The sequence below is a fragment of the Ectobacillus sp. OTK genome (assembly GCF_059698935.1).
This window is the reverse complement of the sequence record NZ_AP048547.1, coordinates 42,501-100,171: the sequence shown is the minus strand read 5'-3', so window position 1 is coordinate 100,171 and position 57,671 is coordinate 42,501. Positions and strand designations below refer to the sequence as shown.

The 57,671-nt window shown below is 42.0% G+C and carries 50 protein-coding genes, 3 tRNA genes and 5 rRNA genes (2 of these 58 cut by a window edge); 1 reads left to right on the top strand and 57 read right to left on the bottom strand.

Annotated elements, in window-relative coordinates:
- From AC6HZ4_RS00495 to metG, 46 genes are all read right to left on the bottom strand, one after another.
- Nucleotides 1-30: transfer RNA gene (locus AC6HZ4_RS00495), tRNA-Val, on the bottom strand (it extends 46 nt beyond the left edge of the window).
- A 5-nt stretch (nt 31-35) separates the two neighbouring features.
- A 5S ribosomal RNA gene (gene rrf, locus AC6HZ4_RS00490) occupies nt 36-151 on the bottom strand.
- A gap of 114 nt (nt 152-265) precedes the next feature.
- Nucleotides 266-3,191 (bottom strand): 23S ribosomal RNA (locus AC6HZ4_RS00485).
- Nucleotides 3,192-3,344: 153 nt separating this feature from the next.
- A 16S ribosomal RNA gene (locus AC6HZ4_RS00480) occupies nt 3,345-4,883 on the bottom strand.
- Together the 16S, 23S and 5S rRNA genes with 1 tRNA gene alongside form the textbook arrangement of a ribosomal RNA operon.
- A gap of 286 nt (nt 4,884-5,169) precedes the next feature.
- Complete coding sequence (lysS, locus tag AC6HZ4_RS00475; protein WP_497493110.1) at nt 5,170-6,654, bottom strand: lysine--tRNA ligase; 1,485 nt, start codon at nt 6,652-6,654, stop codon at nt 5,170-5,172.
- 135 nt (nt 6,655-6,789) lie between these two features.
- On the bottom strand, nt 6,790-7,788 hold the full coding sequence (gene dusB, locus AC6HZ4_RS00470) for a tRNA dihydrouridine synthase DusB (RefSeq protein ID WP_497493109.1): 999 nt from the start codon (nt 7,786-7,788) through the stop codon (nt 6,790-6,792).
- Between the two features lie 175 nt (nt 7,789-7,963).
- Nucleotides 7,964-8,479 (bottom strand): 2-amino-4-hydroxy-6-hydroxymethyldihydropteridine diphosphokinase, encoded by a 516-nt coding sequence (gene folK / locus AC6HZ4_RS00465; protein WP_497493108.1) that lies wholly within the window; start codon nt 8,477-8,479, stop codon nt 7,964-7,966.
- On the bottom strand, nt 8,476-8,838 hold the full coding sequence (gene folB / locus AC6HZ4_RS00460) for a dihydroneopterin aldolase (RefSeq protein ID WP_497493107.1): 363 nt from the start codon (nt 8,836-8,838) through the stop codon (nt 8,476-8,478). Before folB ends, folK begins: the two co-directional genes overlap by 4 nt.
- A complete protein-coding gene (gene folP / locus AC6HZ4_RS00455; protein ID WP_497493106.1) occupies nt 8,831-9,673 on the bottom strand; it encodes a dihydropteroate synthase in 843 nt (280 codons plus the stop codon). Before folP ends, folB begins: the two co-directional genes overlap by 8 nt.
- 3 nt (nt 9,674-9,676) lie before the next feature.
- Nucleotides 9,677-10,549, bottom strand: a complete 873-nt coding sequence (gene pabC / locus AC6HZ4_RS00450; RefSeq protein WP_497493105.1) for an aminodeoxychorismate lyase — start codon at nt 10,547-10,549, stop codon at nt 9,677-9,679.
- Nucleotides 10,543-11,130, bottom strand: a complete 588-nt coding sequence (gene pabA, locus AC6HZ4_RS00445) for an aminodeoxychorismate/anthranilate synthase component II (protein WP_497493104.1) — start codon at nt 11,128-11,130, stop codon at nt 10,543-10,545. The genes pabC and pabA overlap by 7 nt, the downstream gene beginning before the upstream one ends.
- Before the next feature lie 6 nt (nt 11,131-11,136).
- The gene (pabB, locus tag AC6HZ4_RS00440; RefSeq protein ID WP_497493103.1) at nt 11,137-12,531 is read right to left on the bottom strand and encodes an aminodeoxychorismate synthase, component I; all 1,395 of its coding nucleotides are present in this window, start codon (nt 12,529-12,531) and stop codon (nt 11,137-11,139) included.
- Nucleotides 12,532-12,842: 311 nt separating this feature from the next.
- Nucleotides 12,843-13,766, bottom strand: coding sequence for a cysteine synthase A (gene cysK / locus AC6HZ4_RS00435; protein WP_497493102.1), 924 nt, complete (start codon nt 13,764-13,766; stop codon nt 12,843-12,845).
- 104 nt (nt 13,767-13,870) lie between these two features.
- Entirely contained in the window at nt 13,871-14,746 is an 876-nt protein-coding gene (hslO, locus tag AC6HZ4_RS00430) for an Hsp33 family molecular chaperone HslO (protein WP_497493101.1), read from the bottom strand.
- On the bottom strand, nt 14,743-15,537 hold the full coding sequence (locus AC6HZ4_RS00425; RefSeq protein ID WP_497493100.1) for a type III pantothenate kinase: 795 nt from the start codon (nt 15,535-15,537) through the stop codon (nt 14,743-14,745). Before AC6HZ4_RS00425 ends, hslO begins: the two co-directional genes overlap by 4 nt.
- Before the next feature lie 227 nt (nt 15,538-15,764).
- On the bottom strand, nt 15,765-17,684 hold the full coding sequence (gene ftsH / locus AC6HZ4_RS00420) for an ATP-dependent zinc metalloprotease FtsH (protein ID WP_497493098.1): 1,920 nt from the start codon (nt 17,682-17,684) through the stop codon (nt 15,765-15,767).
- 85 nt (nt 17,685-17,769) lie between these two features.
- The gene (gene hpt / locus AC6HZ4_RS00415) at nt 17,770-18,312 is read right to left on the bottom strand and encodes a hypoxanthine phosphoribosyltransferase (protein ID WP_497493097.1); all 543 of its coding nucleotides are present in this window, start codon (nt 18,310-18,312) and stop codon (nt 17,770-17,772) included.
- Complete coding sequence (tilS, locus tag AC6HZ4_RS00410; RefSeq protein WP_497493096.1) at nt 18,309-19,736, bottom strand: tRNA lysidine(34) synthetase TilS; 1,428 nt, start codon at nt 19,734-19,736, stop codon at nt 18,309-18,311. The genes hpt and tilS overlap by 4 nt, the downstream gene beginning before the upstream one ends.
- A 253-nt stretch (nt 19,737-19,989) precedes the next feature.
- Nucleotides 19,990-22,464 (bottom strand): stage II sporulation protein E, encoded by a 2,475-nt coding sequence (spoIIE, locus tag AC6HZ4_RS00405; RefSeq protein WP_497493095.1) that lies wholly within the window; start codon nt 22,462-22,464, stop codon nt 19,990-19,992.
- Between the two features lie 356 nt (nt 22,465-22,820).
- Nucleotides 22,821-22,892 (bottom strand) — tRNA-Glu (locus tag AC6HZ4_RS00400).
- A 4-nt stretch (nt 22,893-22,896) separates the two neighbouring features.
- Nucleotides 22,897-22,973: transfer RNA gene (locus tag AC6HZ4_RS00395), tRNA-Met, on the bottom strand.
- A 149-nt stretch (nt 22,974-23,122) separates the two neighbouring features.
- Nucleotides 23,123-23,575 (bottom strand): S1 domain-containing RNA-binding protein, encoded by a 453-nt coding sequence (locus AC6HZ4_RS00390; protein WP_497493094.1) that lies wholly within the window; start codon nt 23,573-23,575, stop codon nt 23,123-23,125.
- Between the two features lie 118 nt (nt 23,576-23,693).
- Nucleotides 23,694-24,050 carry an FtsB family cell division protein gene (locus AC6HZ4_RS00385; protein ID WP_497493093.1) on the bottom strand — a complete coding sequence of 119 codons (357 nt, stop codon included), beginning with the start codon at nt 24,048-24,050 and terminating at the stop codon, nt 23,694-23,696.
- Nucleotides 24,047-24,700 carry a spore cortex biosynthesis protein YabQ gene (yabQ, locus tag AC6HZ4_RS00380; RefSeq protein WP_497493092.1) on the bottom strand — a complete coding sequence of 218 codons (654 nt, stop codon included), beginning with the start codon at nt 24,698-24,700 and terminating at the stop codon, nt 24,047-24,049. Before yabQ ends, AC6HZ4_RS00385 begins: the two co-directional genes overlap by 4 nt.
- On the bottom strand, nt 24,697-25,005 hold the full coding sequence (gene yabP, locus AC6HZ4_RS00375; protein ID WP_497493091.1) for a sporulation protein YabP: 309 nt from the start codon (nt 25,003-25,005) through the stop codon (nt 24,697-24,699). The genes yabQ and yabP overlap by 4 nt, the downstream gene beginning before the upstream one ends.
- Before the next feature lie 53 nt (nt 25,006-25,058).
- Nucleotides 25,059-25,340 (bottom strand): RNA-binding S4 domain-containing protein, encoded by a 282-nt coding sequence (locus AC6HZ4_RS00370; protein ID WP_497493090.1) that lies wholly within the window; start codon nt 25,338-25,340, stop codon nt 25,059-25,061.
- Between the two features lie 14 nt (nt 25,341-25,354).
- Complete coding sequence (gene yabN / locus AC6HZ4_RS00365; RefSeq protein WP_497493089.1) at nt 25,355-26,806, bottom strand: bifunctional methyltransferase/pyrophosphohydrolase YabN; 1,452 nt, start codon at nt 26,804-26,806, stop codon at nt 25,355-25,357.
- A complete protein-coding gene (locus AC6HZ4_RS00360) occupies nt 26,803-28,407 on the bottom strand; it encodes a putative polysaccharide biosynthesis protein (RefSeq protein WP_497493087.1) in 1,605 nt (534 codons plus the stop codon). The genes yabN and AC6HZ4_RS00360 overlap by 4 nt, the downstream gene beginning before the upstream one ends.
- Before the next feature lie 204 nt (nt 28,408-28,611).
- On the bottom strand, nt 28,612-29,148 hold the full coding sequence (gene spoVT / locus AC6HZ4_RS00355; protein WP_497493086.1) for a stage V sporulation protein T: 537 nt from the start codon (nt 29,146-29,148) through the stop codon (nt 28,612-28,614).
- Nucleotides 29,149-29,296: 148 nt separating this feature from the next.
- Nucleotides 29,297-32,827, bottom strand: a complete 3,531-nt coding sequence (mfd, locus tag AC6HZ4_RS00350) for a transcription-repair coupling factor (protein WP_497493085.1) — start codon at nt 32,825-32,827, stop codon at nt 29,297-29,299.
- A 96-nt stretch (nt 32,828-32,923) separates the two neighbouring features.
- A complete protein-coding gene (locus AC6HZ4_RS00345; protein WP_497493084.1) occupies nt 32,924-33,148 on the bottom strand; it encodes an anti-sigma-F factor Fin in 225 nt (74 codons plus the stop codon).
- Between the two features lie 70 nt (nt 33,149-33,218).
- A complete protein-coding gene (gene pth, locus AC6HZ4_RS00340; protein WP_497493083.1) occupies nt 33,219-33,782 on the bottom strand; it encodes an aminoacyl-tRNA hydrolase in 564 nt (187 codons plus the stop codon).
- A 79-nt stretch (nt 33,783-33,861) separates the two neighbouring features.
- Nucleotides 33,862-34,815, bottom strand: coding sequence for a ribose-phosphate diphosphokinase (locus AC6HZ4_RS00335; protein WP_497493081.1), 954 nt, complete (start codon nt 34,813-34,815; stop codon nt 33,862-33,864).
- Nucleotides 34,815-36,209, bottom strand: coding sequence for a bifunctional UDP-N-acetylglucosamine diphosphorylase/glucosamine-1-phosphate N-acetyltransferase GlmU (glmU, locus tag AC6HZ4_RS00330; RefSeq protein ID WP_497493079.1), 1,395 nt, complete (start codon nt 36,207-36,209; stop codon nt 34,815-34,817). Before glmU ends, AC6HZ4_RS00335 begins: the two co-directional genes overlap by 1 nt.
- Before the next feature lie 397 nt (nt 36,210-36,606).
- Nucleotides 36,607-36,900 carry a septation regulator SpoVG gene (spoVG, locus tag AC6HZ4_RS00325; RefSeq protein ID WP_129730942.1) on the bottom strand — a complete coding sequence of 98 codons (294 nt, stop codon included), beginning with the start codon at nt 36,898-36,900 and terminating at the stop codon, nt 36,607-36,609.
- A gap of 129 nt (nt 36,901-37,029) precedes the next feature.
- The gene (locus tag AC6HZ4_RS00320) at nt 37,030-37,407 is read right to left on the bottom strand and encodes a RidA family protein (protein ID WP_497493078.1); all 378 of its coding nucleotides are present in this window, start codon (nt 37,405-37,407) and stop codon (nt 37,030-37,032) included.
- A 107-nt stretch (nt 37,408-37,514) separates the two neighbouring features.
- Nucleotides 37,515-38,375 carry a pur operon repressor gene (gene purR, locus AC6HZ4_RS00315; protein ID WP_497493077.1) on the bottom strand — a complete coding sequence of 287 codons (861 nt, stop codon included), beginning with the start codon at nt 38,373-38,375 and terminating at the stop codon, nt 37,515-37,517.
- Between the two features lie 54 nt (nt 38,376-38,429).
- On the bottom strand, nt 38,430-39,299 hold the full coding sequence (gene ispE / locus AC6HZ4_RS00310; RefSeq protein ID WP_497493075.1) for a 4-(cytidine 5'-diphospho)-2-C-methyl-D-erythritol kinase: 870 nt from the start codon (nt 39,297-39,299) through the stop codon (nt 38,430-38,432).
- Between the two features lie 168 nt (nt 39,300-39,467).
- Nucleotides 39,468-39,650, bottom strand: coding sequence for a small, acid-soluble spore protein, alpha/beta type (locus AC6HZ4_RS00305; RefSeq protein WP_129730950.1), 183 nt, complete (start codon nt 39,648-39,650; stop codon nt 39,468-39,470).
- Between the two features lie 93 nt (nt 39,651-39,743).
- A complete protein-coding gene (gene veg / locus AC6HZ4_RS00300; protein ID WP_497493073.1) occupies nt 39,744-40,013 on the bottom strand; it encodes a biofilm formation stimulator Veg in 270 nt (89 codons plus the stop codon).
- 335 nt (nt 40,014-40,348) lie between these two features.
- Complete coding sequence (gene yabG / locus AC6HZ4_RS00295; protein ID WP_497493071.1) at nt 40,349-41,224, bottom strand: sporulation peptidase YabG; 876 nt, start codon at nt 41,222-41,224, stop codon at nt 40,349-40,351.
- A 422-nt stretch (nt 41,225-41,646) separates the two neighbouring features.
- Entirely contained in the window at nt 41,647-42,537 is an 891-nt protein-coding gene (gene rsmA, locus AC6HZ4_RS00290; protein ID WP_497493070.1) for a 16S rRNA (adenine(1518)-N(6)/adenine(1519)-N(6))-dimethyltransferase RsmA, read from the bottom strand.
- A complete protein-coding gene (rnmV, locus tag AC6HZ4_RS00285) occupies nt 42,534-43,091 on the bottom strand; it encodes a ribonuclease M5 (protein WP_497493069.1) in 558 nt (185 codons plus the stop codon). The genes rsmA and rnmV overlap by 4 nt, the downstream gene beginning before the upstream one ends.
- A 132-nt stretch (nt 43,092-43,223) precedes the next feature.
- Nucleotides 43,224-44,420: a ubiquitin-like domain-containing protein gene (locus AC6HZ4_RS00280; protein WP_497495551.1), complete on the bottom strand. Its 1,197-nt coding sequence runs from the start codon at nt 44,418-44,420 to the stop codon at nt 43,224-43,226.
- A 139-nt stretch (nt 44,421-44,559) separates the two neighbouring features.
- On the bottom strand, nt 44,560-45,327 hold the full coding sequence (locus tag AC6HZ4_RS00275; protein WP_497493068.1) for a TatD family hydrolase: 768 nt from the start codon (nt 45,325-45,327) through the stop codon (nt 44,560-44,562).
- 175 nt (nt 45,328-45,502) lie between these two features.
- Nucleotides 45,503-47,494 carry a methionine--tRNA ligase gene (gene metG / locus AC6HZ4_RS00270; protein WP_497493067.1) on the bottom strand — a complete coding sequence of 664 codons (1,992 nt, stop codon included), beginning with the start codon at nt 47,492-47,494 and terminating at the stop codon, nt 45,503-45,505.
- A 500-nt stretch (nt 47,495-47,994) separates the two neighbouring features.
- Here metG and abrB point away from each other — a divergent pair, with 500 nt between their 5' ends.
- Entirely contained in the window at nt 47,995-48,279 is a 285-nt protein-coding gene (gene abrB / locus AC6HZ4_RS00265; protein ID WP_497493065.1) for a transition state genes transcriptional regulator AbrB, read from the top strand.
- 41 nt (nt 48,280-48,320) lie between these two features.
- Here the strand turns inward: abrB and rsmI are convergent, their stop codons facing one another.
- The 11 genes from rsmI to AC6HZ4_RS00210 form a co-directional block, all read right to left on the bottom strand.
- Nucleotides 48,321-49,190 (bottom strand): 16S rRNA (cytidine(1402)-2'-O)-methyltransferase, encoded by an 870-nt coding sequence (gene rsmI, locus AC6HZ4_RS00260; protein ID WP_497493064.1) that lies wholly within the window; start codon nt 49,188-49,190, stop codon nt 48,321-48,323.
- Complete coding sequence (locus AC6HZ4_RS00255; protein ID WP_497493063.1) at nt 49,162-49,449, bottom strand: GIY-YIG nuclease family protein; 288 nt, start codon at nt 49,447-49,449, stop codon at nt 49,162-49,164. The genes rsmI and AC6HZ4_RS00255 overlap by 29 nt, the downstream gene beginning before the upstream one ends.
- On the bottom strand, nt 49,436-50,176 hold the full coding sequence (locus AC6HZ4_RS00250) for a tRNA1(Val) (adenine(37)-N6)-methyltransferase (RefSeq protein WP_497493062.1): 741 nt from the start codon (nt 50,174-50,176) through the stop codon (nt 49,436-49,438). Before AC6HZ4_RS00250 ends, AC6HZ4_RS00255 begins: the two co-directional genes overlap by 14 nt.
- A gap of 91 nt (nt 50,177-50,267) precedes the next feature.
- On the bottom strand, nt 50,268-50,621 hold the full coding sequence (gene yabA / locus AC6HZ4_RS00245; RefSeq protein ID WP_497493061.1) for a DNA replication initiation control protein YabA: 354 nt from the start codon (nt 50,619-50,621) through the stop codon (nt 50,268-50,270).
- 14 nt (nt 50,622-50,635) lie between these two features.
- Nucleotides 50,636-51,463 carry a PSP1 domain-containing protein gene (locus tag AC6HZ4_RS00240; protein ID WP_379949030.1) on the bottom strand — a complete coding sequence of 276 codons (828 nt, stop codon included), beginning with the start codon at nt 51,461-51,463 and terminating at the stop codon, nt 50,636-50,638.
- 4 nt (nt 51,464-51,467) lie between these two features.
- Nucleotides 51,468-52,451 carry a DNA polymerase III subunit delta' gene (gene holB / locus AC6HZ4_RS00235; RefSeq protein ID WP_497493060.1) on the bottom strand — a complete coding sequence of 328 codons (984 nt, stop codon included), beginning with the start codon at nt 52,449-52,451 and terminating at the stop codon, nt 51,468-51,470.
- Nucleotides 52,452-52,542: 91 nt separating this feature from the next.
- On the bottom strand, nt 52,543-53,166 hold the full coding sequence (tmk, locus tag AC6HZ4_RS00230; protein WP_497495550.1) for a dTMP kinase: 624 nt from the start codon (nt 53,164-53,166) through the stop codon (nt 52,543-52,545).
- 2 nt (nt 53,167-53,168) lie between these two features.
- Nucleotides 53,169-54,605 (bottom strand): aminotransferase class I/II-fold pyridoxal phosphate-dependent enzyme, encoded by a 1,437-nt coding sequence (locus AC6HZ4_RS00225; RefSeq protein ID WP_497493059.1) that lies wholly within the window; start codon nt 54,603-54,605, stop codon nt 53,169-53,171.
- A gap of 361 nt (nt 54,606-54,966) precedes the next feature.
- On the bottom strand, nt 54,967-55,161 hold the full coding sequence (locus tag AC6HZ4_RS00220; RefSeq protein ID WP_497493058.1) for a sigma factor G inhibitor Gin: 195 nt from the start codon (nt 55,159-55,161) through the stop codon (nt 54,967-54,969).
- Nucleotides 55,162-55,328: 167 nt separating this feature from the next.
- Nucleotides 55,329-55,444 (bottom strand): 5S ribosomal RNA (gene rrf / locus AC6HZ4_RS00215).
- A gap of 58 nt (nt 55,445-55,502) precedes the next feature.
- Nucleotides 55,503-57,671 (bottom strand): 23S ribosomal RNA (locus tag AC6HZ4_RS00210) (it continues 757 nt past the right edge of the window).

Genomic DNA, 57,671 nt, shown 5'->3' with positions numbered 1-57,671 from the left:
CAGATGCTCTCCCAGCTGAGCTAATCCTCCACATTGCCTAGCGACGTCCTACTCTCACAGGGGGAAACCCCCAACTACCATCGGCGCTGAAGAGCTTAACTTCCGTGTTCGGTATGGGAACGGGTGTGACCTCTTCGCCATCATCACTAGACCTATTTGCTTGACTCATATTAGAGACAATGATCATTATATCACGCTCTTTTATAAAGTCAACAGGAATTTTGATATTCCTTCAAAACTAGATAACATACTGCGTTGTGTAATTATGATTAAGCCCTCGATCGATTAGTATCTGTCAGCTGCACGTGTCGCCACGCTTACACCTCAGACCTATCAACCTGATCATCTTTCAGGGATCTTACTAGCTTGACGCTATGGGAAATCTCATCTTGAGGGGGGCTTCATGCTTAGATGCTTTCAGCACTTATCCCGTCCGCACATAGCTACCCAGCGATGCCCTTGGCAGAACAACTGGTACACCAGCGGTGCGTCCATCCCGGTCCTCTCGTACTAAGGACAGCTCCTCTCAAATTTCCTGCGCCCGCGACGGATAGGGACCGAACTGTCTCACGACGTTCTGAACCCAGCTCGCGTACCGCTTTAATGGGCGAACAGCCCAACCCTTGGGACCGACTACAGCCCCAGGATGCGATGAGCCGACATCGAGGTGCCAAACCTCCCCGTCGATGTGGACTCTTGGGGGAGATAAGCCTGTTATCCCCGGGGTAGCTTTTATCCGTTGAGCGATGGCCCTTCCATGCGGAACCACCGGATCACTAAGCCCGACTTTCGTCCCTGCTCGACTTGTAGGTCTCGCAGTCAAGCTCCCTTATGCCTTTACACTCTTCGAATGATTTCCAACCATTCTGAGGGAACCTTTGGGCGCCTCCGTTACACTTTAGGAGGCGACCGCCCCAGTCAAACTGCCCACCTGACACTGTCTCCCGCCCCGATGAGGGGCGCGGGTTAGAACTTCAATACAGCCAGAGCGGTATCCCACAGGCGCCTCCACCGAAGCTGGCGCTCCGGCTTCCCAGGCTCCCGCCTATTCTGTACAAGCTGTACCAAAATTCAATATCAGGCTACAGTAAAGCTCCACGGGGTCTTTCCGTCCTGTCGCGGGTAACCTGCATCTTCACAGGTACTATAATTTCACCGAGTCTCTGGTTGAGACAGTGCCCAAGTCGTTACACCTTTCGTGCGGGTCGGAACTTACCCGACAAGGAATTTCGCTACCTTAGGACCGTTATAGTTACGGCCGCCGTTTACTGGGGCTTCGATTCAAAGCTTCGCCTAGAGCTAACCTCTCCTCTTAACCTTCCAGCACCGGGCAGGTGTCAGCCCCTATACTTCGCCTTGCGGCTTCGCAGAGACCTGTGTTTTTGCTAAACAGTCGCTTGGGCCTATTCACTGCGGCTCTCCTTACGAAGAGCACCCCTTCTCCCGAAGTTACGGGGTCATTTTGCCGAGTTCCTTAACCAGAGTTCTCTCGCTCACCTTAGGATTCTCTCCTCGCCTACCTGTGTCGGTTTGCGGTACGGGCACCAAATACCATCGCTAGAAGCTTTTCTTGGCAGCGTAGAATCAGGGAGTTCGCCCATAAAGGGCTTCCCCATCACAGCTCAGCCTTTACGGTAAGCGGATTTGCCTGCTTACCAGCCTAACTGCTTAGACATGCACAACCAGCGGCATGCATCCCCTATCTTTCTGCGTCCCTCCATCGCTCAAACGGTAAAGAGGTGGTACAGGAATATCAACCTGTTGTCCATCGCCTACGCCTTTCGGCCTCGGCTTAGGTCCCGACTAACCCTGAGCGGACGAGCCTTCCTCAGGAAACCTTAGGCATTCGGTGGATAGGATTCTCACCTATCTTTCGCTACTCATACCGGCATTCTCACTTCTAAGCGCTCCACCAGTCCTTCCGATCTGGCTTCACCGCCCTTAGAACGCTCCCCTACCACTGATACCAAAAGGTATCAATCCGCAGCTTCGGTAGTATGTTTAGCCCCGGTACATTTTCGGCGCAGAGTCACTCGACTAGTGAGCTATTACGCACTCTTTAAATGGTGGCTGCTTCTAAGCCAACATCCTAGTTGTCTAAGCAACTCCACATCCTTTTCCACTTAACATACATTTTGGGACCTTAGCTGGCGGTCTGGGCTGTTTCCCTTTTGACTACGGATCTTATCACTCGCAGTCTGACTCCCAAGGATAAGTCATTGGCATTCGGAGTTTGACTGAATTCGGTAACCCGATGGGGGCCCCTAGTCCAATCAGTGCTCTACCTCCAAGACTCTCACACTTGAGGCTAGCCCTAAAGCTATTTCGGGGAGAACCAGCTATCTCCGGGTTCGATTGGAATTTCTCCGCTACCCACACCTCATCCCCGCACTTTTCAACGTGCGTGGGTTCGGGCCTCCAGTAGGTGTTACCCTACCTTCACCCTGGACATGGGTAGATCACCCGGTTTCGGGTCTACGACCACGTACTATGACGCCCTATTCAGACTCGCTTTCGCTGCGGCTCCGCTTTTTCAGCTTAACCTTGCACGGGATCGTAACTCGCCGGTTCATTCTACAAAAGGCACGCCATCACCCATGAACGGGCTCTGACTACTTGTAGGCACACGGTTTCAGGATCTCTTTCACTCCCCTTCCGGGGTGCTTTTCACCTTTCCCTCACGGTACTGGTTCACTATCGGTCACTAGGGAGTATTTAGCCTTGGGAGATGGTCCTCCCGGATTCCGACGGAATTTCACGTGTTCCGCCGTACTCAGGATCCGCTCAAGAGGGAACGAAGTTTCGACTACAGGGTTGTTACCTTCTATGACAGGCCTTTCCAGACCGTTTCATCTACCCCGTTCCTTTGTAACTCCATATAGAGCGTCCTACAACCCCAAGAGGCAAGCCTCTTGGTTTGGGCTATCTTCCGTTTCGCTCGCCGCTACTTAGGAAATCGCGTTTGCTTTCTCTTCCTCCGGGTACTTAGATGTTTCAGTTCCCCGGGTATGCCATCAACACCCTATGGATTCAGGTGAAGATACCATCCCATTACGGATGGTGGGTTTCCCCATTCGGAAATCTCCGGATCAAAGCTCACTTACAGCTCCCCGAAGCATATCGGTGTTAGTCCCGTCCTTCATCGGCTCCTAGTGCCAAGGCATCCACCGTGCGCCCTTTCTAACTTAATCATTAAAAAGTTTACACTTTGTTTTTACTATAGCACAGTATTTGTTATCTAGTTTTCAAGGAACATCATTTGAAGGATAGTTCCTTCAAAACTGAACAAAACATCTAAAACGTCTTTTACTTATCACGAACTGCATTCGTGAAAGTCTCCATAGAAAGGAGGTGATCCAGCCGCACCTTCCGATACGGCTACCTTGTTACGACTTCACCCCAATCATCTGTCCCACCTTAGGCGGCTGGCTCCCGTAAGGGTTACCCCACCGACTTCGGGTGTTACAAACTCTCGTGGTGTGACGGGCGGTGTGTACAAGGCCCGGGAACGTATTCACCGCGGCATGCTGATCCGCGATTACTAGCGATTCCAGCTTCATGCAGGCGAGTTGCAGCCTGCAATCCGAACTGAGAACGGTTTTATGAGATTAGCTCCACCTCGCGGTCTTGCGACTCTTTGTACCGTCCATTGTAGCACGTGTGTAGCCCAGGTCATAAGGGGCATGATGATTTGACGTCATCCCCACCTTCCTCCGGTTTGTCACCGGCAGTCACCTTAGAGTGCCCAACTAAATGCTGGCAACTAAGATCAAGGGTTGCGCTCGTTGCGGGACTTAACCCAACATCTCACGACACGAGCTGACGACAACCATGCACCACCTGTCACTCTGCCCCCGAAGGGGAAGCCCTATCTCTAGGGTTGTCAGAGGATGTCAAGACCTGGTAAGGTTCTTCGCGTTGCTTCGAATTAAACCACATGCTCCACCGCTTGTGCGGGCCCCCGTCAATTCCTTTGAGTTTCAGTCTTGCGACCGTACTCCCCAGGCGGAGTGCTTAATGCGTTAACTTCAGCACTAAAGGGCGGAAACCCTCTAACACTTAGCACTCATCGTTTACGGCGTGGACTACCAGGGTATCTAATCCTGTTTGCTCCCCACGCTTTCGCGCCTCAGCGTCAGTTACAGACCAGAAAGCCGCCTTCGCCACTGGTGTTCCTCCACATCTCTACGCATTTCACCGCTACACGTGGAATTCCGCTTTCCTCTTCTGCACTCAAGTTTCCCAGTTTCCAATGACCCTCCACGGTTGAGCCGTGGGCTTTCACATCAGACTTAAGAAACCGCCTGCGCGCGCTTTACGCCCAATAATTCCGGATAACGCTCGCCACCTACGTATTACCGCGGCTGCTGGCACGTAGTTAGCCGTGGCTTTCTCGTTAAGTACCGTCAAGGTACGAGCAGTTACTCTCGTACTTGTTCTTCCTTAACAACAGAGCTTTACGACCCGAAGGCCTTCATCGCTCACGCGGCGTTGCTCGGTCAGGCTTTCGCCCATTGCCGAAGATTCCCTACTGCTGCCTCCCGTAGGAGTCTGGGCCGTGTCTCAGTCCCAGTGTGGCCGATCACCCTCTCAGGTCGGCTACGCATCGTCGCCTTGGTGAGCCGTTACCTCACCAACTAGCTAATGCGCCGCGGGTCCATCTGTAAGTGACAGCCAAAGGCCGCCTTTCCATTTCACATCATGCGATGCGAAAAAGTATCCGGTATTAGCTTCGGTTTCCCGAAGTTATCCCAGTCTTACAGGCAGGTTACCCACGTGTTACTCACCCGTCCGCCGCTAGGTTCCGAAGAACCTCGCTCGACTTGCATGTATTAGGCACGCCGCCAGCGTTCATCCTGAGCCAGGATCAAACTCTCCATAAAAGTGTTTGTCTAGCTTCATAAATAAAAATTGACGTTTTGTGTTTTGTTCAGTTTTCAAAGAACTATTTGCCGCTCAAAGCGACTTTAACAATATAACATCTTGTCTTATTGCTGTCAACAATCTTTTTTATTCATTTCAGATCGTTTTGTTCTCAGCGACGAATATTAATATAACAATTAAATCATTAGAAAGCAATAGTTTTTTTATTATTTTTTTGTATTTTAAAGAACTACGCAATCCTGCTCATAAAAAGAAAAGCTTTGGAGATCTCTCCAAAGCTCAGTCTTACTTATGTCTCATAAGCGGGAACAACAATACATCGCGAATAGACGGAGAATTCGTTAACAGCATAACAAGACGGTCAATTCCAATACCAAGTCCGCCCGTAGGAGGCATACCATACTCTAACGCCTCAATATAATCATCATCCATCATATGGGCTTCATCATTTCCTTGCTCACGCTCTTTTAATTGAGCTTCAAAGCGCTCCTTCTGATCAATCGGGTCGTTCAATTCAGTGAAGGCATTTGCATGCTCACGGGCTACGATAAATAGCTCAAAACGATCAGTGAAGCGTGGGTCTTCATCGTTCTTCTTCGCAAGCGGAGAAATTTCCACTGGATGGCCATAGATGAATGTAGGTTGGATTAAGTGCTCTTCTACCTTTTGCTCGAAGAATTCATTAATAATGTGACCTACTTCCATAGTATCTTTGATTTCAACATTATGCTCCTTCGCTAAAGCACGAGCGTCCTCCACACTCATTGGATTCCAGAAATCAGCTCCACAGTATTGCTTAATGGCATCTACCATGTGGAGTCGTTTCCATTGAGGCTTTAAGTCTACTTCATGTTCGCCGTATTGCACAGTTGTTGTACCTAATACTTCCTTTGCAATATGAGCAATCAAATTCTCTGTAAGCTGCATAATATCTTGATAGTCTGCATACGCTTCGTACAACTCAATCATCGTAAATTCCGGATTATGACGCGTTGAAATTCCTTCGTTACGGAATACACGTCCAATTTCGTATACCTTTTCCAAACCGCCAACGATTAAACGCTTCAAATGAAGCTCAATCGCAATACGCATATATAGCTCCATATCTAAAGCATTGTGATGCGTAATAAATGGGCGTGCAGATGCTCCACCCGCAATCGCATGCATCATCGGAGTTTCTACCTCAAGATAACCGTGATCATCTAAATATCTTCTCATCGCTTGAATAATTTTACTTCTTGCAATAAATGTTTGGCGGCTCTCCATGCTTGTAATCAAGTCCACATAACGTTGACGGTAACGCTGCTCAACATCCTTTAGACCATGGTACTTATCCGGAAGCGGGCGAAGTGACTTTGTAAGTAACGTAAAGTTTGTTACTTTTACAGAAAGCTCGCCTACCTTCGTTTTGAAAATAGCACCTTCTACACCAACAAGATCTCCTAAATCAGCCGTGTCAAACAGTTCATATTGCTCCTCACCTACAGCATCCTGACGAACATATATCTGAATTTGCCCTTCTAAGTCTTGAACATGTGCAAATCCAGCCTTCCCTTTACCGCGCTTCGTCATAATGCGACCAGCAAGCGAAACAGTCGGACCCTTCTCTTCTAACTCTTCTTTTGACATTCCTTCAAACAATTCAAATAGCTGTTTTGTGGAATGAGTACGTTCAAAACGCTTTCCGAACGGGTCAATTCCTTTCTCACGTAGATTATGTAACTTCTCCCGGCGCACTAACAGCTGGTCATTTAACTCTTCGTGGCTCATTTTATCAACTCCAGGCTTTCTTAAATTTTACAATATATACAGTATAGCATTTTCTCTGCAACTAGAAAAACTGCCAGTATTTCACCGGCAGTCTTCGACGTAATTATAGGCAGTATATCTTGTAATGTCAAACACTTATCCCGCTTGGGCAGCGTTCTCCTTTTGCTCAACTTCCTCTACAAAAGAAGTAAGCAGAGATACCATTTGCTCACGTGTATTACATTCATTGACAGAGTTACGCACTCTTGCATTTCCACGAACGCCCTTGAGGTACCAAGCAGCGTGCTTTCTCATCTCTTTTACCGCAATGCTTTCATTTTTCAAATCAATCAAGCGGTCTAAATGAAGAATACACACATCAATTTTTTCACGAACACTTGGTTCTGCTATGAGTTCTCCCGTTTCTAAATACTTTACTGTACGGTAAATCATCCATGGGTTTCCAAGTGCAGCGCGTCCAATCATAACGCCGTCCACCCCAATTTCATCAAGCATGCGCTTCGCATCCTGAGGTGTTTCTACATCCCCGTTTCCGATAACTGGAATATGGACCGCTTCCTTCACCTGTTTAATAATGTTCCAATCTGCCTTTCCTTCATACATCTGTGAACGAGTACGACCATGAACAGCGACAGCTTGCCCGCCTGCACGTTGTACAGCAAGCGCATTTTCTACCGCGAATATATGATCTTCATCCCATCCGATGCGCATTTTCACTGTTACCGGCTTGTTCACTGCATCCACAACAGCCGCTACCATTTCATATACCTTATTCGGATCTAGGAGCCATTTTGCACCCGCATCACATTTTGTAATTTTTGGAACCGGACAACCCATATTAATATCAATAATATCTGCTGTTGTATTTTTGTCTACGAATTTTGCGGCTTCTACAAGAGTTTCCTTTTCACCGCCAAAAATTTGCAGACTGAGCGGTTTTTCGCGCTCATCAATATACAGCATATCTAGCGTTTTTTGATTATTAAATAGAATCGCTTTATCACTTACCATTTCCGCACATACTAAACCCGCACCAAATTCCTTCACAGTTAAACGAAATGCAGCGTTACATACACCTGCCATCGGTGCTAATACAACCGGATTTTTCATTTCGATATTTCCGATCTTTAACATTTTGTTTCCTCCCTTCCTATCCCTTGCTTAATAAATCATCTATAGAAACGTTCAAAGCCTCTGCAATTTCTGTAAGTAAATCTTGCAATGATGCACGATTTACTCCTTCCACTTCCTCTAAAATAGATACCGGGTACGCTTAAAAGCTTCGCGAAGCCTTTCTGCGCCTAACCCTTCAGCCTTCGAAAAGCACAAATGCGTCTTCCTCACTTCTCCTCTTCCATATGACAACTCCCTCTCGCCTTCTCATCTCTTCTAGCTGCGAAGGTGAGATCCTATTACTAAGCTCACTATAAACTTCTAATAAAGGAATTAAGACGAAAGCTCGTTCAAACATACGAGGATGAGGAACAACAAGGCTCTCTGTTTCAATATTTTCTTGATTATACAGTAAAATGTCAAGGTCTATTGTTCTTGGTCCCCAATGAATTTCCCTTGTTCTTCCTAAAAGCTTCTCTATACGCTGCATGATTTGCAACAACTCTTCCGGTTTCATACTGGTAGAAATTTTTATAACGAGATTTAAAAATTTATCTTGTTCTGTGTATCCGACAGGGTCTGTTTCATAAATCGAGGAAATATCTTCAATCTCAATATCACGATGTTCCTGCAATAAAAGAACCGCCTCGCGCAAATGCTGGCAGCGGTCTCCTAAGTTAGAGCCTAAACCTAAATATACTATATTCTTCATAATCTTTCCCTCGTAATTTCAACCGCCACAGAACGGTAATGCCCTGGGATAGGAGGATCTGGTTTAATAACCTTTACAATGCAGCGCTGTACGAGGGGATACTGATTGAAAATATTCGCCGCAATGTTCTCAGCAACAGCTTCTATAAGCTTATAGGGTTTCCCCTCTACTATCTGCTTACATGTATTATAAAGCTCTCCATAGTTAACTGAATGGTTTAAATTATCTGTTGTCCCCGCTTCCTTTAAATCAAGCTCTACCGTTAAATCTACTTTAAAGCGTTGTCCTAACTTGTTCTCCTCAGGAAAAACGCCGTGGTATCCATAAAACTCCATTTCAGTAACAAAAATTTTATCCAATGCGTTGCTCCCCTTTCCCAAGCATCGCATCCATCATTTTAGCCATTCTTGCCATTTCTAACACATCATGCACACGCACAATATCGCATCCCTTTTGAATACCAAGACAAACTGTTGCACCTGTTCCTTCCATCCGTTCACTTACAGGTAAATCAAGAACATTGCCAATAAAAGATTTTCTCGAGGTTCCAAGAAGAAGCGGATAACCAAGTATAGTAAACTTTTCAAGATTGCGCATTACTTCCAAGTTTTGTTCCGATGTTTTCGCAAAACCAATACCTGGGTCTAAAATAATGTTTTCATCTCGTACACCAGCTGCTTTGGCGATTTTGACACTTTCATACAAATCAGCAATCATATCAGCAATTAAGCTGTGATAATTCATATTGTCACGGTTATGCATCAAAACAATAGGGACCTCATAGTGCGCTGCCACCTCCGCAATTCGCGGCTCTGCCTTTGCTCCCCAAATATCGTTAATCATGCGTGCGCCCGCCTCAACCGCCTGTTTTGCAACTTCCGCCTTATAGGTATCGATGGAAATAGGTTCTTTTACCTCTTGTGCAACAGCCCTAATCATCGGCACTACGCGACTCAGTTCTTCCTCAACAGATATTTTCACAAAACCAGGACGTGTCGATTCACCGCCAATATCAATAATATCTGCTCCTTGCATAACCATTTCCTTTGCACGAGCAGCCGCTGCTTCTGCCGCATTATAACGTCCGCCATCGGAAAAAGAATCAGGCGTAACATTCAAAATACCCATAATAATTGTTTTTTCTGCAATATTTAACTCATGCAAGCCACACTGAATATTCGTTACCAGCTCCAAGCTTTAGCCTCTCCTTTCACTCAATTCAAATCTACTCCAAAGTGTATGCCTATATTGATGATAAGCAGCTATGAGCTGCCGCGTCACTTCTCCATTCTTTCCTGGAAACACACGAGAGAGAAGAGAACGAATCGGTACAATTTCTTGAATCGAATTTGTAACGAAGATTTCATCACTGTTTAACAATTCCAACTCCGTAAATAGCCCCTCTTTATAAAAAATCCCCTGCTCCTGCGCAAGAGCAAGAATAAACTCACGTGTAATCCCATTTAAAATTCCTGTTTCTAAAGACGGTGTATATAGCAATCCATTTTTGACAAAAAATACGTTCGAGACAATCCCTTCTGCCAGATATCCAGATTCAGTTAAAAAAATCCCCTCTTTCCCAAGGTCTTGTCCGATTTCGCGTTTTCCTAAGATATTATTTAAATAATGGTGTGACTTAAGGCGGAATGCCCCCTCCGGTGTATTGCGCCTCTGCTCCAGAATGACCCCTTCTTTTTCTATAACCCCTCCAGCAGGAGGCAATGGTTTTATAAACACAATAATAGATGGCTGCTCATATACTTCCGTTTGCAAACCAATCTCTCCCGCTCCTGCTGAAACATTAAAGCGAATATATGCATTTTGGAAATTATTTCGCACGAGGAGTTCCTTTATGATCTGCCAAGCCTCTTCCATTGTCATATGCCATTTAATATGTAAACAGGAAAGAGCGGTTGTAAGCCGCTCATAATGATCTTGGAATAAAAACGGATGACCCTCGTAAATACGAAACGTTTCAAACACCCCAAGACCATATAAATAGCCATGGTCATATGGGGAAATCACGGCTTCACTGCTTTCGACGAACTTTCCGTTTACGTAAATCAGCATATTGCCTTGCTCCGGCTATAATACGCAATAAAATTTTGCAAAAGCTCCTTGCCGTGCGATGTCATAATGGACTCTGGGTGAAACTGTACCCCTTCAATCGGCAGCGTTTTATGACGAATCCCCATAATTTCACCCTCTTCGGTCCACGAAGAAACCTCCAGGCAATCCGGCAGTGTTTCCTTCTTCACAATAAGAGAATGGTAACGAGTCGCATGAAATGGGTTTGGGATATCCTGAAAAATGGTTTTGCTGTCATGATACATAGGTGATGTTTTACCATGCATAAGCCGTTCTGCTCGTACTACATCACCACCGAACACCTGCGCAATAGATTGATGACCTAAACACACGCCAAGAATAGGGATTTTACCCGCAAAATGTTCAATTACGCGCAAGCTAATCCCAGCTTCATTTGGACTGCACGGCCCTGGTGAAACCATTAAGAAGGAAGGGGCTAATTCCTCGATTTCTTCAATAGTCACCTCATCATTTCGTTTCACTATAAGCTCTTGTCCAAGCTCTCCAAGAAATTGTACAAGATTGAATGTAAAGGAATCATAATTATCAATCATTAAAATCATCTACGCTCACCTTACCGTTTCTTCACTTCGTTCTTTCGCACGCCATAAGGCAATTGCTTTCTTTAGTGATTCTTTATACTCATTTTTTGGATTTGAGTCAATGACAATACCAGCCCCAGCCTGCACATACGCTTGACCATCCTTAGCAAGGAGAGTGCGGATGACAATATTAAGTTCCATATCTCCTGAATAACCAATCCAGCCAATAGATCCCGTATAAATCCCTCTTCGTACAGGCTCAAGCTCTTCAATAATTTCCATCGTACGAATTTTAGGAGCCCCTGTAATGGTACCACCCGGAAAGACAGCTTTTACGATATGAAAAGCATCCTTGTCTCTTTGTAATTCCCCTCTTACGTTTGATACAATATGCATTACATGCGAGTACTTTTCAATTACCATAAACTCATTAACATTTACAGTCCCATACTCACATACACGTCCAAGGTCATTTCGCTCTAAATCCACGAGCATTACATGCTCTGCGCGTTCCTTTTCATTTTCAATTAATTCTCTTGCCAAAGCCTCATCCTCAGCCTCATCTTTACCGCGTGAACGTGTTCCTGCAATAGGTCTTGTACTAACCTCCGTCCCCATCTTCTTAATAAGAAGCTCTGGCGAGCCGCTGACGATTTGGAAGTCAGACAGTTCTAAATACCCCATATAAGGAGATGGATTGATTTCTCGAAGGCTTGTGTAAATTTCCATTGGATGAGCGCGAAGAGGCTGAGATTGGCGAACAGATAAATTCACTTGAAATACATCACCAGCTGCAATATAGTCTTGTACACGCTTAGCAGCATCTATAAATCCCTCTTCAGTAAAAGAAACCGTTGCCTCCCCACCTGAGATGCTCTCTATCTCAGTAAACACAGCGGGAACTTCCTGTGTCCACATAGCTGTCAGCTCTTCTAAGTGCTTCTGTGCAGCCTCTTGATCTGTCTCATAATGGGTAATCAGCCATAACAGCTGCTCTTGCTTATCATAAACAAAAACATCATCAAAAACTAAAAAGAATACATCTGGAATATTTAAATCATCCTCTGCTATAGAGGGAAGCTTTTCAATATAACGGATACAATCATAACTAAAGTACCCGACCGCTCCTCCATGAAACGGCGGATAGCTAGCGTTTGGCACCGTTCTCTTTTGCTCCATATAGCCCTTCATCAAATCAAGAGGATTCCCGCTTAGAACAATCTCATTCTCCCCTTCTACGATGCGAAGCTCCTCACCCTTGCCGCGCAAAACCGCAACGGCATCTAAACCAGCAATGCTATATCGGCCGCCTCGTCCACTTTCAAGGATGACATGGTACTCTTTGTTCTGTGATAAAAATTTATATTGGTGAAAAAAGGAGCGGCTATAAGGGATAGAGACCGCTAAGGCTGTTTTTTGCATACCTACACCTCATTCGTTTTATTGCTACTGTTTATTCTACACGAAGTTGTCTAACTGTTTCACTTTTTTCACTGCCTAAGTAGAGAAAAAAGTGGAACTATCTGAAGGAGGTAATGATGTAAGCCTTCTCATTAAGCTAATGATTCCTCTATAATGGGTTCCCTTATACCATAAACTCAATTTTATATAAGAAAAGTCACATCTTCCTAATTAAAATAAAAACAGGACACTCCAAATTATGGAATGCCCTGCCAAAAATGATTCAGATGGACATCAACTGGCTTTGAAGTCCATTTAAATCATTAACAGAATTAAGATTCAAATTGATAAAGCGGTGTGCTTAGGTAGCGTTCTCCGTTGCTTGGGATAATCGCAAGTACTTTCTTGCCTTTACCAAGCTTTTTCGCTGTTTGCAATGCAGCGTAAACAGCTGCCCCTGAGGAGATTCCAACAAGAATTCCCTCTTCACGGCCCATTCTTCTTGCATACTCAAATGCTTGATCATTTGTTACTTGAATAACTTCGTCGTAGATGTCTGTGTTTAACGTATCAGGAACAAATCCTGCACCAATCCCTTGGATTTTGTGAGGACCTGGCTTACCTCCAGATAATACAGGAGAGTCAGCTGGTTCTACCGCACAAATTTTGATGTTTGGATATTTTTCCTTTAATACACTTCCCGCACCAGAGATTGTTCCACCTGTGCCGATACCAGAAATAAATGCATCTAACTGATCGCCCATTTGCTCAACGATTTCTGGTCCTGTTGTTAAACGGTGTACCTCAGGATTTGCAACGTTTTTAAACTGCTGCGGCATGAAGTAGCCATTTTCTTTTGCCAATTCCTCAGCTCTGCGAATTGCTCCGCCCATGCCCTCTGGGCCTGGGGTTAATACAAGATCAGCTCCGTAAGCACGCAATAGATTGCGGCGCTCCATGCTCATTGTTTCTGGCATAACAAGAATTGCTTTGTAACCTTTTGCTGCAGCTACCATTGCTAAACCAATTCCAGTGTTTCCGCTTGTAGGCTCTACAATTGTATCTCCAGGCTTTAATATACCATCTTTTTCTGCCGCCTCAATCATTGCAAGACCAATCCGGTCCTTTACGCTGCTTCCAGGGTTCATGAATTCCAGCTTTACATATACTTCAGCACTATCCTCGTCAACAAGACGGTTTAACTTTACGATTGGTGTTTGTCCGATTAATTCTGAAACAGAATTTGCTACTTTCATCTCCGCCACCCCTAATACCGAGTATTTTTATTGGTTTTATTCTATTTTCACAAATAAATCATTATTTGTCAATTGATGTTTCTTATTATTCAAAATCTTTTTATCTATAGGTTTTCAATTAGCGAAGTTAAATCCTCTTTAGTAAACAGATACTTTTCATTACAGAAATGACAGTGTACCTCTGTTTGCTCTTCTTCCTCACGAATTTGTTCGAGTTCCGCTCTTCCTAAACTTACAAGAACATTCTCAATACGCTCGCGTGAGCATGTACAACGGAAAGCTACATCCATCTTCTCCAAAATCTTTACATTTTCCTCTCCTAATACCTCAGATAGAATTTCTTCTGGTATCAGCCCTTGTTCTACAAGCTTAGAGATAGGTGGAATAGTTTGAAGACGCTGTTCAATGAATGAAATGGTTTGCTCCTCTGCTCCTGGCATAATTTGCAGAATAAATCCGCCTGCCGCTTTAATGCTATCATCACCATTCACAAGAATCCCTACACCTACAGATGCAGGAGTTTGCTCTGATACCGCAAAGTAATAAGTGAAATCCTCTCCAAGCTCTCCTGATACAATTGGAACTTGTCCCATAAAGGGCTCACGCATTCCAATATCCTTAATAACAGTGAGAGATCCCTCTGTACCAACAGCTTGGTATACACGCAGCTTCCCTTGCTCGTTAGCCTCAAAATCAACATGTGGATTAGCTACATAGCCGCGCACTTCTCCCTTTGAATTCGCATCCACTAAAATATGCCCTAAAGGACCGTTTCCTTCAACTTTGATAGTTAATTTCTGGTCGCCCTTAAGCATAGCTCCCATCATCGCGCCTGCTGTTAGAGCACGCCCTAAGGCTGCTGACGCTGTTCTCCACGTATCGTGGCGCCGTTGCGCTTCACTCACTGTTTCTGTCGTCAGAGTACTATAAGCGCGCACCTGTCCGTCAAATGCCAACGCCTTAACTAAGTAATCCTTCATAGATGTTCACCTTTCTCGAGCTGTAAATTTGCATTGCGCTCATATAAAATATGAAGACCTTTTAACGTTAGGAATGGATCGACAATATCAATGATATTCGATTCCTCCGCAATTAGTTTAGCCAATCCTCCCGTCGCAATTACAAGCGGTTCTTTTTTTGCCTCTGCCTTCATACGTCTCACAATTCCCTCTACCTGTCCAACATACCCGTACAAAATACCAGACTGCATGGCGCTTACTGTATTTTTACCAATCACATCCTGAGGCCTAGTAATTTCAATACGCGGCAGCTTTGCTGCTCTTGTATATAAAGCCTCAGCTGATATCATAATTCCAGGAGTAATAGCTCCTCCCATATAATGCTTATTTTCATTAATATAACAATATGTAGTTGCCGTTCCAAAGTCTACAATAATTAGCGGATTTCCGTATAGTTGAATACCAGCCACTGCATTTACAATTCGATCTGCACCAACTTCCCTCGGATTTTCATATTTAATATTTAAGCCTGTTTTAATTCCTGGTCCTACAACGAGCGGTTTTAGCTTAAAGTATTTTTCACACATTCTTTCAAGCGCAAACATAATAGGCGGTACAACCGAGGAGATGATAATTCCTGTAATATCATGAAATGTAATGCCTTCGTAAGCAAGGAGCTCCTTTACAAGAATTCCATATTCATCCTCTGTTTTATGGCGATTTGTCTCAATTCGCCAATGTTGACGCAATTGTCCGCCTTCAAACACTCCTAATACAGCATTTGTATTCCCTACATCTAATACAAAAATCATGCTCTCACCACTTATCCTAAATTTTTATATATGTATTATAATTATTCTCTGTTCCTATTGTACCTAATTTATTCCGCTTTCACCGCATAAAAAGGTAATGGCTGCGTTAAGAACTGAGAAAAAATAAGCCATGGCATACTTTTTTACATGAAAAGCACAGACGTTAGTTGGACAATTCTCTAAAAGGAATACTTCCTTATCTCAGAACAAAAAGGAGTGACACGACGTCACTCCTTTTCTTTAGGTTCTTCAGCACTTGCTTCTTCTTTTTTTGCGGAGATATTGACTTTCACATCATCAGCATAGGAGCTTTTTTTACGCTCCGGTAATACACCGTTTTCGTATAAGCCTTTAATTTGTTCCGCATCAAGAGTTTCCACTTCAAGCAATGTTTTTGCAATGATTTCAAGCTTATCGCGCTTATCTGTTAAGATTTCCTTGGCACGTGCATAGCTTTCTTTCATAATACGCTGAATTTCCATATCAATTTCGTGCGCAATTGCATCACTATAGTTTTGTTCAGAATGGAAATCTCTCCCAAGGAAGACCTGCCCCTGTGGATTACCAAATTGCATCGGTCCAAGCTTATCGCTCATACCAAATTCTGTTACCATTCGTCTTGCAATACCTGTCGCACGTTGGAAATCATTGTGGGCCCCTGTACTAACCTCACCGAATACGATATCCTCCGCAACACGGCCGCCAAGCAAGCCGACAATTTTATCAAGCAATTCTGGTTTTGTCATAAAGTAACGATCTTCCTTCGGAAGCATAACGGCATAGCCGCCAGCTTGACCACGTGGAACAATTGTTACCTTATGCACCATATCAGCTTCATCTAGCACCATGCCGATTACTGTATGGCCCGCTTCATGATACGCAACAATATTGCGCTCTTTTTCAGAAATTACACGACTTTTCTTGGCCGGACCGGCAATTACACGATCTGTCGCTTCATCAATATCTGTCATATCAATTCGCTTCTTATTTTGACGAGCTGCTACAAGAGCTGCTTCGTTTAATAAGTTTTCAAGATCTGCACCAGAAAATCCTGGTGTACGAGCTGCAATTGCTCTTAAATCTACAGTATCATCAAGAGGTTTATTACGTGCATGTACCTTAAGCACTGCTTCACGACCGTTTACGTCTGGACGGTCTACCGTAATTTGACGGTCAAAGCGACCCGGACGCAGTAAAGCTGGATCCAAAATATCCGGTCTGTTTGTCGCAGCGATAATAATGATACCTTCATTAGCACCGAACCCGTCCATTTCTACAAGCAACTGGTTCAATGTTTGTTCACGCTCATCATGACCGCCGCCAAGACCTGCACCACGTTGACGGCCTACCGCATCGATTTCATCGATAAAAATAATACAAGGGGCATTTTTCTTTGCATTTTCAAATAAATCGCGAACACGGGAAGCACCGACACCGACAAACATCTCTACAAAGTCGGAACCACTAATAGAAAAGAATGGTACACCAGCTTCACCTGCAACCGCTCTTGCAAGAAGTGTTTTACCAGTTCCTGGAGGACCTACTAATAACACACCTTTCGGGATACGGGCCCCAAGCTCTGCAAATTTGCGTGGATCCTTCAAAAACTCTACAACCTCAACAAGCTCTTGTTTCTCCTCATCTGCACCTGCTACATCTCTAAATCGTACCTTTTTCTTATCATCGTTATATAACTTTGCCTTACTTTTTCCAAAATTCATCACACGGCTGCCCCCGCCCTGTGCCTGGTTTAAAAGGAAGAAGAAAAGGATGAAGATAATAACAAACGGAATGATAGAAGTAAAGAACGTCACCCATGCACTTGTTTCTTCTGCAGGCTGATAATCAATTTTTGTATTCTTTACCTTCTCATTAATTTTTCTTTGCAATTCTTCAGTATTCGGCGCATATGTAACGAAGTAATCTTCTTGGCCAGAATCACTAAATTGTCCCTTTACCTCAAATACACCGCCGTTTTTAGGCTGGAGTTCAACACTGCGTACTTCTCCACTCTCCAATCTAGAAACGAATGTGTCATAGCTAATCGATTTTGTTTGCTGAGTAGAACCATTAAAATAGCTCACAACACCGATTACAACAAGGAATATAAGTAAATAAAAGATGGTATTACGGAAGATGCGATTCATCCCTGACCTCCTCTCACAGCATACACACTTATAGTAAATAGTAACATAAACAAACCTTCCTATCCAAATGTAAGGCCTTCATATATTAATTTGAATAAACGCTTGGTTTTAATACCCCGATATAGGGAAGGTTGCGATATTGTTCTCTGTAATCTAAGCCGTAGCCGACAACAAATTCATTTGGTACATGAAAGCCTACATAGTTTGCTTCGATGTCAATTTTTCGTCCTGACGGCTTATCCAATAATGTGACAATTTTCACGGACTTAGCTTTACGGTATTTAAACAGATCTACGAGGTAGCTCAATGTAAGTCCACTGTCAATAATATCTTCTACAATTAAGATATCCCGTCCTTCTACAGAAGTATCAAGATCCTTTAAAATTTTCACTTCCCCGCTAGACGTTGTAGAATGCCCATAGCTAGAAACCGCCATAAAATCCATTTCAAGGTATGTATCTACACGCTTTAAAAGATCTGCCATAAAAGGCATAGCACCTTTGAGTACTCCAACAGCTAAAGGAATAGTGCTCTTGTAATCCTCTGTAATGACAGCACCGAGCTCCTTGAGCTTTTGTTGTATTTCTTCCTCTGAAATGAGTACCTTCTCAATATCTTGATTCATCATCTGTTTATCCTCCTAGAAGACTCCTTGCTTTTGTAGCGAATAATTATGTAGCTTCCTCCCTCAGCAGCCTTTTCTGAGCTTACTGATGCTTGCTTTAGTAAGGGCAGCCAAAGAATTGTTCCTTGTGCATCACAAACGACAGGCCATTCCCCTCTCTTTTGCTTAGGTACCTTTTCTTCAATAAAGATAGCTTTTATCTTTTTTGTACCATTCATACCTTTAATACGCATACGATCTCCATCCATTCTGGAACGGACAATGAGAGGAATAGAAACAGCGCTTTGCGGTACAACAAATACAGCACCATCTTTTATGGAAGGAATTTCCTTCCCGATTTCTGCTGTCAATTCATCACCATTTGGCAAAATAACTGTCCCAGGGACAGACATTGTATAAGAGAAAGGGGCGGCTTTCTCTTCTAAAAATCCAAAACTACATTCTTCATATGTACGAGTTACTTTCAGTCCTTCTGGAAAATCTAGCGATCCTGAAGGATGGGAACGCTTTAGAAAAGACAGTACTTGCTCAATATGTATAGAAGATAGTGATGAAGGAAGCTTGGAATTATAAAGATAGTTTAATATTAGTTGAATCCCTCTCCTTTGTAAAGGCATAGGCAATGATTCAAAGTCAGGAATTGACAATACAACTTGTATTTTGTTTTCTTTTCTAATTACTTTATTCATTTTTTTGATGGCTAATTCCTGCAAATAGTCTTCATCCTCTTGAATAAACTTACTAAAAGCTTGGAATTTTTCATGCACAGCTGGGTTTTCCTCTTTTAAGCGGGGAAGAACATATTTACGAAAACGATTTCTTGTGTATGTATCTTTATTGTTGCTCGGGTCAACGCGAGGAACAATTCCTTTGTTATGACAATATTGTTCAATTTCCTGCTTTGTCACAGCTAAAAAAGGGCGTATGATTGTACCAGTACTGAACTCTCTCTTTGCCGGTATACCGGCATAACCTTTCATGCTGCTGCCTCTCACAAGGCGCATGAGGATCGTCTCTACCTGATCATCACCATGATGACCGAGAACAAGAGCATGTGCCTTATACTTATTCATCACTTCTTCTAAGAAACGATAACGACACTCTCTTGCAGCGGCTTGAGCCCCAAGCTGATGCTCCTGCTGATAAGAAGCTACAGGAATTCGGGCGGCTTCAAATGGAATCTGAAACTTTTCGCATATGCTGCGTACATAAAGAAGGTCCTGCCATGACTCTTCACCCCGAAACATATGATCCACATGTGCCACAACAATAAAGAGATCTTCCCTCTCTTTTCGTTCCATCAAATAATACAGCAAAGCAAGGGAGTCTGCCCCTCCCGAAACAGCGACAACAATTTTTGCTCCTGAACGAAGCATTTCGTATTTTTCTACAAAGGCATCTACCTTCTGAACAAATTCACCCTTCAATATTACAATCACCCTTTATCGATTGAAACCTATCAAGCTTGTAAGTATAATCGTACCACTTTTTATGATTTATCTGCAAAAGAAACATCCGAAACAAAAGAAAGTTCACAAAATCGATAAAAACAAAGAAGATCCGAGGTTTACACCTTGGACCTTCGTTAATAATTTTTATGTCCATCCATGAAAGTGCCCAGCAAATTTTCGTACCTCGTCCTATTACTATCTTCGACAAGGAAAACACTTTTTATACATATTACGCCTGTTTACTAAACACTGGAATAGTTGCCCATTTTGGCATTGTTTTATCGACCTTTGCTACCACCACCGTCATATCGTCTTCAATAAATCCATTGCGGGAACGGATGACCTCCTCCATCAAAACATCTGCAATCTCCTGCGGATTCTCCGTTTGCAGCTCTTTAATCTTCCGCTTCATCCACATTTCATGATTTTCTACATGCTTTGGCCCTTCGAAGATGCCATCACTCATCATAATAAGAATATCGCCCATTTTAAGCTGCTCACTCACTACATCAACTTCAAAATCTTGAATCATTCCCATCGGTAAATTACTTGCTTCTATTTTAATCACACGGTCACCGCGTTTTACAAAGCTTGGCGTAGAGCCAATTTTCAAAAACTTAGCGCTGGCATCCCGCAGATCAATCATCGCCAAATCTAATGTGGTAAAAATCTCTTCAGTCGTTCTTAATGACAAAATAGAGTTAATCGACTTGATCGCGATGGTTTCATCAATGCCAGATTGGAGAATCTTTTGCAGAAGTTTTAACGTTTCCTTGCTTTCGCGATGTGCCCGCTCTCCATTTCCCATTCCATCGCTAATAGCTATCGCGTATTTTCCAATGCTCAGCTCCATTGTGGAGTAGGAATCACCAGATACAAGTCCGCCCCCTTTCGCAGCAGTAGCAAGCCCTGTATCAATAGAAAAGGTTTTTGCGGAACCAAAGCACACATTACTATAACCGTTCGGATACTGAGAAGGCTCCTCTAGCTTTACAACAATCGTTTCCTTTAAAATGTCAGAGAGCATAGGTGCAAGCAGCTTTTCACATTCACCACGCTGATTCGATGCAGTTGGAATCGTCATTTCTATATCAACATTGCCTTGGTCAAGACAATAAATATCTACATGTCCAATCTCTATCCCGAATTCCCGGAATGCCTCTAAAATTTGTTCTTCCTGTACTTGATGGTTCTCTTTCTCTCTCTGAATCTCCTTGGCAAAATCCTCCATTACCTTCGAGACACCAAGAAGCTGCTCCGCAACAAGACGACGGCCTTCTATCATTTGTTTCTTCAGCTTCTGTTGATTATAAAAGTGAAACAGCTCTTGATTAATCAACTCTGTTACGCGTGTTCCTCTTACACAATATTTATCCCATTCTCTCGTTAGCTTCGTATTTCTCTGAAGAGTCCCTTCCTGTGTTTCCTGCATAATCTCCCTTAAGTAATCATATGTCTTATCAAAGTTCACCGCCCAACACTGTTCGCGCTTAAAGCATGTTTGGCATGTTTTTGCCGTAATGCCGCTTAAGAAGAGGTCTGCTTCTTTCTCTTGGTCTTCTTCCTCTACATATCCATAAACAGCAAAGCTGCCAGAGAGCGCTTGAAATACGTTAGCGAATTGCGTAATCTTATTTGATGTAACATCACGCATACGTCTTAAATATTGCTGCTGATCTGTTGAATGTTCATTTGTCCCAGGTACAAACCTCGCAAGCTTCTCCATTATAAATTTTGGAGTGAGAAGGAACATCATAATAGCAGCCACCGACTCTAATAGTGTCACTGCTATATCGGCCTGCTTGTCCACATAAAGGGCAATCAAACTTGTACCAATTAAAAGCCCTAATCCAACTCCAATGCGTCTTCCTTCCTTCAATAAACCTCCCAAAAGCCCGGAGAAGGCAAGCAAACTAAGCTGATACAAGCTTGCGACGTTTGCAAGACTCAAAATTAAACCTGTCACCACTCCTACCGTTGAACCAATCGTTGCCCCAGCCACATAAGCTGCCAACAGGACAAGATATCTAGTAAATACATGCTGGATAGATAAGTGGTATAAGAACCAATCTGTCGTTCCTGTCAAAACGGAAGCAAGCAAAATGATTAAACAAACAATTTCTTCCGTTTCTAAAGCCTGCTGCTTCCCTTTCCGTTCTGTAAGCAAGGGAACACTTTGCAGAAAAATCATTGTTAACACAAAGCTTAGTCCAGCTTCGATTGTACTCATAAACACATCATATAAAATTAAAGATCCCTGCTGAAAATATACAACAGATAGATGAGCTGTTAATGCCGAAAGGAATACTTGAAACGGTACAAGACCTACTGTTTTTGTTGTAAACCTGCCAAAAACAATATTATACACGAAGAACATAAAGATTGAGGCAAAGGTGAAGGTTGTATTTTCAATAGATACAGTAAAGGCTCCTCCCATAACAGCGAGAAAAGCTAATGCCATCTTATCACGCTTCATAATATATACAGCTGCGAAAAATGGAAGAGCAAATGGTAAAATATTTGTTAGAATATATGCACGCCCCAATAGAAAGCCTACTAACGCCACAACAAATCCCCAGCGGAAAAAAATATGCTCCACCCATATTTTCATCTTGCTTGTCCAACGTGAGAGGGCTAGCGGTCCACGATTCATAGCCACTAAGTCAGAGTTCGGATTGACAGTGTTTTTTCCTGTCCTTGGCATACTCTTAACACCACCCGCATAGTTTATTAATTGTAATTATAAATGGTGTAAAGAGTAAATTTTGTCAAAAAAATGGAAAATAAAATCAGAATTGTTCGACTTTTTATTAGAAATCCTTCCATTTCTATACACAAACAGTTATACTATCACGCATTATTTGTAATATCCTTAGAGGAATCGTCTTTTTACTAATAGTATCAGGTGAAAGATATATGTACTTCAATTTAAGAAAAAGGAATTTATAAGATAGGACAGAAAGCGAATCCACGTCTTAAAAAAATAATTCTATTCATCACAGAGGAAACAAAAGGAGAAAAAAACAAAAAGCTAAACCAAAAAGGTTTAGCTTTTTTTAATGACCCGTACGGGATTCGAACCCGTGTTACCGCCGTGAAAGGGCGGTGTCTTAACCACTTGACCAACGGGCCGTTATGGTAGCGGCGGAGGGGATCGAACCCCCGACCTTACGGGTATGAACCGTACGCTCTAGCCAGCTGAGCTACACCGCCATATCTGGTCACCTAATGGACAAGATTTATAATATCAATAATTACGAAAAATGTCAACGAAGAATTTAAAGTTTTTCAGAATAGTAAAATAAAAAGGCACTCGAACTACGTTCCCGAGTGCCCTATATTTTGAAAGGATAAACAGCAAGTTACCCGCGTCTCGCGCCGCGACCGCCTCGTTTTGACTCTGTATTACGCTTTAAGGAAGATAAACGATCTTCACTATCCTTTAAAAAGCGTGCCATCTTCTGTTCAAAGTTCTCTTTCACTACACCACGGGGTTCGCCGCCGCGATCACGGTTATATGGACGTGGGCGCTGAGGACGTCCAGAACGCTGTTGTTGTTCGCCCTCTGGTACCGGCGGACGATCCTTAGCCTTCTTAATAGATAGTCCAATTTTCCCGTCCTTTTCAACATTGATCACTTTCACTTCTACTTGATCGCCGATTTTCAAGTGATCATTAATATCTTTAACATAATTATCCGCTACTTCGCTAATATGAACGAGACCAGTTAGTCCTTCTGGCAGCTCCACAAAAGCCCCAAAATTAGTGATACCTGTTACTTTCCCTTGTAACTTGCTGCCTACCTCAATTGACATAAAAAAAATGCTCCTCCTTAATTTTTCAAAAGTCAAATTTCCTTTATTATATATGATTGTAAAATATAGTGTCAATGAACGACATATGCCTTACAAGCATTTGGAAAACATAGGTTCTTTATTTAGCAATCGGAAAAATAGTTTCTCCCTCTTTGGAAAAGAAATAGTCTCTTCTAGCAATTTTAGCGATATACTCATCGTCGTTCAGCTTTTTAATCTCATCCTTTAAACCTTTTTCCTCCACCATCAGCGCTTCCATTTCCTTCGAGAGCTTCTCTATTTCCTTTTGTTTCTCCTTAATACTTATCTCTTGCTGATGGAAGGTGATATTTGTCCCTACCACAACGGTAAAGGAAAATAGAAAAAACACAAGAAGCCTGCGCAAAAGGTGTTTTTTCTTCGAATTGTCTGATTGTATAGTATGCTGAAGATTCTCTGCTGGATTCTCCGCTACATACTTTCTTAGTTCCCTCATTGTCGAGGTCCCCCTAACCATCGTTTAATATATTCCCACCATTTTAAGACTGTCACTTTCACTTTCTGGATTTTCTTCAAAATTCCTGCATATTTCTTCACAAAAATTTTAGCACGGTGAGGAAGGAGTTTCCACACTATAACTCCAATTAAACGGAAAGGAACCAAAATGATTTTCCAAATAAGAGATAAGAGCCGTACAATCAGTTTGTAAAGAAGGAACGATGCTGTCTTTAACATCTGCAGCAAAAACAAGATGCATGCAAGTAAAAATTGAAACAGATATACAATTGGCTTGATAATAAGTGTTTTGACAAGCATCTCCAATAAGCGGTACGTACGAACAACAGTCCGGATAGCTGCCTCAAGTACCGCCATATATAATGTTTTGAGCAGGCCTTGATAAGCTGCAAAACCACAAAGTAAAGCAACAAATACATAAAAACGGAGCTCCGCTTCATTTACAAGCAGCAACACATAAAAAACAAATAAAGCTTGGACAGTCCAAAATACAATATCATGGACAAATACAATCCAGCGCTTTCGTCTTGGACGTTTTAGAAAGCGTTGGTACGTGTCGAGGGCCGCACCGACCCACGCCCCCATACCAACCATAGAAAGCATTGTGTAAAATTGAATGGTTAGACTCATTTAAATAGTTTGCTAAAGAAGCCTTTAGCCTTCTCCGATTGATGTTCGTCTATATAGGCCATTTCGTAAACCTTCCCCTTGATCGACACAATGCCCTTTTCTACATCCAAGTTCTTCATCTGCAAATTTTGCCCGCGAATTGTAAGAAATCCCATGACTGTTTCCAACAAGAATTCTTCGCTGTCAAAACTCTCCACCTGCTTCACACCCGTAATATCAAGGAGCCTTCTCCCCCGCATAATAATGTCATGCTCGACAGAGACATTTTGATTATTTAAAGAAGTTGCCTGGTAGCCCTTATTCATGCTCTCCCCCCCATGGCTCATACTGTTATCAATGTATGAAGGGGGCATTTTTTTTAGAACAAGCCTTCAGGTTGTTCTGTTTGTACTTTTTCTTCCTTCAAAACAGTATACATGGAAGGTGCATCTTCTTTTTTTGTCGTTTCCTTCAGCTCATTCACCTTTACCGTTACAATTTTCTGCCCGAACCGAACTGTTAGCTCATCATTTACCTTTACGACCGAGCTTGCTTTCGCAGGCAGACCGTTAATAGAAATACGTCCTTGGTCAGCCACTTCCTTAGCTAATGTTCTTCTTTTAATCAAACGAGACACCTTTAGAAACTTATCTAATCTCATATTTTCCCTCCTGCTTATATCCCTTTTCTTTTTGCTTCTTCCCAAAGCGCATCCAGCTCTTCAAGCGTACATGACTTCATATCCTTGTTCATTTCTGCTGTTTTCATTTCTATGTAGGAGAAGCGCTTCAAAAACTTACGATTTGTTACATGCACAGCCTCTTCCGGATTAATCTTGTAGTAACGGGCAATGTTCACGAACGCAAACAATAAATCTCCGAATTCAGAGATCATTCTTTCTTCATTCATTTCCCCTAGCTCCTGCTGAAACTCATTCCACTCCTCACTTACCTTCCCTATCATTGGCTTCACATCATCCCAATCAAATCCAACCTTTGCAGCTTTCTTTTGCAATTCATATGCTTGCAGCAGCTGCGGTAAACCTTTCGGGATTCCCGATAAAACGGACTCTTTCACACCATCTTTTTCCTTACTTTTAATTTCCTCCCAATTCGCCACAACCTCATCAGCAGTCGTTGCTTCTACACTGCCAAACACGTGCGGATGACGACGAACCATCTTTTCTGATAACGTACGAATAACGTCATCAATAGAAAACCAGCCTTCATCCTCTCCAATTTGCGCATGCAGCATTACCTGAAGCAACACATCTCCAAGTTCCTCGACAATATGATCATCATCCTCTTCATCAATTGCATCGAGAAGCTCATACGCCTCTTCAATTAAGTATTTTTTTAAAGAGACATTCGTCTGCTCCTTATCCCACGGGCAGCCGTTTGGACCACGGAGCTCTGCGATAATACTGCGTAGTACGTCAAACTGCTGATACAGCATGGACTTCTCCTTGACAGGCGGAACGTACACACTCGTTAAATTATTTAATTCCGTCTCATGATCCAGCTCATGCAGCGGCACTTTTTTTAAGCTTTCAAAAGATGTCCCTGCAGCGGTTACAATATATACCTCATATTCATCCGGAAGCATCTCCATCAAGGTTAGCTTCACCTCTGAAGCAATAAATGCGTCATATACCTGACAGAATACAAGATGATGGCGCAATTCAAGCTGCCCTCGTTCAAAGGACGTAGCATCTACTAGCTGAAACCCTTCAATCGGATCAATTTGTAAGCTTGCAAATAAAGGATCCAGAAAGCTTTGCCCTCCCTCCACTCTTACAGGAATACCAGCAGCCTTCCCCTTTTCCAGTAAAAGCTGTACCGTCCGTTCTGCTACGAGGGGATGCCCAGGAACAGCATAGGTAACCTCCTGCTCCTTTGCCTTTGCAAGTAATGTTTCCGTAATTGTCTCGTATACCTGTTCAAAGGAATCATATGACTCATATATAGCATCGAAGGATGTATATACAATTCCTTCCTCTTCTAATTCCTTAACAACAGGATGTTCCTTTGTACGCAAGTAAAGATGTGACGCTTGCTGAATGCTTCGATATACACCAAGCGTAAGTTGCTCCAGCTCTCCAGCACCAAGCCCTAAAATCGTAATCATGCACCCTTCTCCTTTCTCGTTTTCCTTTGAAACGAAATCTCTCTATTATGTAACAATGAACCAAGTTCTTCCTCTGTAAAAGCATGAAGCTTCACAAGAGAAGCAAGGTACACCACTCCACCGATTACTGCTCCTGCAATAGCTTCAATTGATATCCAGCCGCGACTTGCTCCTGGGAATAAGGACTCTACTATAAACAAATAGAGCATTAAAAAAAGAGCCATAACACCACAAGAAAGAACTGTTCTAACCAAAGCAAACCAGTCTATAAGAGAAGCACGAACCACACGAGCAAGAAGAAAGAGATTCAGCATAGCAATGATCATTAATGCAATAACAGTAGCAGCTGCAGCCCCTTTTGCCCCTAGCTCGGGAATGAGAATAGCGTTTGCCGTATATTTCGCAACAGCACCAACCAGTGTGAAAACGGCAGGAGCCGCTGTATATCCTAGTCCTTGTAAAACAGCCGCAGACATAATAGCCAAGGCGCTAAATAAGATAGAAAAGCCTAAAATAGCCAGCATATCAGATCCTGCCTGATTTTCAAACAGCATTATATTTGTCGGCTTTATAATACAAGCAAGACCGATTGACGCCCCTAATCCAATAACAAGTGTAACCTTTACAGCAAAACGAATCTTACTCTCAATGAGCGCCGTATCTTTTCTCTGCCTCGCTTCCGTCATCACAGGAATGAGAGCCAATGAAAAGGAGGTGGCAACAACAGTTCCTAGCTGTACGAGGGGAATTCCCCTGTCATATATTCCTTTTATTACTTTTGCTCCATTCGCGGATTCTCCTGCCCCTATTAGCATATTGTAAAATGTCAAGGAGTCGACAAATTGCATGACAATAAGAACAAGATTGCCAACACAAATTGTGATCCCTTGCCAAAATAACACTCTCATGATCATTCTTTTTTTAGAAATCCTGCTCCACCTGCGAAAGAAGATATGCCGCAAATTATGGCGTAAAAATAGCCACAGCACCAAAACACTCGCCGTTCCTCCAATTACCGAACCAAACATTGCCCCTGCGCCTATCGTATACACATCAAAATCATTTGTAACAAAATATAAAGATAATAAAACTATTACAGATACGCGGAGCAGCTGTTCAGTTACTTGTGAGACAGCAGTTGGAAGCATATTATGCGAACCTTGAAAATAGCCCCGTACCACAGATATAAACGGCATAAACAGAAAGCAAAAGGATGCGGTCCGTACAATCCTGTGGAGCTGCTCGTCCCCCATCATCCGTGCAACAAAATGAGACGCAAAAAACAAGAACAAAAACACACTGGTACAAAGCAGCATCAAAAACCAAAAGGAAATAGAGAGGAGATCTTCCACTCGCCCTCCCTCCCTATTCTCCTTCTGTTCAGCAATCATTTTAGAAATTACAGCAGGAAAGCCATATACTGCAAACGTAAGACAAAGGCCATATATTGGATATACTTGCTGATATGTATAAAATGCCATATCTCCCGCAATATTTTGATACGGGATTCGATAAAATGCACTTAAAATTTTTGTAATTAGACTCGCTGCTGTCAAAATAACTGCACCGCGCCAAAAGGCATGATATTTTTTGGCTTCCATGAAAATCTCCTTCTTTACCGGGCTCTTACGTATTATATACCACAACTTGGCAAACAGGAAAGCAAGAGCGGAGACAATAATCAATGTCTTCTTTTGAACTAAGAAAAGCGCAGGCAGGTCATAGGAACTAGACAGCATCCCCGCAAAAAGTTATACTTTCTTGTCTTATAACAAAAAAAGGCAGCAATACGCTGCCTCTTTCTGTTATTGCTCCATCTGCTTTGCTAAAAAGCTCGCTGCCGTCTCAACAGCCTTATGCTCAACATCACCAATAATTTTATCTTTAGAAAAGATGATGACTGCACCGATTGGATCACCGTTTGCAATGATAGGTCCAACCGTGTAGGACATGACTGTTTCCTTCATTCCGTCTACGATGGAGATTTCACTTTCATCTGTCATTACAACAGAATTTCGATCATCCATAATCTTTTCGACTAGGTCACCAATGTTTTTATTTAAATATTCCTTCTTTGAAACGCCTGCAACCGAAATAATACTATCACGATCGCAAATTAATACATTATGCCCTAAGCTATCATATAACGCGTCTGCGTACTCTTTTGCAAAATCACTCAATTCACTGATTGGAGAATATTTTTTTAAAATGACTTCCCCATCGCGATCGACAAAAATCTCTAGTGGATCTCCTTCGCGAATACGAAGAGTTCTACGAATTTCTTTCGGAATAACTACTCTACCCAAATCATCAATTCGACGTACTATGCCAGTTGCTTTCATTCTAATGCTGCCTCGCTTTCTACTTGATGATGAAAGTGGTGATTTGTTCTATCTTCTCCTTTTCATGTAAAAACCACCAACTGTTAAGCATAGTATTGTTCACTGCGAGGGTTCTATACACGTCGAATTACATTTTTTATTTATTTAGTCAAGCATTTACAGCTTCTTTTTTTGTATCGGGCAAGCCTCTTAGCAAGTTCTCGGCGATGGTCAGCCACTTAGACGGCTCGATACCTTTTACATCGATCACTACCTTTAGTTTTGATCCCTCCATACCAAGACGAATCATAGGCCCAAGGCTGCTGCTCAGCATAAAGAGCTTCCCGCCATCTATATTTTGACTTGCTTGCTCAGAGAATAAAACGGTTACCTCCTGCTTTAGCTGCTTGATGGATTCAATGCGTTCCTGTGCAGCCAGTACCTTAATCAAGGAAATTTGCAGCAAATAACCAACCTGCTGCGGATAGTCGCCAAAGCGGTCCACCATTTCCTCCTGAAGCCCTTCGATGTCTTCTATAGAAGATATCCCCTTAAATTGCTTATACATCATGATTTTTTGCTTGCTATCAGAAATGTACGCATCCGGAAGATAAGCGTCTACCTCCAGATCTATCTCTACATCAAAATATGGCTGTTCTCCCGTTTCGCCCTTTCGCTGTTCAATCGCTTCCTTCAACATTTGGGAATATAAATCAAAGCCGACAGAATCTATAAAGCCGTGCTGTTCTGCACCCAGCAAATTACCAGCACCACGGATAGACAGATCACGCATTGCAATTTTGAAGCCAGATCCAAGCTCTGTAAACTCTTTAATTGCCTGCAATCGTTTTTCTGCTACTTCCGCCAGTACCTTATCCTTCTTATACGTAAAGTACGCATACGCAACGCGATTGGAACGACCCACACGACCACGAAGCTGATACAATTGTGATAACCCCATACGATCAGCATCCTGTACGATTAGCGTATTCACATTCGGAATATCGACTCCTGTTTCGATAATCGTTGTACTAACAAGAACATCATATTGCCCATCTAAAAACGCAAGCATAACAGATTCCAATTCACCTTCATTCATTCTCCCATGCGCAAAGGTCACACGTGCATCAGGGACAAGCATGGAAATCTCTTCTGCTTTTCGTTCAATATCTTCTACACGATTATATAAAAAATATACTTGACCATCTCGAGCCAACTCCCGTTCAATTGCTTCTCGAATTAAAGCAGGATTATATTCTACTACATACGTTTGAACCGGGAAACGGTTCTCCGGCGGCGTCTCAATGACAGATAAATCACGAACACCGAGCATAGACATATGAAGCGTACGCGGGATCGGCGTTGCTGTTAGCGTTAATACATCAATATTTGCTTTCATCTGTTTAATCTTCTCTTTATGTGTTACACCAAACCGCTGCTCTTCATCAATGATCAGGAGACCCAAATCTTTAAAAATAATGTCCTTGGATAAAAGACGGTGTGTTCCAACTACAACATCTATCGTTCCGTCCTTTAGCCCCTTCATCGTTTCATTTTGCTGCTTGCGTGTACGGAAACGATTCAGCAAGCCAATATTAATGGGATAATCTTGAAAACGCTCTCGGATTGTTTCATAGTGTTGTTGCGCTAAAATGGTTGTCGGAACGAGAATCGCCACTTGCTTTTCATCCATAATCGCTTTAAATGCGGCTCGAATGGCAACCTCTGTTTTTCCATAGCCAACATCACCGCATAATAAACGGTCCATTGGACGGGATCGTTCCATATCCTTTTTAATCTCCATGATTGAACGTAATTGATCCTCTGTTTCCTGATATGGGAAGGAGGCTTCGAATTCATGCTGCTCTAACGCATCTGGAGAAAATGCATATCCCTTTGATGCTTCGCGCTCGGCATACAGCTTAATTAAATCATCTGCAATATTTTGAACCGATTTCTCTACCTTTGTTTTGACACGCTTCCAATCTGTACCGCCCAGCTTATAAATCTTCGGTTCCTTTCCTTCTGAACCAATATATTTCTGTACTTGATCAATTTGCTCCACTGGAACATACAGCTTATCATTTCCTTGATATTTAATATGAAGATAATCCTTATGCACACCATTAATTTCTAATGTTTCAATACCAAAGAATTTGCCGATGCCATGATTCACATGTACAACATGATCTCCAACCTTCAATTCGGAATAACTCTTAATGCGCTCGGCATTTGAGAGCTTTTGTCTGCGCTGCGGCTTTTTCGTCTTTTTATTAAAAAGTTCCTTCTCTGTAATTACCGCAAGCCTTTGCATCGGCAGTTCAAACCCCGCATGGAGATCACCCATAACAATCTGTATACGATCTGGAATAAGCTGCATAGAATCTGGTATAACATCAGCCTCTATCTCATAATCATTCAAAATATGCTCAAGCTTCTTCATTCTCTCTTCATTTGCACCTAATATCACAACTGTGAAATGACCCTTTTTCCAACGATCAATTTCCGCTTTAAACAGATTCATTTGACCATGGAAATCCTGCATGGTCTTACATGTTACATTGACGATATTTTGCGGGTGCGTATGAGGAATATGACGAAGGAATAAAGTTAAATATAACAAACTACGGTTTCGTTGCTGTAAAAGATTTGTAAAATTATAAGAGAAAGACAAATCTTGTACAATCGCTCCTTCTTCAAGCAACGCTATATACCATTCTGCTTCTTCCTTCTCTAACTGGTCTGCAGTTTCTTGAATGCGTGAAATTTCATCTAATATGACAATCCCCGTATCCGGCAAATAGTCTATGAGACTAGCAGGCTGTGGATAAAAAAGGGCCAGATACTTAAACATCTGTTCAATTATTTGCCCATTCCGCAGCTTCTCCAACTCATGGCCAACTGTTTCTACCAGCATTTCCTTAAGCTTTTCATCTTTAATCTTTTTTACCGTTCTAGCTAATTCCTGTTCCAATCTCACCGTTCCCAGACGAAGTTCTTCGTCAGAAAATATGAATTCTACTGCCGGTCCAAAGGAAATGGATGCAATTTTCTCCTGAGAACGCTGATCTTCTACCGTAAATGTACGAATAGAATCGATTTCTGTATCAAAAAATTCAATACGAATTGGTAATTCCTCGGTGAGCGGATATAAATCTAGAATGCCGCCGCGAATACTAAAATCCCCAGGTGCCTCCACCATTGATTTTCGTTCATAGCCCATATAAGCCAAGGTATGAGCCATATGGTCTAAATCTACTTCTTCCCCGAGCCTTAGTTCGATTTGCTGCTGCGCCCAAAGCTCCTTTGCAGGAAGAAAGCGGCGCAAACCAGCTAAAGGTGTAATTACAATAGCAGGCTCATTTTGAACAAGATGGTTAAGCACTTCGATTCGTTGCGCTTTCAATTCCGGACTCGCCACCCCTATCTCTGAGGCAATCAACTCATTAACAGGGTACAGCCATACTTCATTTTCACCCAAAATAGATACCATATCTTCATAGATCTTTTGGGCCTGGTACAAATTATGCGTTACAATGAGCTGCGTACGTTTTGTTTGTTTATACAACGCAGCTGAAAGCAGCAAACGGGAGGAAGTAGACATCCCGGATACAAGCTGCTCTTTCAAACCCTCATTCAATCCATTTAAAACAGACTGAACCTCCTTACTTTCATAAAAGTTCTCCAATAATCCTATCATTGTCAAAACTCCTCTCGACAAAAGAGCAAGTTAATATATTTTTATGCAGTATGCTTGCAAATAGCAAACAGAAAAATGCTTTGGGCAAGCCAAAGCTTATTGCAAAAATGTGTCGTATTCATAATAATGCGGATTATGCTGCAAAGTATCCTGACACGATTCACAAATAGTTTTCACGTATAAATTTCCATTTTCGTCAAAATGTGTCATTTCTAGCTGTTCTTCATTTGTTAAATTCCCTAAAATAATCCCTTGTGCTTCTTCTCCTTCAATGGAGCCGATCTTATATCCACAATAACGGCAATAATAATGGGCGTTCATGCCATCCTCCTGAACTTTTCGCAATTATCATTAGTATGGATGAAATGGCATAAATTTATTCGTCCCTTGTTTATTGTCCGTTAAAGGTATTCATGACTTGTAAAAATGGTGTGGACAACCATTTTTCACATGCGTCGGCACTCTTTTGAATAGACTGCTGTACCTCTGGCATTTCCTCTGCTGCAAATCGTCCTAGTACATAATCTACAACCTTCATACCATTTTTTGGACGGTCAATCCCAATTCGAATGCGATTGAATTCCTGCGTCCCCAAATGAGCAATCGTAGACTTGATTCCATTATGACCACCGGCACTTCCCTTCATACGCAACCGCAGCTTACCAACTGGCAAATCTAAATCATCATACATGACAACAAAGTCATCAATCTCAATTTTGTAGTAATCAAGGAGAGGTCGAATACTTTCTCCAGATAAATTCATATACGTGAGAGGTTTTAATAAAATTACCTTCTCCCCATTTACGACACCTGCCCCGAATATTCCTTTAAATTTTTGTTGATTTAATGGAATATTCCACCGTTTTGACAGCTCATCAATTACCATAAATCCAATATTATGCCTTGTTGCTTCATATTCTCTTCCTGGATTTCCAAGTCCTGCAATCAGCTTCATTCTTTTTTCCCTTCTTTCTAAGCTTGATGCGAAAAGACGTAACCTCTGCTCAGGTTACGTCTGAATTGCTATATAAAACTCAATCAAATAATGTACTTACAGATTGCTTTTCGTAAACGCGGACAATTGCTTCTCCAAGTAGTGGACCTACAGATAGCTCTTTTATCTTTTCAATCTTCTTCTCTTCTGGAAGTAAAATTGAATTCGTTACAACAAGCTCTTTAATTTTGGAGTTTTGAATGCGTTCAATTGCAGGTCCAGATAGGACAGGATGCGTACAACAAGCATATACCTCTGCCGCACCATTTTCTACAAGAGCATTTGCTGCTAAGGTAATTGTACCGGCTGTATCGATAATGTCATCGATTAAAATAGCTGTTTTCCCCTCTACATTACCAACAATATTCATAACCTCTGCTACATTCGGTCTAGGACGGCGCTTGTCAATAATTGCAATCGGAGCTTTTAAACGATCTGCCATTTTTCTTGCACGCGTTACACCGCCATGGTCAGGAGAGACAATAACTACATCCTTTAATTCCTTCTTTGAGAAATACTCAGCGAGAATTGGTACACCCATAAGATGATCGATTGGAATGTCGAAGAAACCTTGAAGTTGAGGAGCATGCAAATCAAGCGTGATCACACGAGTTGCACCTGCTGTTTCCAAAAGGTTAGCTACAAGCTTTGCAGTGATTGGTTCACGCGCACGTGCTTTACGGTCTTGACGCGCATAGCCATAATACGGTATCACAATGTTAATAGTTTTAGCAGATGCACGTTTTAAAGCATCAATCATAATTAATAGCTCCATAATGTGCTCATTCACAGGATAGCTCGTAGATTGAATTACGAATACATCACAGCCGCGAATGCTCTCCTCAATGTTAATCTGAATTTCACCATCACTAAAACGGGTTACGGAGCATTCTCCTAGTTTTACGCCAATTCGTTCTGCGATTTGTTCCGCAACAGCCTTATTAGAATTAAGCGAGAATACCTTCAAATTTGAATTTACATACTGATTAGGCATTAAAATGAACCCTCCACATTAGTTTTCTTCTGTAACATTTTCTCTACATAATCTTGCTTATTCACTTGACGCGCACGAGCAATAGATAATGCTTTTGCAGGTACATTATCCGTAATGGTTGAGCCTGCTGCAACATAAGCTCCCTCTCCTACCGTTACAGGTGCAACAAGGTTAGAGTTACAGCCAATGAAAGCACCATCGCCAATAACAGTTTTGAACTTATTCTCACCATCGTAATTTACTGTAATAGACCCACAGCCAAGGTTCACATCCACGCCTACCTCTGCATCTCCAATATAGCTAAGGTGAGATGCCTTACTTCTATCACCAAAGATAGATTTTTTAATTTCTACAAAATTTCCAACACGCACATCGTTTCCAATTACAGAATCAGGACGAATATGGGCGAAAGGTCCAATAGCAACATGATTACCGATCTTGCTATCATGAACAGTGGATTGACGAATTGTTGTTCCATCCCCTACTTCGCTATCCTTTAACGTTGTATGAGGTCCAATTACACAGTCAGAACCAATTGTTGTTTCTCCTTCAATCACTGTTCCTGGATAGATAATCGTATCATTCCCAATTACTGCATCTGAGGAAATATACGTATTTTCAGGATCGATTAACGTCACACCGTTCATCATATGCTTCCGGTTAATGCGCTTTTTCATAATATTTTCCGCTTGCGATAGGGCAATCCTGTCATTGACTCCTAATGTTTCTTCAAAACGCTCAGCTTGGTAGGCAGAAACAATTGAGCCTTCCTTCTTTAGGATTTCAATAACATCCGGCAAATAATACTCTCCTTGCACATTATCATTAGAAACCTTTTTAAGTGATTCAAATAATGCCTGATTATCAAAGCAATATGTGCCAGTATTAATTTCGCGAAGCTTTCGCTCATCCTCACTCGCATCTTTATGCTCGACAATTTTCTCCACGTATCCTTTATCATTACGAACAATGCGGCCATATCCAGTCGGGTCTTCTATATAAGCAGTCAACACCGTTGCTTTTGCACCCATCTCTTCATGGTGCTGTAACAATGCTTCCATCGTCTCAGCAGTAATTAAAGGCGTATCACCGCAAACGACAAGAGTTGTTCCTGTTTCTTGTCCCAGCAAAACTGCTGCTTGTGCTACGGCATGAGCTGTGCCAAGCTGCTGGGCCTGCAGGGCAAACTTGCTTTGCTCTCCCAGCTGTTCTTTCACTAATTCCGCACCGTGTCCCACAATCGTAACAATTTCTTGTAATCCCAGCTGTGATACTTGCTCAACTACATGCTGCACCATTGGCTTTCCGCAAACGGGATGAAGCACTTTATACAGCTTGGACTTCATGCGTGTGCCTTGTCCTGCTGCCAAAATGATCGCAAATCGATTTGACATATAAACCCTCCATCGCAACCTATTTATCCATTAAGAATATTATCCCAAAACGTTTTTTATTTCAAGAAACCGAGCACAACTATTAAATTTTACCACAGCTTTTACTCATTGTTGTATTATTGTTATCTATTTTTTTAAGAAGTGAAACATATCTTGAAGTTTATGAGGAAAGAGAGAGGGGAGGGGGGATCATGAAGATTACGTTTAAGCCATTTCAGATGCTCCCGTAATTCATGCTAGCTGTAGCCGTATATTATTAATAAGGTCCTTAAGCAAGAAGAATCTCTAGAGAACGCTTTAAGTCTATTCTGTACAATATAAACATAAAAACAAACTCCTGTTTTCCAGGAGCTTGCCTCACACAAAAATGCCGTTTTTCGGCTTTTTTTCTGTTATTTTATGAAGCACCGGCTTCTTCAAACTCAACTTCTTCCAGTTCACCTAAACGATGATACTCTGCTAATACAGCATCTTGAATCTTGGAGCGTGTATTAGAATTAATTGGATGCGCGATATCACGGAATTCTCCATCCGGAGTGCGCTTGCTTGGCATTGCTACGAATAAGCCGTTATTTCCATCAATCACTCGAATATCATGAACTACAAACTCATGATCCAGCGTGATAGATGCAATAGCTCTCATGCGGCCTTCTGTGCTTACGCGGCGTAATCTTACGTCAGTCACTTCCATCTTATGTTCACCACCCTTTTCCATAAATCATGCGATATGGAATATAAATTCCACAATTTTTTGGTTATTCCTTCAATTTCAAAAAAATTTTAAAATAAAATGTTACGATACATAAGATGGTTATACTTTTTATGCCTGTACGAGAGCGATTACTTCAATTTCAACTGCCACATCTTTTGGCAATCTTGCCACCTGTACACAAGACCGCGCGGGTTTATGTTCGGAGAAATATTGTCCGTATACTTCATTTACATCACTAAAGTCGTTCATATCGCTCAAAAACACCGTTGTTTTGACAACGCTTTCGAATGATGCTCCCGCTTCCTCTAGAACCGCTTTTAAATTTGCAAATACCTGATGTGTCTGCTCTTTCACATCTCCCGTAACAAGCTGCCCATCTGCTGTTAACGGGATTTGTCCAGAGCTGTAAAACATGTTCCCAGCGATAATACCTTGCGAATAAGGGCCAATTGCTTGCGGTGCTTTTACAGTATGCACGATTTTCATACTATCTCTCCTTTTCTTATTTGAACTCTCCCACCACTTAGCTTCACTTGAAGATGGAGTGTTCTCACCTATTTTTTAATAAAATGTATGTATAAAGAAGATAAAGCTTATAGCTTCATCTCTTCTTCTGATACAATCTCTTCTTTAAATTCAGGAAGAGAATAATTTCCTTTTACTACTTCAATCACTTTATCTCTTGTATTCACTTCGGATAAACTGATTAAAGACACATAGTCCTCAATTAAACGTTCCTCAATATGATCAGCCTCTACTAGTACGCCGATTCCAACCACATTTGCTTGAAACTCCTCCAGCATACTAATCATTCCCTGAATCGTACCGCCTGCCTTCATAAAATCATCGACAATAAGGACATTTGCGCCTTCTGGTATACTTCTTTTTGCAAGAGTCATTGTTTGGATACGCTTGGACGAGCCGGACACATAGTTAATACTTACAGTAGGTCCCTCAGTCACCTTGCTATCTTTACGGGCAATAACTACAGGCACATCCAGATAATTCGCTACTGCGTAAGCAAGCGGAATGCCTTTTGTTGCGACGGTCATGACTGCATCAACCTGCTGTCCAGCAAATAAAGAAGCAAACAGTCGACCTGCTCCGTTAATATAACGTGGATTACTTAATAAATCTGTCATGTATAAGTAGCCGCCTGGAAGAAGACGCTCTGGATTCGCCAACTGCCTGCAAAGCTCTTCAATCAACTCATCAGCTTCTGTACTATTCATATACGGAATGTACTTCACTCCCCCTGCTGCACCTGGTATCGTCTGCAACGTACCGACTCCCTGTTGCTCAAACGTTTGTTTAATAATAACCAAATCCTCACTAATAGAGGACTTGGCAGATTGATACCGTTCAGCAAAAAAAGTGAGAGAGACTAAGCGACGAGGATGCTGCAATAGATAATACGTCATATCAACCAATCTTGTACTACGTCTTGTTTTCATACCCTCACCTCAAATCACGAATATTCTACACAAATCATAACGCATCATACGTATCTATTCAAGCCTTTCTCGTTCACCAAGTGTACGTACCGCATAGACTTGTTCACAAAATCCCTTTAATCCATTATAAATACGATGCATGCGTGAATCATGGTGAGCTAATGCAAATACAGTCGGTCCGCTGCCGCTCATCAATGCAGCATCTGCCCCAAATCGTCTCATTTGCTCCTTAATATGCGCGACTTCAGGGTGCATGCGGAACGTTACGTCCTCCAAGACATTGCCAACCGAATGGCAAATCCCTTCATAGTCACCGTGCCGAATACTGCGAATCATTTGATCAACATTCGGATGATTGATTCGATCAAGCTGTAAATTGCGATATACCTCAGCTGTTGAAACACCAATTTGTGGTTTAGCTAAAATAACCCAGCATGGGGGCGGAGCAGGAATATGCTCAATCTTCTCTCCTCTTCCTGTTGCGATCGCAGTGCCGCCATATACACAAAACGAAACATCCGACCCGATTTCAGCACCTATTTCCGCTAGTTCATCTATACTGAGCCCAAGTCCCCAGATTCTGTTTAAACCGCGTAACGCTGCTGCTGCATCACTGCTCCCCCCAGCGAGCCCTGCAGCTACCGGAATTGTTTTTTCAATCGTTATGGAGACCCCTTGTCGGATACCAAAGCGTTTCTTTAAGAGATCAGCCGCCTGATAGGCAAGATTTCGCTGATCATCCGGCACATACCGGTTATGTGAAACAACTTCAATACGGTTCTCCTTAAGCGGAGCAAGCTCTAAATGGTCAGCTAGATCGATTGTTGTCATAATCATCCTGACCTCATGGTACCCATCATTTCTCTTTCCTAACACGTCCAAGGACAAGTTAATTTTGGCTGGTGCTTTCACTAGCAGCTTCAAACTTTTCACCTACTCTATGTACTCAATCTTTTACCGTCTATTTTATCATAAAACTCATGATACCATGCTGTTCTTCCATCATATAGAAACATTATAAAGGAAACGTGGTAAAAAGAAAAAAGCCGAGGAAATTCTCCCTCGGCGCCGCAGCATAGAAAAATCGATAAGCTACTGATTTCGTTGGTTTGCGAGATGTTGCTCTGCAAGCTCAATGGCACGCTTCACCATATTCCCTGCATCTTTGGCACGAATGCCGCCCCAGCCCTCTGTTTTCACAACATCATAAAATCCAAGCTCTTTCGCAAGTTCTTCTTTAAATTGTTCAGACATAATCCCTCTTCTTCTGCTCAATATAAGAACCCCCTTTTCAGCTGCGTTACTGTTAGTATGCGAAACCATAAGGTTTTTACTGCGGTAATATATGTAATAATATACATGGATAGTTTATTGTCCACCCCATGCTATGTCGCTGCCATGCTCATCTAAAAAAGTTAATTCCACCGTTTCTGTTAAAATATCCGCATAGCTGTAGGAGACACGCTGAAATGTATCCTCCTGTTGGTCCAACTGTACAACAAAAACGGAAGGGTATGTTTCTGCCAAAACCCCGGATCGCTCAATGGTTTTTCGTCGCCCGCTATTTGCTTTTAATGTAAGCCTTCTGCCAAGCTGATTATCCAAAACGGTTTTAATCTCACTCAACTGCTTCGCCATTTCTTGCTGCACCTCGCTGTTTTCAGATTTTGCTTCTCAACATACATAGCTTGTACTTATTTTGGATTTTTTATGTATAAGAAAAAAGTACATCACCCGCTCTGCTCATGAAGAGAGAATTATTTTCGCTGCAGGAAGACCTTTTTCGTCTACTGCCTTTTAAAGAAAACTCGCCGATTGTCGAGCCTTTAGTCAAAGACAGCGGCGTAGTTGTACTGTTACCTAATCACCGAAATTTACCACAATATTTAATTAGACTCCAGCTGAAAATTTATAACCTCTTAAAGAATAGAAACCGATAGCAAATAAGCAAGGGCTTTCCCCTTGCTTATTTGCTATTCCTCATAATATTGGAATGGCAAGCCCGTTCGCAGTATTCCCTTCGTCTCAATGCCGCCAAGCCCTCTTTCTCCTGTGATCGTATTCCGTATAACATCCCATACGTTCACCCGCTCCATAAAAGAGGTAAAGCTGATTTTTGCCACAACGTACACAGGATCTAGAGCATGAATGTTAATACGCGACGGCGAGCTGGCAAAATTTGCTCCTGCCCGAATTAAAGCTTCAAAATTCGATTGACAGGCTCCTGCAAAAATCACCAGGTGATCAAGTGATGGATATTTCTTTCTTGCCTCTCGGACAGCCTGTACAAAGTGTCTAGAATGACGGTATGCTTTCATATCATTCATTTTCCCTTTTGTTTTCGCATAAGCGTCATGTCCTGTAATGACGAGAATATCAGGCTGATAATAATCAAGCAAATCTCCAATTTTCTCATGCATTTCTGTTTCTTTACAATGCACCCCTTGTACAGGAACCCCTATTTTTGTATATAAATCTAAGCACTTCTGTAGGTACAACGGATCTCCATCTAGATGAAGCACTCGCCCAGGCACCTGAAAATAGCTGACTTCGCTCGCATATCCTCCCGTAGAATAATACTCATTGCGTTGCTTTGCTAAATGATGGTCCTGTTGAAATAAACGATATGTTTTTTCAAGTGTATCAATCGCCTGCTTTTCTCTAGCTTTATATTCACGCTGACCAACTACGATCAAATCATCCAAAGGTGCATCAGCTTCTATACGGAACTCTGCCCCAAAAAGAATCGCAATGGCTTTGCCGTTCTCTTCTTTAATTTCTGTAACACGAAAAAGAAGATCGCGTTGATAAGACGCTCTTTCCACTAAATCTCCAACCTTTACCTCCATTCCTTTCTACCTCCAGCCTCATAAGTACACAGGGATAACTGCAACGTTGATGTTCTGTTTTTAGCCTATGAAAAAATCAGAAAAGCGTGACTAAGAAAGAAAAATCGAAGGAGTCCCTCCTGAGGTAAATAAGAAAAGCAGAAACGCCCCCACAAAAAGGTATATTTTCTTACCTTTTAAAGAAAACTCGCCGATTAGCGGCCTTTAGGCGAAGATAGAGAAGTATTTGCCTTTATATTTTATTCTTGAAACTTCCCACTGCATTAAATCAGCTTTTATCTGGAAATTTATTCAATATTAAAATATAAAAAACCGCCCTTTACAAAAAGGCGGATGATTTTGATGCGTATTATAGCTATAAACAGACTCCCAATATCCTTGGGAGTGGAAATCTCTTTAGAAAGGGATGAAAACTTAATAACTCAAACAGAACTGTTATTTACTTTCTGACTATATAGAGCATCACTTAAACGACCAAATTCCTCGATTGTTAACGTCTCGCCTCTTCGCTTTGGATCAATACCTGCCTCCTGAAGCGCCTGCTCCAATAGGTCCTTATCTTTCGGAACACCTTGCAGGTTATGGACGAGGTTATTCATTAATGTTTTACGACGCTGCGCAAAGCTAGCACGTACAACCTCGAAGAAAAATCCTTCATCCTGCACCGTCACAGCAGGCTTTTCGCGTTTCGTCAGACGGATTACAGCAGAATCAACATTTGGCTGCGGAACAAATACCGTACGCGGAACAACCATAACCGTCTCCGCTTCTGTATAGTATTGAATAGCAATAGAAAGGGAGCCATAGTCCTTCGTTCCCGGCGCTGCCGCGATGCGATCGGCAACTTCCTTTTGGAGCATAACAACAATGCCGCGAATCGGGAGCTGCTCCTCTAATAGCTTAAATAAAATAGGAGTTGTAACATAGTAGGGAAGGTTGGCAACAACCATAATATCCTGGCCCTGTGTGAACTCCTCCTCTACAACCTGCTTAACATTCGCTTTTAGCACATCACTATGAATGACTTTCACATTATCATAAGGCTCTAATGTTTCCGCAAGAATAGGAAGCAGCCTTTGATCAATTTCGAATGCAACAACCTTTTTTGCCCGCTTCGCTAGTTGTTCAGTTAAAGCTCCAATCCCTGGTCCAATCTCAATCGCAGCTGTTTCCGAGCCCATATCCGCAAAATCAACAATCCGATTTAAAACATTTGTATCAATTAAAAAGTTTTGTCCAAGGCTTTTTTTGAAAGAGAATCCATACTTCTCTAAAATACCCTTCGTCCGATTTGGCGTTGCAATATCCTTCATTCTTTTTCCTCCTGTAATACCTGGGCTAATGCAGCTGCAAAAGCCTCCTTTGAAATTTGAAACATCGTAATTCGTTTGTATAGCTGTTTTCCGTTCGTACGACCGATTTTCAGCAGCTTTCCAAGATGGTCACGCCGGGTGCTGGCTTTATCTCCGCCAATTAATCCAGCTGTCACTAAGTCTTCCCATGTAATTTCACTTATGTATTCTTCTGCTTCCTGCTGCACATTTTGCAGTGCACGTTGTATCGCTTCGTTAGAGGCATGCTCAATACCTACACCCTTATTCCTCTTCGCAAGGGCCTCCTCCTTAGGCAAAAAGGCATGCTTGCAGCCTGGTACCCTTTGTGAAACAATATGGCGGATACGCTCTCCTGGAAAATCCGGGTCTGTAAAAATAATAACACCCCGTTTTTGCTGTGCAAGACGAATACGTTCAATTACTTCATCATCTACCGCAGAGCCATTCGTTTCAATTGTATCCGCATTTACTGCCCGCTTAATTGCAACTGTGTCGTCTTTTCCCTCCACGACAATTACCTCTTTTATTTTCATTCCTGCCTCCATGCTTCCTTCTTTACTCCCTACTAATTAAACAAAAAAACAAACAGCTTTTCCATTATTATTTTCCATATATAAAAAAATTAAAAAGCAGAGGAGCTTCCTCTGCTTCTTTACAACTTTATTTTATCGTAAAACACGAACCTTCACACGTTTACGCCCCCAGGAAGATGCTTTTGCTTCAGATGGGAATAGCACGTCAATGCGATGTCCTTTAATTGCGCCTCCTGTATCTCCAGCAATCGCATATCCATAGCCTTCTACCCATACCTTCGATCCTAGCGGAATAATACGCGGATCTACCGCAATCAGCTTCATATTCGGGTTGGCTTTAATATTGTATCCGCTTTTAGTGATCCCTGAGCAGCCCGCGCAGTCCGGACCATAAGCCGTTGCCTCTACATAGAACTCTGAAGCTGCTGCATCATTACCACGAGATGGTGTATCATAATTGTCTGCATTCTTTGTTCCAACTGCAATAATACGGTCCTTACTTTCCTTCAGCTTCTCTTCCTTTTGAAGATTTCGTGCCGTAACAACGCCGTTCTCCTTCACTACTTCAAAGGTTCTCCGGATCGTCCCGTCCTCTCCTTCCTGAAGCACCTTTTCAGTGCCTGCTGGAAGAGAATCATCCTTCTGCTTAACTACCGCAGCCGGAATTGGTTCTTCCACCACATCGGTGACTTTTTCTACTTTTGTAACAGTCACAAGTGTATTTTCTGCAAGGAGTTGGTCTAGTGCTGGGGTTACCTTATCTAACTCCTGCAACGCCACTTGCTGCTGCTTCAAAAAGTCAGCGACAGTAATCGAAGTTGACCATGCTTGTGTTTGTTGACCGCCGACATTCAATGTAACAGGAAATGCTGTTTCTATCTTAATTGTCTCAGAACCATGAATTACTGCATTCTTTTCTGGTGTTATCTTATCATGCTCACCTAATTGAATATTTTGCTTATCTAAAAGCTCCTGCACAGTTTTCGCTGTTGACCAAACCGTTTGGGACTTCCCGTTCACATCTAAGGTGAAAGGCTTTGCTTTTGTAATAACAAACTGCATATCATCCTTGACTTTTTTAGATAAGGCTACAGATATATAGTCTCGATTTGCTACCTTAATCTTTTCATCCTTTAACAATTCTCCTACTGTATCAGCATGTGTATACACTACTTGTTTTTTTCCGTCTAATTCAATGGTTACACCATCTTTTGTTGCGGCATAAGCAGCTGTACCGACTGAACTTGAAACTACTAGAGCACTTGTAAGTTGTAATGCTAGCTTTTTGCTCGTCCTTAACCTCGATAATAGGTTTCCCGTGTGAAACATCACAATGAAACGCCTCCTTTTTCTCGTTGAGATACGATTGACTAGCTTGGCTCCCTCCTACTAATCTAGCAGACTGGCACAGTTGGAATAAAAATAGGGGAAGAGATGCAGATTAGGCGTGCAAGCACGCCTCCGCCTCTTATGGAAGATTAAATAGTTGTTTTGCATTTTCTGCTGTTTTTGCTGCTACTTCCTCATAAGAAATCCCTTTTAACTGAGCGATTTCCTCTGCGACGAGCTTTACAAAACCAGGTTCATTGCGCTTACCTCGAAACGGGTGGGGAGCTAAGTACGGACAATCCGTTTCAATTAGCAACTTTTCCAATGGAATCTCTGTTGCAACTTCCTTTGGTTTTTTTGCATTTTTGAACGTTACAGGTCCACCTAGTGAAATGAGGAAATTCATATCAATGCATTGCTTTGCAGTTTCAACACTTCCGCCAAAGCAGTGCATAATCCCTCCAACCTCGGAAGCATCTTCTTCACTCAGAATGTCGATGATATCCTGCGTTGCTTCGCGATTATGGATGATAATTGGGAGCTTTACTTTCTTAGCTAGTCTAATTTGCTTTCGAAATACTTCTTGCTGCACTTCTTTCGGAGATTTATCCCAATAATAATCAAGACCCATTTCTCCAAGTGCAACCACCTTAGGGTGAGCAGCTAATTCCTCCAACCATTGTAAATGCTCATCTGTCATGTCAACTGCATCGACAGGATGCCATCCAACAGCCGCATAGATAAAATCATATTTATCAGCCAACTCTATCGCTTTCGGGATTGTTACATCATCAAATCCGACAACAACAACATTTGTAACACCCGCTTGCTTTGCTCGTTCTATGACTTGTTCTAAATCTTCATTGAATTGCTCCGCATTTAAATGCACATGCGTATCAAATAGCATAACGATATCCCCTTTACTTATTTTAAGTCTAGCATAACAATAAATTACTTTCCTAACAGCGGAATAACAACTATATTACAATTCCGATACAAATCAGGAAAACAATGGTCTTTTCGACAGAGAAAAGGGATGATTCCCGTATGTTACACGTGAAACATCCCTATTTTTGTCAAACCTATTTAATTTTAGTCCCGTTAGCCAGCGTCTGATCGACAGTAGCTAATGAAAGCTTACCATTATCTGTACCAGCTAAAATCATTCCTTGTGATAATTCACCACGTAATTTTACAGGCTTTAGATTTGTAACACAAATAACTTTTCTCCCTTTTAATTCTTCTGGAGAATAGAATTTAGCAATTCCTGATACAACCTGTCGTTTTTCTGACCCTAGGTCAAGCTGCAGCTTCAATAGCTTATCTGCACCTTTAACAGGCTCAGCATGCAGCACTTCAGCTACACGTAAATCCACCTTAAAAAAGTCATCAATTGAAATTTCCGCAATTTCTTCTTTTGGAGCTGCTTCTTCCTTTTTCTCTTCCACTTTTGGTGCCGAACCTTTCATCTTCGACTTAATATACTCTACTTCAGGTTCTGTTTCCAAACGTGGGAAAATAGGTTGTCCTTTCGATACCTTTGTTCCACCTTTTATAAGCCCGAAATCATGTAGACTGTCCCAAGTTTTCCATGAATCTTCTATAACACCAAGCTGTTCAAACATTTTAGTAGGTGCTCCTGTTAAGAACGGCGTGAGCATTACGGCTATTTGACGCAAGGCTTCAGCCAGGTGAGCCATCACAGCCTCTAGCTTCTCGCGGTTTTCCTCATTCTTTGCCAATGTCCATGGCTGTGTTTCATCAATATACTTATTGGATCGGCTAACAAGCTGCCAAATTGCCGTTAATGCAACAGAAAACTCCATATCCTCCATCGCATCTTCTACGTGCTTTACTGTCTCCTCCGCAAAGGATACTAGTTCTGCATCAAATTCTGTTACATTCCCTTTATAAGCAGGAATTTCTCCATCAAAATACTTATCAATCATTGCCACTGTACGATTTAACAAGTTGCCTAAATCATTTGCTAGGTCATAATTGATTCTCTCGATAAACCCTTCTGGAGTGAACACACCGTCAGAGCCAAACGGAACTTCACGAAGCAAATAATAACGAAGAGCATCTAAGCCGTAGCGATCTATTAATGTAACTGGGTCTACTACATTTCCTTTTGATTTGCTCATTTTACCGTCCTTCATTAAAATCCAGCCGTGCGCAAATACCTTTTTCGGAAGCGGTAAATCCAAAGCCATCAACAAAATTGGCCAAATAATTGTATGGAAGCGGACGATTTCCTTTCCAACCAAATGAACATCAGCTGGCCAATATTTGCGGTATTTTTCTTCATTTTCTGTATTATAACCAAGGGCAGTAATATAGTTGGATAACGCATCGATCCATACATAAATAACATGCTTCGGGTTGCCTGGCACCTTAATGCCCCAATCAAAAGAAGTTCGAGAGACAGCTAAATCCTCTAGCCCTGGCTTAATAAAATTGTTAATCATCTCATTTTTACGTGATTCCGGTTGGATAAAGTTTGGATTTTCTTCATAATACTTCAGCAAACGATCTGCGTACTTCTCTAGTCTGAAGAAATAGGATTCCTCACGCACAAGTTCAACTGGGTGACCGCTATCAGGGCTTTTTCCACCTACAACTTTTCCGTTCTCAATAATCGGATCTGCCAATTGATGCTCTGTATAAAACGTTTCGTCCTGCACAGAGTACCAGCCTTCATACTCATCTAAGTAAATATCACCCTGTTCGAGCAATCTTGCAAAAATTTTCTCTACCACTTCTTTATGACGATCTTCAGTTGTACGAATAAAATCATTATAGGATATATCCATTTTATTCCATAATTCTTTGATTCCTGCTACAATGTCGTCTACATATGCCTGTGGTGTAACACCTAATTCTTCCGCTTTCTTTTGAATTTTTTGACCATGTTCATCTGTTCCTGTTAGATAGTGAACATCAAACCCTCTTAGTCTTTTATAACGAGCCATTGCATCGCCGGCTACCGTTGTATATGCATGCCCGATATGCAGCTTGCCGCTCGGATAATAAATCGGCGTTGTAATGTAAAATGTTTTCTTTCCTTCTGTCACTGTTAAACCTCCCAAATGACCTTAGTTGTATGTATTTATAAACAGTATAACAAAAATTCTAATATAAAGACGAGAGCCTGTTACCTGCCTTTTTATATATTATCATGTATTTCTATTGCTTCCTCAAAATATACATCCTTCTCCCACATACTCTTGTTTTTTATGGAAATGTGTATACTTTGAAACCAAACCATCCTAAAAATTCAAAAAAAAAGAAATTTTCATTAGACTTTTTTCGACAAAAAATGATATTATATTTATAAGAAGTAAACATGACTATTACAATATCACACACATTATTTCTCGGATAAAAAAATTCTTCTATGTGCATAAACCCAGGAAATCTACAGCATAATCTTACATTATTAATAAAATTTGATATTTTTGTAATTTACCAATTGACTAAAATGTAAATGATTGGTACTATAAACACATGAAGTTTTTGTCGAAAAATGATGAAATAAGACATAAATAACAGATTTTTGGGAGGAGAATACAGTATGAAATCCACTGGTATCGTTCGTAAAGTTGATGAGTTAGGACGCGTAGTCATTCCAATCGAATTACGCCGTACATTAGGAATCGCAGAAAAAGATGCTCTTGAAATTTATGTAGATGACGAAAAAATCATCTTAAAGAAATACAAGCCAAACATGACTTGCCAAGTAACAGGCGAAGTATCTGATAAAAATCTTTCTTTAGCCGGCGGTAAAATTGTATTAAGCTCAGAAGGTGCAGAGGCAGTTTTAAAAGAGCTACAACAATATCTTACAGTTGCAAAGTAATCATAGAAAAAGCTTCTCTTTTCTTCAAAGAGAAGCTTTTATTATTCTACATGATATGCTTGATATACATCCCGCTTCGATATATCTCGATCCTTTGCGACAGCTTTAATTGCCTCCTTTGAAGATAGCTGTTTTTCGGATATGTAAAACTCTACATGATCATAGATAGACATGGCTTGCCACCAATATTCTTCCTCTATCGGCTCTTCTAAGGAACCCTGAACGATAATACAAAATTCCCCTCGTACCTCGGAGGAGTTCGCCCATTGCACAGCTTCTTCCAATGTACCTCGAATAAATTCCTCAAATTTCTTTGTCAATTCCCGGCAAAGCACAACTGAACGATTTCCCCATACTTCCAGCATAGCGGATAATGTATCCTCTAGTCGATGCGGTGCTTCATAAAAAATTAAAGTGTCCCGTACATGACGCAGGCCTGTCAATTCCTCTTTCTTCTCCCTTTTCTGCCTTTGTAAAAATCCATAGAAGTGAAAATGCTTTGTCGGCAATCCAGAAGCAATCAAGGCTGTGAGCGCTGCATTAGCTCCCGGAAGCGGAACAACTTTATATTGATGCCCCACTGCCGCTACAACTAATTCATAGCCTGGGTCAGAGATACAAGGAGTTCCTGCATCGCTAACAAGTGCTACTGTTCTCCCCTCTGCAAGCAAATCCAATATTCTTGGCCCGCTTATATCCTTATTATGCTCATGATAGCTTATTACAGGTGTCTCTATCTTAAAATAATGGCAAAGTTTTTTCGTCTGTCTCGTATCTTCTGCCGCAATTAAATCTGCCTCCTGCAGCATTCGGACAGCCCGATATGTCATATCCTCTAAATTCCCTATTGGTGTCGGAACTAATAATAATGTTCCTTCCCCTTCAGTTTGAAAGCTTTTTTGCTGCCACATATAGTTCTCCTTTTTGCATATACTCTTCCTTCTGCTTGCGTGTAAGCTGCTTAAATCGATACTCTGCTTTCATTGCATCACTCTTGTGCGCAAACTCCTCATAGTAATACAAACTAACAGGTCGGCGCCCCCTTGTATAACGGGCTCCTGTACCTTTATTATGAACAGCTAGGCGCTTTTCCAAATGATTTGTATATCCAGCGTAATAGGTACCGTCACTACATAATAATACATAAAAGAAATGGCTATTCTTCTCCATATAAAATTTTGCGAAGCTCCTTCGTATACTCATCATTTTCCTGATATACAATAAGGGGCGGCAGAATTTTCAAATCTGGATTTCCATCCTTTATCCCCTCTATTAGCAGCGTATTAGCTTCCTTACCTTGCTTCGGATATACAAACTGAATTCGCTTTGGTTCAATTTTGTACTGTCTCATTAATGTAACAATATCCAAAAGCCGTCCCGGACGATGAACAAACGCTACCTTTCCTCCCTGCTTCACCAGCTGGCTGCTCACCCGTACAACATCCTCTAATGTACATAGAATCTCATGACGGGCAATCGCTAAATGCTCATTCAAATTTTGCTCTGACGGCTTTGGTGTTTGAAAATAAGGAGGATTGCACGTAACTACATCATATTTATGATAACCGAGCTCCTTTGGCATATCCTTCAAATCACCGTGAATCAGATGAATACGGTTTTCTAATTTATTATAATTCACACTGCGCACACCCATATTATAAATGCGCTCCTGTATCTCTACCCCTGTGATCATGCCCTTTGTACGCTTACTCATCAAAAGCGGAATAACAGCATTCCCAGTACATAGGTCCATAATGTTCCCCCTTTGAATAGGCAGCCATGCAAAATTTGCAAGGAGGACAGCATCTAAAGAGAAATTAAACACAGATGGACTTTGAATAATTTTCATATCCTCTGCAAGTAAATAATCAAGACGTTCATCACCATATAGCTCCATCTCTTTCCAACCTCTATCCTTCCTGATTGATTCTTTTCTAGTATGTATAAACGGCAAAAAATTACCTTTCCAACTTATTGGAAAGGTAATTTTATTTCTTATTTAGGAATGAGAGACAAAATAAACAATCGCCTTCTTTACGAACACTTCCATAATGTAAATTACAAATATGAAATCCTTCTTGGTACAGCCTTGCCAAATTGTCGTATCCCTCTCCAATATCTGTTATTGGCTTCTGCTCTTTTCGCTTTCGGGACTGCCGACTTTTATTCTCAGCTGTCCCATCATCAAAACGGCGTCGCAAATTTTCATTTTCTAGCTTAATATGCTGATTTTCTTCGATTAATTCAGCAATATGCTGCTTTAATTCTCCTAGCTGTTTATACAGAGACCCAATTTGCTCCTCCATACTGGAAACCGCTGCAAAAATATCTTTCTTCTCCAAAAGCACCCACCTCATCAATCTGTGGTTTGACTCGAAACGACTCCCTCATTGATGAGTTCATCTAACGTGAATTCTATAATACGTTCTTTGTCCATGAGCTCAACTTGAATTAATCGCTCCAATATATTCAATCCTACCACACGACCAAGACCGTTCGGTGTTTGTATTTTCTCATCCAAATCTGGAAGCTGCTCTTTAGCTGCTTCATACTCATCATTTTCATATTTCAAACAACACATTAAACGTCCACATAAGCCTGAGATTTTAGCAGGATTTAATGATAAATTTTGATCCTTTGCCATTTTTATCGATACAGGTTCAAAATCCCCCAAAAAAGTTGAACAACAAAGCATCCGTCCACATGGTCCGATTCCGCCCAGCATTTTTGCCTCATCGCGCACTCCGATTTGTCGAAGCTCAATACGCGTACGGAAAATAGATGCTAAATCCTTTACAAGCTCACGGAAATCAATTCGTCCATCTGCTGTAAAATAAAAAATTACCTTATTCCGGTCAAATGTATATTCGACATCCACGAGCTTCATATCCAGCTCGTGATCTGTTACCTTCTGCAAGCAAACCTCGTATGCTTCTTTTGCCGCTTTCTTATTTTCTTCTACGATTGTACGGTCATTTTCGTCTGCAATGCGAATGACTTTTTTTAATGGCAATACCACATCGTTATCATCCACTTGTTTTTTATTCATTACTACCTTACCGTACTCTACGCCCCTGACTGTTTCAACAATGACAAATTCATTCTCTCCGATGTCCAAGTTATTCGGGTCGAAGTAGTAGATTTTGCCTGCCTTTTTAAAACGCACTCCTACTACATCATACAAACTTCTATCCCTCCTGCAAACGCAATACTAATTGCTCCAGCACAAGCGGCAAGCTGACATTAGCATTGAGTTTATTTTTTGCTTCTAATATATAGGAAAGAGCCGATATCATTCGTTTCTGAGAATAAGAGAGAGATTCCAAAAGCGCTCTTTGATCTTGAAACACAACCTTCTCTCCCTCGCCTAGCTGTACATATAGTAAATCCTTATAAATGAGAAGGAGCATATCCAACCCCATCTGCAGCTGTTCTTTCTCTGCAAAATGTTTTATCCATTTCTCTTGTACGAAAAAGAGCGATGAAGTTTCCTTCCCTAAGGCTTCACATAATTTTATCACTAAAGTTCTAGCTTGTGCAAACCATTCCTCATTGCAAAAGGAAAGCGCTTCTTCAAGATTATTCGTAAGCTGTGCAGCTGTACTAGCTAATGATAGGGAAGCACCCTGTTCCTTTAACTGCTCAATCAATAGATTCTTTTGCAGCGGAAGAAAGGTAAGGATTTGGCATCTTGATAAAATAGTATCCAATATTTGTTGACTTTGCTCTGTTAACAAAACAGCTGTCGTTTCACTCTTTGGTTCCTCTAAAAACTTCAATAGCGTATTTGCCGCATTTGCTGTCATACGTTCAGCATGCTCTATAATATAAACCTTCTTGTTAGACTCTAAACCTGTTTTGGAAAATTCCTCTTGAAGGTTCTGAATTTGTTGCTTCTTAATAGACAATCCATCTGGTTTCACCGTATACACATTCGGATGGTTACCCGATTCAATTCGGCGACAATTGCTGCATGCCTGACAAGGCTCAAACCCCTCTCGCTGTGAGCAAAATACACTTTTTGCGATTTGCAGCGCTGTCTCAAGCTTTCCAGTTCCCTTTGGCCCCTCTAGCAAGTATGCGTGGGAAAGGCGCTGCTTAACGATACTGTTTGTGAGCATCTTGCCGGCAATTGGCTGCATCATTCGAAGCTGCTCCCACGTTTTTGCCATTCGTACCACTCTCTTATCTGAAATTGTCGTTCCTCTCTATTATAGCAACTTTTTTGCACATATAGGGAAGAAACGCTCTGCTTCCAATTAATTACAAACGATCTTCAATGATTTGCAGGACCTTCTCAAAAACGACCCCTGCAGGCTGATGAGCATCCACTGTAACAATACGATTTTGGAAACGTTCTGCTAGCTGTAAATATCCCTCACGTACACGTTCGTGAAAAGAAATACTCTCTAAATCAAGACGATTTACTTCCCTATTACTGTCCTTATAGATCCTCTCTAATCCAACAGAAGGATTTATATCTAAATAAATAGTGAGCTGCGGCATACAATCCTCAATTGCGAATTGGTTAATGCTCCATATATGATCAATCCCTAATCCTCTCGCGTATCCTTGATAGGCAAGAGAGCTGTCTACAAAACGATCACATACCACAATATATCCTTCCTGTAGAGCTGGCATTACCTTCTCCGCCAAGTGCTGTCTTCTTGCTGCTGCGTAGAGCAGAGCTTCTGTTCTCGCATCCATCATTGTATATTCCTTATTATGTAAAATCATTCGAATTTCCTCTGCGATTACAATTCCACCAGGTTCACGCGTAATCATGACTTTATGCCCTTTTTCTTGTAAAACTGGGAGCAGCCTTGTAATAAGCGTAGATTTCCCAGAACCCTCCGGTCCTTCTAGTGTAATAAACATGCCTTTCATAGTCATTTCTCTTCTCCTTCTATTTCATATATCTTTATGTTTCCTTCTTGTATATAAGCATCCCCCTGAAAGCGCGCACCACTTTTCACTAGCAGTTGCCACTTTACTATATGTTCTTTCGTAATCCGTTCTCCTCTCATAATAAGGGGGATTCCCGGAGGATATGGAACAAGCATATCGCCCGCAATATACCCTTCTGCTTGATCTAATGGTATAACCCTTGTCTCATATTTCTTTAATCTCTTATAACTAAATGGCAAAACAGAGCATAAGGCTGTCTGCAAGAGGGGAGGAATGTCCAGCTCTGATACTGTTTCATACTGCTGCAGCGCCTTATGTAGACGGGATATAGCTTCCATATAAGTATCTGATATACATAAAGGTAGGACTAGGAGAACATTATATGGATCTGCCAATTCTGTATAAATGCCTTCCTGTTCGAAAAGCTCCTGAAGCTCATAGCCTGATAAATGGCATCTGGTTTGAATAGTAATTTTTAATGGATCTTGATTCGTATAAGATAACACTTTGATTTGCTTAATCCTTGCTAAAGATTTACGAAATTGTATGATAAAAGATCGAAGCTCCTCTGTACCTGACTTTTTCCAATGAGCGAGTGAAAAACGAGCGAGGTCCAAAGACGCCATAATTGGGTAAGAAGGACTGCTTGATTGAAGCATGTTTAAGTAACGGGAAATCTCTTCTTGATCAACTAGGCGGCTGTTAAAATGCAAGTACGATCCCATTGTCATAGCAGGTAATGTTTTATGTGCAGAATGAACAACAAGGTCAGCTCCACATTCCAATGCTGATTTTGGAAAAGGCTTTCCTAAACAAAAATGTGCACCGTGTGCCTCATCAACTAAAACAGGAATATCCATATCATGCGCTAACTCAATAATCGCAGTTAAATCTGCTGCTTGTCCATAATAATTAGGATGCGTTAAAATAACTGCTTTTGCATGGGGATACTGCTCTAACGCTTCTTTCACTGTCTCATATGCAATACCGCAGGAAACATATGCAGCTTGATCTACTTCTGCTGCTAAAAATATCGGTATAGCTCCAGCTAACTCCAAGCCATGTATAATTGACTTATGACAATTGCGCTGTACAAGTACAACATCATCCTCTTTACAAACAGCCAAAACCATAGCAAGATTTCCAACTGTCGAGCCGTTAACAAGGAAGTAGCTCGCTGAAGAACCGTAAAGCTCTGCCAGCAGTTGCTGTGCCTCCTCAATACAGCCAGATGGAGAATGCAAATCATCCAAACCTGACAGTTCTGTCAAATCTATTTCTAGTATACTATGAAAATGCTGTATTCCCTTAAATGGAAAATACAATCCATTCTTATGCCCTGGTACATGAAGAGATATCGGCTTCTTTTTTGCAAATTCTGCTAAAGCGTCATATAACGGTGTATTTCTTTGCCTCACAATTGTTTCTCCTTTCCTAATTAAGTTAAGAAAAGCTGAAGAATGTTCCTTGTCACACAAGATACTTTTTTCCTTTTGTTACAGAGGTTACCTAGAGACTAGAGCAAGCCATGGGAGCTAAGCAGTACCAAAAAGGACTGCTTTCTTACTTTTCGAAAAAGTGGAAACGGCCTATCTTTCCCAACAGGTAATAGTTGTTCTCTCATCAGTCACTAGGTTAACACTCATAAGATATGTACATTCTTATCCTAATAAAAACTTCTTTCTTATTGTACGCTTTTTTAGACAAAAAAAATAATAGGCCTTATGCCTATTGTTATAAAAATAGTCCACAAAACTAATCAGCCTTACCTAAAGATAATCAAATTTTAGGTAGTTGAATTTTACGAAGCTGTTGTAAATAAAATAAGTATTTTGCATCATCTGTCTCTGTTTGCACAATATCCCGTTCGCAAGCTTCACATATAAATCCATTATAAAGAAAAATTCCTCTTTCCTGCCTTGAGTCACATACAATACATTGCTTTGTTTCAAAACCTGTTAAAAGTGTTTTCATCTTCTCCACCTCCACACTTACATCCTTGACAATTCCACAGCATATATACAGACTTTTCATATTTTTTTATTCATTCTGCTTATTATCGTATGTAAATATTTAGGCGGTGTGTCTGTCACCCTTAAAAAACAAAAAGAACCGTCCGGAAAGAACGGTTCTTTTTTCCTGCCTAGCGACGTCCTACTCTCACAGGGGGAAACCCCCAACTACCATCGGCGCTGAAGAGCTTAACTTCCGTGTTCGGTATGGGAACGGGTGTGGCCTCTTCGCCATCATCACTAGACCTATTTTGTTTGAAGGATATTCCCTCAAAACTAGATAACATGCTGTGCTGTGTAATTATGATTAAGCCCTCGATCGATTAGTATCTGTCAGCTGCACGTGTCGCCACGCTTACACCTCAGACCTATCAACCTGATCATCTTTCAGGGATCTTACTAGCTTGACGCTATGGGAAATCTCATCTTGAGGGGGGCTTCATGCTTAGATGCTTTCAGCACTTATCCCGTCCGCACATAGCTACCCAGCGATGCCCTTGGCAGAACAACTGGTACACCAGCGGTGCGTCCATCCCGGTCCTCTCGTACTAAGGACAGCTCCTCTCAAATTTCCTGCGCCCGCGACGGATAGGGACCGAACTGTCTCACGACGTTCTGAACCCAGCTCGCGTACCGCTTTAATGGGCGAACAGCCCAACCCTTGGGACCGACTACAGCCCCAGGATGCGATGAGCCGACATCGAGGTGCCAAACCTCCCCGTCGATGTGGACTCTTGGGGGAGATAAGCCTGTTATCCCCGGGGTAGCTTTTATCCGTTGAGCGATGGCCCTTCCATGCGGAACCACCGGATCACTAAGCCCGACTTTCGTCCCTGCTCGACTTGTAGGTCTCGCAGTCAAGCTCCCTTATGCCTTTACACTCTTCGAATGATTTCCAACCATTCTGAGGGAACCTTTGGGCGCCTCCGTTACACTTTAGGAGGCGACCGCCCCAGTCAAACTGCCCACCTGACACTGTCTCCCGCCCCGATGAGGGGCGCGGGTTAGAACTTCAATACAGCCAGAGCGGTATCCCACAGGCGCCTCCACCGAAGCTGGCGCTCCGGCTTCCCAGGCTCCCGCCTATTCTGTACAAGCTGTACCAAAATTCAATATCAGGCTACAGTAAAGCTCCACGGGGTCTTTCCGTCCTGTCGCGGGTAACCTGCATCTTCACAGGTACTATAATTTCACCGAGTCTCTGGTTGAGACAGTGCCCAAGTCGTTACACCTTTCGTGCGGGTCGGAACTTACCCGACAAGGAATTTCGCTACCTTAGGACCGTTATAGTTACGGCCGCCGTTTACTGGGGCTTCGATTCAAAGCTTCGCCTAGAGCTAACCTCTCCTCTTAACCTTCCAGCACCGGGCAGGTGTCAGCCCCTATACTTCGCCTTGCGGCTTCGCAGAGACCTGTGTTTTTGCTAAACAGTCGCTTGGGCCTATTCACTGCGGCTCTCCTTACGAAGAGCACCCCTTCTCCCGAAGTTACGGGGTCATTTTGCCGAGTTCCTTAACCAGAGTTCTCTCGCTCACCTTAGGATTCTCTCCTCGCCTACCTGTGTCGGTTTGCGGTACGGGCACCAAATACCATCGCTAGAAGCTTTTCTTGGCAGCGTAGAATCAGGGAGTTCGCCCATAAAGGGCTTCCCCATCACAGCTCAGCCTTTACGGTAAGCGGATTTGCCTGCTTACCAGCCTAACTGCTTAGACATGCACAACCAGCGGCATGCATCCCCTATCTTTCTGCGTCCCTCCATCGCTCAAACGGTAAAGAGGTGGTACAGGAATATCAACCTGTTGTCCATCGCCTACGCCTTTCGGCCTCGGCTTAGGTCCCGACTAACCCTGAGCGGACGAGCCTTCCTCAGGAAACCTTAGGCATTCGGTGGATAGGATTCTCACCTATCTTTCGCTACTCATACCGGCATTCTCACTTCTAAGCGCTCCACCAGTCCTTCCGATCTGGCTTCACCGCCCTTAGAACGCTCCCCTACCACTGATACCAAAAGGTATCAATCCGCAGCTTCGGTAGTATGTTTAGCCCCGGTACATTTTCGGCGCAGAGTCACTCGACTAGTGAGCTATTACGCACTCTTTAAATGGTGGCTGCTTCTAAGCCAACATCCTAGTTGTCTAAGCAACTCCACATCCTTTTCCACTTAACATACATTTTGGGACCTTAGCTGGCGGTCTGGGCTGTTTCCCTTTTGACTACGGATCTTATCACTCGCAGTCTGACTCCCAAGGATAAGTCATTGGCATTCGGAGTTTGACTGAATTCGGTAACCCGATGGGGGCCCCTAGTCCAATCAGTGCTCTACCTCCAAGACTCTAGCACTTGAGGCTAGCCCTAAAGCTATTTCGGGGAGAACCAGCTATCTCCGGGTTCGATTGGAATTTCTCCGCTACCCACACCTCATCCCCGCACTTTTCAACGTGCGTGGGTTCGGGCCTCCAGTAGGTGTTACCC

What these genes read in the sequence shown, in the direction of transcription:
- lysS (WP_497493110.1), bottom strand. Translation starts at nt 6,654, where the DNA reads ATGAGCCACGAAGAGTTAAATGACCAGCTGTTAGTGCGCCGGGAGAAG.
- dusB (WP_497493109.1), bottom strand. Translation starts at nt 7,788, where the DNA reads ATGTTAAAGATCGGAAATATCGAAATGAAAAATCCGGTTGTATTAGCA.
- folK (WP_497493108.1), bottom strand. Translation starts at nt 8,479, where the DNA reads ATGAAGAATATAGTATATTTAGGTTTAGGCTCTAACTTAGGAGACCGC.
- pabC (WP_497493105.1), bottom strand. Translation starts at nt 10,549, where the DNA reads ATGCTGATTTACGTAAACGGAAAGTTCGTCGAAAGCAGTGAAGCCGTG.
- pabA (WP_497493104.1), bottom strand. Translation starts at nt 11,130, where the DNA reads ATGATTTTAATGATTGATAATTATGATTCCTTTACATTCAATCTTGTA.
- pabB (WP_497493103.1), bottom strand. Translation starts at nt 12,531, where the DNA reads ATGCAAAAAACAGCCTTAGCGGTCTCTATCCCTTATAGCCGCTCCTTT.
- cysK (WP_497493102.1), bottom strand. Translation starts at nt 13,766, where the DNA reads ATGAAAGTAGCAAATTCTGTTTCAGAATTAATCGGACAAACACCAATC.
- hslO (WP_497493101.1), bottom strand. Translation starts at nt 14,746, where the DNA reads ATGAAGGATTACTTAGTTAAGGCGTTGGCATTTGACGGACAGGTGCGC.
- AC6HZ4_RS00425 (WP_497493100.1), bottom strand. Translation starts at nt 15,537, where the DNA reads ATGATTTTTGTATTAGATGTAGGGAATACAAATGCTGTATTAGGAGTG.
- ftsH (WP_497493098.1), bottom strand. Translation starts at nt 17,684, where the DNA reads ATGAATCGCATCTTCCGTAATACCATCTTTTATTTACTTATATTCCTT.
- hpt (WP_497493097.1), bottom strand. Translation starts at nt 18,312, where the DNA reads ATGATGAATCAAGATATTGAGAAGGTACTCATTTCAGAGGAAGAAATA.
- spoIIE (WP_497493095.1), bottom strand. Translation starts at nt 22,464, where the DNA reads ATGCCAAGGACAGGAAAAAACACTGTCAATCCGAACTCTGACTTAGTG.
- AC6HZ4_RS00390 (WP_497493094.1), bottom strand. Translation starts at nt 23,575, where the DNA reads ATGTCAATTGAGGTAGGCAGCAAGTTACAAGGGAAAGTAACAGGTATC.
- AC6HZ4_RS00385 (WP_497493093.1), bottom strand. Translation starts at nt 24,050, where the DNA reads ATGAGGGAACTAAGAAAGTATGTAGCGGAGAATCCAGCAGAGAATCTT.
- yabQ (WP_497493092.1), bottom strand. Translation starts at nt 24,700, where the DNA reads ATGAGTCTAACCATTCAATTTTACACAATGCTTTCTATGGTTGGTATG.
- yabP (WP_497493091.1), bottom strand. Translation starts at nt 25,005, where the DNA reads ATGAATAAGGGCTACCAGGCAACTTCTTTAAATAATCAAAATGTCTCT.
- AC6HZ4_RS00370 (WP_497493090.1), bottom strand. Translation starts at nt 25,340, where the DNA reads ATGAGATTAGATAAGTTTCTAAAGGTGTCTCGTTTGATTAAAAGAAGA.
- yabN (WP_497493089.1), bottom strand. Translation starts at nt 26,806, where the DNA reads ATGATTACGATTTTAGGGCTTGGTGCTGGAGAGCTGGAGCAACTTACG.
- AC6HZ4_RS00360 (WP_497493087.1), bottom strand. Translation starts at nt 28,407, where the DNA reads ATGGAAGCCAAAAAATATCATGCCTTTTGGCGCGGTGCAGTTATTTTG.
- spoVT (WP_497493086.1), bottom strand. Translation starts at nt 29,148, where the DNA reads ATGAAAGCAACTGGCATAGTACGTCGAATTGATGATTTGGGTAGAGTA.
- mfd (WP_497493085.1), bottom strand. Translation starts at nt 32,827, where the DNA reads ATGATAGGATTATTGGAGAACTTTTATGAAAGTAAGGAGGTTCAGTCT.
- AC6HZ4_RS00345 (WP_497493084.1), bottom strand. Translation starts at nt 33,148, where the DNA reads ATGAACGCCCATTATTATTGCCGTTATTGTGGATATAAGATCGGCTCC.
- pth (WP_497493083.1), bottom strand. Translation starts at nt 33,782, where the DNA reads ATGAAGCTGATTGCAGGACTTGGAAATCCAGGAAGAGAATATGAAGCA.
- AC6HZ4_RS00335 (WP_497493081.1), bottom strand. Translation starts at nt 34,815, where the DNA reads ATGCCTAATCAGTATGTAAATTCAAATTTGAAGGTATTCTCGCTTAAT.
- glmU (WP_497493079.1), bottom strand. Translation starts at nt 36,209, where the DNA reads ATGTCAAATCGATTTGCGATCATTTTGGCAGCAGGACAAGGCACACGC.
- spoVG (WP_129730942.1), bottom strand. Translation starts at nt 36,900, where the DNA reads ATGGAAGTGACTGACGTAAGATTACGCCGCGTAAGCACAGAAGGCCGC.
- AC6HZ4_RS00320 (WP_497493078.1), bottom strand. Translation starts at nt 37,407, where the DNA reads ATGAAAATCGTGCATACTGTAAAAGCACCGCAAGCAATTGGCCCTTAT.
- purR (WP_497493077.1), bottom strand. Translation starts at nt 38,375, where the DNA reads ATGAAAACAAGACGTAGTACAAGATTGGTTGATATGACGTATTATCTA.
- veg (WP_497493073.1), bottom strand. Translation starts at nt 40,013, where the DNA reads ATGGCGAAGCAGTTGAGTGAGATTAAAACCGTTTTGGATAATCAGCTT.
- yabG (WP_497493071.1), bottom strand. Translation starts at nt 41,224, where the DNA reads ATGGAGGTAAAGGTTGGAGATTTAGTGGAAAGAGCGTCTTATCAACGC.
- rsmA (WP_497493070.1), bottom strand. Translation starts at nt 42,537, where the DNA reads ATGAAGGATATTGCAACGCCAAATCGGACGAAGGGTATTTTAGAGAAG.
- rnmV (WP_497493069.1), bottom strand. Translation starts at nt 43,091, where the DNA reads ATGAAAATAAAAGAGGTAATTGTCGTGGAGGGAAAAGACGACACAGTT.
- AC6HZ4_RS00280 (WP_497495551.1), bottom strand. Translation starts at nt 44,420, where the DNA reads ATGTTTCACACGGGAAACCTATTATCGAGGTTAAGGACGAGCAAAAAG.
- AC6HZ4_RS00275 (WP_497493068.1), bottom strand. Translation starts at nt 45,327, where the DNA reads ATGCTATTTGATACGCATGTGCATTTAAATGCGGAGCAATTCAATGAA.
- abrB (WP_497493065.1), top strand. Translation starts at nt 47,995, where the DNA reads ATGAAATCCACTGGTATCGTTCGTAAAGTTGATGAGTTAGGACGCGTA.
- rsmI (WP_497493064.1), bottom strand. Translation starts at nt 49,190, where the DNA reads ATGTGGCAGCAAAAAAGCTTTCAAACTGAAGGGGAAGGAACATTATTA.
- AC6HZ4_RS00255 (WP_497493063.1), bottom strand. Translation starts at nt 49,449, where the DNA reads ATGGAGAAGAATAGCCATTTCTTTTATGTATTATTATGTAGTGACGGT.
- AC6HZ4_RS00250 (WP_497493062.1), bottom strand. Translation starts at nt 50,176, where the DNA reads ATGGAGCTATATGGTGATGAACGTCTTGATTATTTACTTGCAGAGGAT.
- holB (WP_497493060.1), bottom strand. Translation starts at nt 52,451, where the DNA reads ATGGCAAAAACGTGGGAGCAGCTTCGAATGATGCAGCCAATTGCCGGC.
- tmk (WP_497495550.1), bottom strand. Translation starts at nt 53,166, where the DNA reads ATGAAAGGCATGTTTATTACACTAGAAGGACCGGAGGGTTCTGGGAAA.
- AC6HZ4_RS00220 (WP_497493058.1), bottom strand. Translation starts at nt 55,161, where the DNA reads ATGAAAACACTTTTAACAGGTTTTGAAACAAAGCAATGTATTGTATGT.